This is a genomic window from Methylobacterium sp. B4 (assembly GCF_003201865.1).
Taxonomy (GTDB): domain Bacteria; phylum Pseudomonadota; class Alphaproteobacteria; order Rhizobiales; family Beijerinckiaceae; genus Methylobacterium.
On sequence record NZ_QJJJ01000022.1, the window covers coordinates 1 to 56,070 of the forward strand.

Genomic DNA, 56,070 nt, shown 5'->3' on the forward strand with positions numbered 1-56,070 from the left:
GTTTCGGTGGCCACGAAGATGGTGAAGGCGAACTGGATCGCGGTGCGGCCCCAGTGGTGCTGCTGGTCGATGGGGTCGACGAACAGGGTCCAGCCGTACTGAAGGTTGGCGATCATGGCCATGCACAGCACGCCGAAGGCGAGTTGCCACCACTTGGCGGAGGGCGCGTCGAAAGGCGCGTCCTGGCGCGCCTGCGGCTCGGCCGGTTGGGAAGCCATCCGGTTACTCCCTAGTCGTTTCTGATGTTGACCGAGCGGCATCATGCATAATGATGTCAGGTGTACAATATACCAACGGTGTAAAATTTCTTACGCAAGTGATTTCAAAATAATCCACCGAATATAAAATAAATATGTCGGATTAAAATAGTCGACTCCGTCTTTGTGTTACGCGCCGCCGGGATGGCCCGGAGGCGTTGGTGTCCGACTTAATCCTTCATGACGAGGTTGCGCTGAGTGCAATTGCGCTCACAAGGGCTTCTGTCAGTCTCGTTCGTCTCGAAAACTTGGCTATCGCGCATAACGAGGACACATGCTTTATCCTACCACGATGCCGTTGCTGTCAGGTCTCATCCTCTTCAGTCTCTCATACATAAACTATGCGACATCGAATTTGGCGGAGGGAAGCATGTCCGATGAAATCGGAGAGTAGCCACATGCTCTCGCGCAATTTTTCTAGAATCGATGTGGCGGTGATTTCGTCCCTCATACTGGTTCTTGCCGGCGTGAAAGCCATGATCTTAGTCAAGGTTATCGGGGTACCGTAGTTCACGCGGGGGGGCGGTTCGGCAGGCCGCCTCCCTTCGTTGCCGCCGTCGCCTCTGTCTTCGAAGCGGACAGCGGAGCCGTCGCATGAGGCCGGCCTGGGCGTGTGTGACGTCGCTCATCGCGACCCGAGCTTGCGACCCGAACCGCCCGATCGAGAAGGCTTGCGGACTGCGCCGATGGTCGATCGGTTCCTACAGAGCCTCGCCCCGCAGCAGCCGCGGGGTCTGCCCCCTCAGGGCCGAGGCCTGCCCGATGAAGAAGCGCTTGAGACCCGGCATCCGGTCGACGAGGCCCAGCCCGAAATCGCGGGTCAGGCGTAAGGTCAGGCTGTCGTTGGAGAACAGGCGGTTGAGCCCGTCGGTTGCCGCCGCCATCGCCACCGTGTCGAACCGGCGGGCCTGCTCGTAGCCGCGCAACACCGCGTCCGCGCCGGGATCGAGCCCGAGCCGCAGGGCGCCGGTCACCGCCTCCGCAAGGGCCGCCGCGCCGGCAAGGCCGAGATTGAGCCCCTGTCCCGCCAGCGGATGGATGACGTGGGCGGCATCCCCCAGGAGGGCGAGGCGCGGCGCCCGGAAGCTGCGGGCGATGCCGAGATGGAGCGGGTGGGCGCTCGGGCCGTGCTCCAGCGCGATCCGCCCGAGTTCAGCCCCGAACCGGCGCTCGATCTCGGCCAGCGTCTCGGCGGCGTCCCCGCCGAGCAGGGCCCGCACGTCGGCGCTGCGCTCGGTCCAGACGATGGAGGAACGGTGGCCGAGTTCGCCGCCGGCCACCAGCGGCAGGATCGCGAAGGGACCGCTCGGTAGGAAGTGCTCGAAGGCCCGGCCCTCGTGGTCGCGCGCGTGCTGAATCGTCGCGACGATGCCCGATTGCGGGTAGGACCAGCCGACCCAGCCGATGCCCGCGCCCTCGCGCAGGGCCGAGCGCGCCCCGTCGGCGGCGGCGACCAGGGCGACGCTGGCTTCGCTCCCGTCGCTCAGGCTGACCCGAATTGCGCCGGGGCCCGGCACGGCGGCGCGCACGCCCGCCGCGACGAGGCGCACGCCCGCCTCGCGGGCCGCGTCGAGCAGCACGCCGACCAGGGGTTCGGCCTCGACCATGTGGGCGAAGGGCTCGCCCTCGCCGCGCGCCTCGGTCCCGTCGCCGAAGGTGAGGAAGACCGGGCGCACCGGATCGCCGACGCGGCTGTCGCTGATGACGAGGCGGCGCATCGGCTCCGCCGCCGCTGCGATCCGGGGCCACAGGCCGAGTTGTTCGTACATCCGGCGCGGTCCCGCCGCGACGGCGTAGGCGCGCCCGCGGTGGCGCACGGCGCCCGCCTCCAGCCCCGGATCGCAGACGATCACATCGAGAGCGGGCCCATGCGCCCGCTTCAGGGCGACGGCGAGGGTGAGGCTGGCGATGCCCGCGCCGGCCACGAGCAGGCTGCGGCTCCCGGCACGGCGGCCCCGGGGAGGATGATCCGTTGCGCTCATGACGCCTCCTTCTCCCTCCGCTCCCGGCCTGAGTGCGCGCGGGCGGCACGGCGGGGGCCTCTGATAGCCTGCTTGCCGCCCGCCCGCATCCCGTCGCGGCCGGTACGATCGGCTCGGCGCGATCGGGGGAGGCGGGACCGGCGTGGCAGCGCGCGGCCGGGCTGCTATCTCCCCCGCGTGCCGCCTCGCCCGGGGGCGTGCGCCGATCCGTCTCGAAAGCCGCAGCGAAGCCCTCATGCCCGATCCCGTCGACGCGCTCCTCGCGATCCTCGATCTGGAACGTCTGGAGACGGATCTGTTCCGGGGCGTCAGCCCCCGCATCGGCTGGCCGCGGGTGTTCGGCGGGCAGGTGGTGGCACAGGCGCTGGTGGCCGCCTCCCGCACGGTGGAAGTGGCCCGCCCGCCCCACTCGCTGCACGCCTACTTCCTGCTCGGCGGCGATCCGTCGATTCCGATCGTCTACGAGGTCGAGCGCATCCGCGACGGCGGCAGCTTCACCACCCGCCGGGTCAAGGCGATCCAGAAGGGGCGGGCGATCTTCGCCATGTCCGTGTCCTTCCACGAGGCGGAGGCGGGCGTCGAGCATGCCGCCGAGCGGCCCGAGGTGCCGGGGCCGGATTCGCTGGCCGATGCGCGCACCCTCGCCCGCGAGGAGGGCACCATCGTGCCCGAGCCGATGCTCGCCTATTTCACGCAGGCTTGGCCGATCGAGCTGCGCCCCGTCGAGACCGAGCGCTACCGCGACCGCCGGCCGAAGCCCGCCCGCTACCATGTCTGGATGCGCACGACGAAGGCCCTGCCGGACGATCCTGCGATCCACCGGGCGGTGCTCGCCTACGCCTCGGACATGACGCTCCTCGACGCGACGCTGATCCCGCACGGGCGCACGGTGTTCGATCCCGAAATCCAGTCCGCCAGCCTCGACCACGCCCTCTGGCTGCACCGCCCCTTCCGGGCCGATTCCTGGCTGCTCTACTCGCAGGACAGCCCGACCGCCTCCGGTGCCCTCGGATTTGCCCGCGGCACCTTCCACGACGAGCAGGGCCGCCTCGTCGCTTCCGTCGCGCAGGAAGGCCTGATCCGCCGCCGCCGCGGGTGACCGAAATCGGGCAGGCTCGCCCGAAGCCATCGGCCGAGCTGCTTTCTGACGCCGAAAGCGCCTGATTGCCTCTTTGATGGGCAGTTTTCGTGCGCGCGCTGCCCGGAAACTGGCCGAAGCTCGCTCAGGTTCTGGGCAGAAGCACGGCTGGGCAAAAGGTTCCGCTTGGCACGGTCTTTGAATGAAGGCGCCCGGTCGCAGGATCATTCCGATCGTGCGCAACCGCTGGGTCTCGGCCGGTGCGCGGCCGGCGGTGGGAAGGCAGAACAAAGGGGGCGCCGCCCATGAAAATCGTGATGGCGATCATCAAGCCGTTCAAGTTGGAGGAGGTTCGCGACGCCCTGACCGGTATCGGCGTCCACGGACTGACCGTGACCGAGGTCAAGGGCTACGGCCGGCAGAAGGGCCACACCGAGATCTATCGCGGCGCCGAATACGCCGTGAGCTTCCTGCCCAAGCTCAAGATCGAGGTGGCGGTCTCGGCCGACCTCGTGACCAGCGTGATCGACTCGATCGCAGGGGCCGCCCGCACCGGCCAGATCGGCGACGGCAAGATCTTCGTGATGCCGCTCGAGAAGGCCGTCCGCATCCGCACCGGCGAGACCGACGCCGACGCGCTCTGAGATCTTCGTCCCGCGCCGGCCTCGTCCGCCGCCGTCACCGGGACCCTCATCCCATCCGGCGAGGCGCGCCCGCGCCGCAACCCTTTCTCCACAACGCTCGACGCCTTGCGATCAGGAGCTTCCTCTCCATGAAACTACGTAACCTTCTCGCGCTCGGCCTGGGAGGGGCCGCGCTCGGCCTCCTCCTCGTCGAGCCGTCCCTGGCGCAGGGGCCGACGGTCGAGGCCGCGCCCGCCGCGCCCGTTCCGAACAAGGGCGACACCACCTGGATGCTGCTCTCGACCGTCCTCGTCCTGCTGATGATCCTCCCGGGTCTGGCGCTGTTCTACGGCGGCCTCGTGCGCACCAAGAACATGCTCTCGGTGCTGACCCAAGTCTTCGCCATCGCCTGCATTGTCTGCCTGCTCTGGGTTACCTACGGCTACAGCCTCGCCTTCACCAACGGCGGCGGTCTCAACGACTTCGTCGGCGGCTTCTCCAAGGCCTTCCTCAAGGGCGTCGACGCCAACTCGGTGGCGGCCACCTTCTCCAACGGCGTCGTGATCCCCGAATACGTCTACATCTGCTTCCAGATGACGTTCGCGATGATCACCCCCGGTCTCATCGTCGGCGCCTTCGCCGAGCGGATGAAGTTCTCGGCGCTCGTCGTGTTCACCATCCTCTGGGTCACGCTGATCTATTTCCCGATGGCCCACATGGTCTGGTACTGGGGTGGCCCGGACGTCTTCGCCGACGCCGCGCGCAAGCTCGCTGCCGCCGGCGGTGAGGCGAATGCCGCCGCGAAAGCCGACTACGACGCCGTGCTGGCCGATGCCGGCAAGCTGTTCCAGTGGGGCGCCCTCGACTTCGCCGGCGGCACCGTCGTGCACATCAACGCGGGCATCGCCGGCCTCGTCGGCTGCCTGATGCTCGGCAAGCGCATCGGCTACGGCCGCGACCTGCTCGCCCCGCACTCGCTGACCATGACCACGATCGGCGCCTCGCTCCTCTGGGTGGGCTGGTTCGGCTTCAACGCCGGCTCCAACCTCGAAGCCAACGGCACCACCGGTGTCGCCATGATCAACACCTTCGTCGCCACCGCCGCGGCGGCCGTGTCCTGGCTGTTCGTGGAATGGGCCGCCAAGGGCAAGCCCTCGCTGCTCGGCATGCTCTCGGGCGCCATCGCCGGTCTCGTCGCCGTGACGCCGGCCGCGGGCTTCGCCGGCCCGATGGGCTCGATCGTGCTCGGTCTCGTCGCGGGCGCCGCCTGCTTCGTGATGTGCTCGACCGTGAAGAATGCGCTCGGCTACGACGACTCGCTCGACGTGTTCGGCGTCCACTGCGTCGGCGGCATCATCGGCGCCATCGCCACGGGCATCCTGGTCTCGCCCGACCTCGGCGGCGCCGGCATCCCCGACTACACCACCAAGCCCGGTGAGCTCGTCCTCGGCTCCTACGACATGGTCAGCCAGGTCATCACCCAGGCGAAGGCGGTCGGCTTCACCATCCTGTGGTCCGGCATCGGCTCGGCGATCCTCTACAAGCTCGTCGACCTGACGATCGGCCTGCGGGTGACGCAGGAGGAGGAGCGCGAGGGTCTCGACATCGCCGATCACGGCGAGCGCGCCTACAACTACTGAGAACCGGGCCGCCCACCAGGGCGGGCCGCGCAAACGGGGCCTCGGCGTATCGCGCCGGGGCCCTTTTCGCAGGCGGAGGCCGGATGGACGACGACCCCCGGATGCAACGGCATCGGGTAGTTTCCGTGATCAGTTCGGCTTTGCCGCGCCCGAGATCCTAACGAGGGATGAAGAGATCCTGTCCGTCGCGCGGGACGATTGATCGGGACACGACTTAGAGCGTGCTCTTCTTGCAACAATCTCCTGGCTAAGGTTGTCGCAGCGCAAAATTGCCTCCAAAATAGGCAAGTGCGCAAAACTTGATTTTGCGGTGAACGCCCGAGTTCGGCACCTTGGCCGTATCGAAGTGCGGGGCTGAACCACAATGACGATCAAGACCAAAATTCTGGCCGCGGGCGCGGCTTTCACCAGCGTCGCCACCATGCCGGTTCTCGCGGCCGACATGCCTGCCGCCAAGGCGCCCGTGATCGTCGAAGAACACTGCAAGGCCGCGATCTCGACCCCGACCTTCGGCGGCCTCATCAAGGCCAATCCGAACCCGGCCTGCTTCGTCACCGGCATCGGCGACATCTATGTCGGCGGCGCGGTCACCGGCTTCGCCTACACCCAGACCAATGCCTTCGGCATCCTGTCGCCCGGCGGTGACCAGGACCGCTTCGGCCGCGTCGACTTCTCGAACCTTCAGGGCTGGATCCAGAAGGCCGATGGTCCGCTCCAGTTCTACGTCCATGCCGGCCTCTACTCGATCCCGGCGCTCGGCCTGCCGCTCTACTCGTCCTTCGAGCAGACCGAATCGCTGTTCGGCCCGATCCCGGTGGCCTTCGGCAAGTGGCAGATCAACGACGAGTGGTCGATCCAGGCCGGCCGGATGTTCACCAACATCGGTTCCGAGCTGCTGTTCTCCTACCAGAACCTCAACATCTCCCGCGGTCTGGTCTTCAACCAGGAGAACTTCATCAACCAGGGCGTCCAGGTGAACTACGCCAGCGGCCCGTTCGCGGCGGCGCTCGCCGTGACGGACGGCTTCTACTCCGGCGAGCTGAACTGGGTGACGGGCTTTGCCACCTACAAGCTCAACGACTCGAACACGATCGGCATCAACGGCGGCACGCATTTCAGCGACTTCGACGCCTCGACCCGCAGCCCGCGCTTCCAGTTCGCGACGATCAACTCGCTGCAGAACAGCAGCATCATCAGCGTGAACTACACCTACGCCAACGGCCCGTGGATCGTCTCGCCGTACTTCCAGTATACCAACGTCGCGCAGAAGGATAACTACTTCTCCCCGATCGCGGGCGCCGAGACCTGGGGCGGCGCGATCCTGGCCGGCTACACCTTCACCGACAATTTCGGCCTGGCCGGCCGCCTCGAATACATCGCCCAGTCGGGCACGCCGGGGATTCTCTCGGGCTCCGGCTCGACCAGCGTCCTCTACGGCCCGGGCAGCTCGGCCTTCTCCTTCACCATCACGCCGACCTTCACCTGGGACCGCTACTTCGTTCGCGGCGAGTTCGCGACCGTCCAGGCCTACGACGTGACCCCCGGCTTCGGCTTCGGCCGCGACGGGACCAAGCGGTCGCAGGAGCGCTACCTGGTCGAGACCGGCTTCACCTTCTGAGACGTCCCAGCCGGCCAGACACCGCGACGCTGCGAGAGCCCCGGAGAGATCCGGGGCCTTTCGCGTTTCATATCTTCGCGGCGCCCGCGCCAAGTCATTGTCTTCGCGAGAATTTTTTTGAGCAAAATCCGGCCTGGTCGAGCGAGGGCTTTTCCTTAGCCCCCCGTTAACCGCCCGGCGTTAGCCTTACCGGACCGTTGCCACGTGACCGGTTTGCGAATGCGTTCCCTCCGCCGCTCCGCGTCGCCCTACGACACGTTCGTCGACAGTCTTCGGCCGTTCCTGGCCAAGCGGTTGACGGAGTGCGGCGGCCTGATCCTCTTCACCGGCGCCGTCGCGCTCACGGTCGCCCTGGCGACCTGGTCGATCGACGATCCGAGTCTCAATCACGCCACCGACCAGCGCGCCCACAACGTGCTCGGGCGCCCCGGCGCGGTCGTGGCCGACCTCGCCATGCAGCTCCTCGGCCTCGGCTCGATCGCGCTCGCGGTTCCGCCCGTCCTGTGGGGCATCCGCCTGATGCGCGAGCGCGACCTGCCGCATGGCGGCCTGCGCATGGTCCTCTGGTTCGTCGGCGTGCTCTGCGTGAGCGCGGTCGCGGGCGCCCTTCCGCCGACCTCCCGCTGGCCGCTGCCTACCGGCATGGGCGGCGTGGCGGGCGACGCGCTGCTGGCCGGTACGCGGATGCTGATCGGGCCGTTCGCGAGCTTCGCCGGTTTCCTGTTCGCGGGCATCGCCATCCTCAGCCTCACCGCCGCCTGCCGGGTCACCAAGCCCGACTTCGAGGAGGAGGACGAGGCACCCTACGGCGCCCCGCGTCCCGCCGCCCGCTCCACCTGTGTCTCGGCCTACGACGAGCGCCACGATGCCGACGAGCCGAGCCTCGGCATCCTCTCGCTGGGCGCCCTCGCGCAGGCGGTCATGCGCGGCCGCGCCAAGATCCGCGGCCGGCTCGAATCCTGGCAGGCGCCTGCCGACGGGGCGGAGGATCTCGCCTATGCCGGCGCCTCGCCCGCGCTCGCCGCCCGCCGCGCCTTCACGGATCCGGAGGAGGCGCCCTGGGCGCCCGAGGCCCGCGAGCGGGCCGTCCCCGGGGCCCGGCGCGAGCCGCTGTTCGACGAGGAGCCCGGCGAGGACGTTGCTGCCCCTTCTTCCCCGATCCGCGCCGCGGCCCCTCCCGCCGAAGATGGCGGGCCGGCGGCCGAGACGGCCTCGCGGGTGTCGCGCCCGCTGCCGCAGGCCGCGCCGGCGCGGCCGCGGCCGGCCGAGCCCCGGCGCGAACCGGGCGATTACCGTCTTCCCGCCCTCGAACTTCTCGCCCGTCCGCGCGATGCGGCGCCGGGTTCGGAGGTCTCGGCGGAGGCGCTCGAACAGAACGCCACCATGCTGGAGGCCACGCTGCAGGACTTCGGCGTGCGCGGCGACATCCTGGCCGTGCGCCCCGGCCCCGTCGTCACCCTCTACGAGCTGGAGCCGGCGCCCGGCACCAAGTCCTCCCGCGTGATCGCGCTGGCCGACGACATCGCCCGCTCGATGTCCGCCGTCTCCGCCCGCGTCGCCGTGGTCCCCGGCCGCAACGCCATCGGCATCGAGCTGCCGAACGCCAAGCGCGAGACCGTTTTTCTGCGCGAGCTGCTGGCATCTGAGGACTTCGTCGAGACCAAGCACAAGCTCGCCTTGTGCCTGGGCAAGAATATCGGCGGCGAGCCGATCATCGCCGATCTGGCCCGCATGCCGCACCTGCTCGTGGCCGGCACCACCGGCTCGGGCAAGTCGGTGGCCATCAACACCATGATCCTGTCGCTCCTCTACCGGCTGAAGCCGGAGGAGTGCCGCCTGATCATGGTCGATCCCAAGATGCTGGAGCTGTCGGTCTACGACGGCATCCCGCACCTGCTCTCCCCCGTCGTCACCGATCCGAAGAAGGCGGTCATCGCCCTCAAATGGGCCGTGCGCGAGATGGAGGAGCGCTACAAGAAGATGTCGAAGGTCGGTGTGCGCAACATCGACGGCTTCAACGCGCGCCTCGAAGAGGCCCGCGCCCGCGGCGAGACCCTGACCCGGACGGTGCAGACCGGGTTCGATCGCTCCACCGGCGAGGCGGTCTACGAGGACGAGGTCATGGACCTCAACCCGCTGCCCTACATCGTGATCGTGGTCGACGAGATGGCCGACCTGATGATGGTGGCGGGCAAGGACATCGAGGGCGCGATCCAGCGCCTCGCGCAGATGGCGCGGGCGGCGGGCATCCACCTGATCATGGCGACGCAACGGCCCTCGGTCGACGTCATCACCGGCACGATCAAGGCGAACTTCCCGACCCGCATCTCCTTCCAGGTCACGAGCAAGATCGATAGCCGCACGATCCTGGGCGAGATGGGCGCCGAGCAGCTGCTGGGCCAGGGCGACATGCTGTTCATGGCCGGCGGCGGACGCACCACCCGCGTGCACGGGCCGTTCTGCTCGGACTCCGAGGTCGAGAGCGTGGTCGCGCATCTCAAGCGCCAGGGCCGGCCCTCCTACCTCGAAGCCGTGACGGCGGAGGAGGGCGAGATCGCCGCCGGCGGTGCCGCGTCCGAGGACGGCCCCGTCTTCGATGCCGGCCAGTTCGGCGGCGGGGAGGGCGCCGACCTCTACGAACAGGCGGTGGCCGTGGTGCTGCGGGATAAGAAGGCTTCGACGAGCTACATCCAGCGCCGCCTGCAGATCGGCTACAACCGCGCCGCCTCCATCATGGAACGCATGGAGACCGAGGGGCTCGTGGGACCCGCCAACCACGCAGGGAAACGCGAGATCCTGGTCGAGCCCGAAGCCCAGGATTACTGAGGCGCCGCAACCGCGAACCTCCTTCAGGCGCGTCGTCCTCCCCCGAGGACGGCGCGCTTCGCGTTTCGAGAACCGGCCTCGGCCGTCGGGCCTGTACCAGCCCGTCGGCGCCCGATCGCGACTCGACAACGGCCAAGCTCCGAATTATAGCACGAGCTATAAAGAGGAGTCGGAGGTCTTATGTCGAGGAGGCGCTATGGCTTTCGGCGCTGGGCGCGGATCGGCGTGCTTGGTCTGGCGGTCTCGCCGGCCCAGGCCGAAGAGGTTTCCCTCGAAGAGATCAGCGTGACCGCCGACAAGCCGGCCCGGCGCAGCGGTGACGGCACGCCGCCCGGCATCCTGCCGGTCGTGGCCGACCGCTTCTCGACGGTGACCGTCGTCTCCGGAGCCGATTTGGCCCGGGCGCAGCCGACCTCTTTGGGCGAAGCGCTGTTCGACAAGCCCGGCCTCTCCGCCTCCACCTTTGCCCCCGGCTCCGCCTCCCGGCCGATCATCCGCGGCCTCGACAACCACCGCGTCCGCATCCTCGAGAACGGTACGGGCGTGCAGGACATGTCCGATCTCGGCGAGGATCACGCCGTGCCGATCAACCCGCTGATCAACGACCGGATCGAGGTGATCCGCGGGCCGGCGGGTCTGCGCTACGGCTCCCAGGCCGTCGGCGGCGTGGTCTCGGTCGAGAACAATCGCATCCCGACGAGCATCCCCGTCGGCGGCGTCGCGAGTCGGGTGACGACCGGCTATTCGGCCGTCGACAACGGCCGCAACCTCGCCGCCACGGTCGATGCCGGCAGCGGCAACGTCGCCGTCCACGCGGACGCCTTCAAGAGCGCGGCGGACGATTACAACACGCCGCTCGGCATCCAGCGCAACTCCTTCAACGAATCGCAGGGCGGCGCCTTCGGCACGTCCTACCTGTTCGATCGTGGCTTCGTCGGGCTGTCCTTCAGCCACTTCGATTCCGTCTACGGCATTCCCGGCCTCGGTTCGGCCGCGCAGCGCACCCGCCTCGACCCGACGCAGGACAAGCTTCAGGCCCGGGGCGAGTATCGGCCGCTGGAGGGACCCATTGCGGCGATCCGCTTCTGGGCCGGCGGTTCGAACTACCGGCACAACGAGTTCGGGACCGGCCCGAACGGCGTCGAGGACATCGAGGCGGTCTTCAAGAATCGCGCGGTCGAGGGGCGGATCGAACTCGATCACGTCCCCGTCGCGACGGCGCTCGGCACCCTGACCGGCTCGTTCGGCTTCCAGGCCGACCGGCGCAAGCTCCGGATCTCGGGGGCGGAGGGCGGCCTCCTGCGCCCGACCGACACGCGGGTGCAGGCCGCGTACCTGTTCGAGGAACTGGCGCTCGGCGGCGGGCTGCGCTTTCAGGCGGCGGGCCGCATCGAGGGCAACCGCGTCGCCGGCACCCAGGCCCTGTTCCCGTCGGACTTCTTGCCGAACGGTCCTGCCGACGAACCGGCCGAGTCCCGCCGCCTGCGCCGTTTCGCGCCGAAAAGTGCGAGCTTCGGCGCGCTTCAGGACCTGCCGCACGGTTTCGTCGCGAGCCTCACCGGCTCCTATGTCGAGCGTGCGCCGACCTCGCCGGAGCTGTTCTCGCGGGGGCCGCACGAGGCCTCCGCCACCTTCGAGATCGGCGACCCGAACCTGAAGCTGGAGCGGGCCCGCACCGTCGAAGTCGGCCTGCGTCGGGCCGACGGCCCCTTCCGCCTCGACGCGACCGGCTACGTCACGCGCTACACCGGCTTCGTCTACAAGCGCCTGACCGGCTTCACCTGCGGCGACACCTTCGGCAACTGCGGGATCGGCGGCGGGGATCTGCGGCAGGTGGTCTATTCTCAGGCCAACACGACCTTCTTCGGCGCCGAGATCGGCAGCCAGCTCGATCTCGTGCCCGTGGGCGACGGCTTTGCCGGTATCAGCGCTCAGTACGATTTCGTGCGGGCGCAGTTCGACGACGGCAGCTTCGTGCCGCGCATCCCGCCTCACCGCGTCGGCGGCGGCGTCTTCCTGCGTGCGGATGGCTGGTTCGCGCAGGTGAGCCTGCTGCACGCCTTCGCGCAGACGCAGACCGCCGCGCTGGAGACATCGACGCCCGGCTACAACGACCTGAAGGCGGAGATCGCCTATAGCCGCCCGCTCGATCCGGCGGTCCACGGCCTGAGCGAGGTGACGTTGGGCCTGCGCGGCACCAACCTGCTCGACGACGTGATCCGCAACGCCGCCTCCTTCCGCAAGGACGAGGTGGTGCTGCCGGGCCGCAACGTGCGGCTGTTCCTGACCGCGCGGTTCTAGGCTGCCAGTGCAGTGAGCACGGCGCTCCCGGCCGGGCTCGCCGCGTAGCGGGTGCGCTGGGTGCGGCCGTCACGGGCGGTCACGGTCAGGAGGGTTTCCGCCGACAGGCCCTCGACCGCCCGCAGCACCAGGGCGTGCTCGACGCCGAAGATGCGGGCGAAGCTGCGGCTGTCCTCGGCGAGCCCGAGATGCAGACCGGCGAGGATGCCGGCCTCCAGAAGGCTCAATTCCGGCCGGAGCGCCGCGAGCGTGTCGGTCGCGGCCAGGAAGGTCTCGGCGTCGGCGGCAGGCGCGCTCACGCGGCGTTCCCCACGGAGCCCGCGCGGGCGCGCACTTGGACCAGCACCGATTTCGAGGTCGGGGTGTCCGAGAACTCGCCGAAGGCCGAGAGCGGCACCAGCACGTTGAGTTCCGGATAGTAGCCGGCGAGCGAGCCGCGCGGCATGTCGAAGGGCACGAGGCGGAAATCCTCCGCCACCCGCTCGACGCCGTCATCGGCGTGGACGCAGACGAGATCGACCCGCTCGCCCGCCCGCGCCTTCAGCTCGGCGAGGTCGTCCGGGTTCGCGAACACCACCCGACGCTCGCCGTAGACGCCGCGGTAGCGGTCGTCGAGGCCGTAGATCGTGGTGTTGTACTGGTCGTGGCTGCGGAAGGTCTGCAGCACGAAGGTGTCCGCTTGCGTGCTTGCGCGCTGGTGCTCGGTGGCGACCGGGAGCGGGCCGCTGGAGAAGCCCGCCCGGCCGGTCGCGGTCTCGAACACCCGCTCGGCGGCGAGGTTGCGCAGCATGAAGCCGCGCGGCCGGCGCACCCGGGCATTGAAGCCGGCAAAGCCCGGGATCGTCCGCTCGATCCGGTCGCGGATGCGGTCGTAATCGTCGGCGAGCGCCGCCCAGTCGATCCGCTCCGAGCCGACGGTCGCCGCGGCCATGCCGGCGATGATGCCGATCTCCGAGCGCAGTTCCGGCGAGGCGGGCCGGTTGATGCCGCCCGAACCGTGGACCATGCTCATCGAATCCTCGACGGTCACGATCTGCACTTTGCCCCGACTGTTGCGGTCGATCTCGGTGCGCCCGAGGCAGGGCAGCAGGTAGGCGATCCGCCCCGGCACGAGGTGCGAGTGGTTGAGCTTGGTCGCGATGTGGACGGTGAGTTCGCAGCCGGCGAGGGCCTTCTCCACCAGCCGCGTGTCGGGGGTGGCGCGCACGAAGTTGCCGCCTAGGCCGATGAAAGCCTTGGCCGAGCCGTCGAGCATGGCGCCGATGGCACCGAGCACGTTGTGGCCGTGCTTGCGCGGCGCGCCGAGCCCGAACTCGCGATCCAGCGCTTCGAGAAGCGCGACGGGCGGCTTCTCGTTGATGCCGACCGTGCGGTCGCCCTGGACGTTGGAGTGGCCGCGCACCGGGCACAAACCGGCGCCGGGCCGGCCGATATGGCCGCGCAGGAGCAGCAGGTTGGTGATCTCGCGGATGGTCGCGACGGAATGGCGGTGCTGGGTCACGCCCATCGCCCAGGTGGCGATGACCTTTTCGGCACCGAGATAGACCTCGGCCGCGGTCTCGATCTGCTCGCGGGTCAGGCCGGACTGGTCGAGGATCGCCTCCCACTCCGTCGCCTCGACCGCCGCGCGGTAATCGGCGAAGGCGCTGGTATGCGCGGCGATGAAGGCCTGGTCGAGGAGCGACGGCTTGCCCGCCTCAAGGGCCGCCGCCTCGCGGGCGAAGACGGCCTTGGCGATCCCGCGGAAGGCGGCCATGTCGCCGCCGGGCTTGGGCTGGTAGTAGTGGCTGGCGATCGGGCGGCTGGCGCCGCGCAGCATCTCGACGCTGTTCTGCGGGTCGGCGAAGCGCTCCAGCCCGCGCTCGCGCACTGGGTTGAGCACCACGACCCGCGCGCCGCGCTCGGCGGCCCGGCGCAGGTCGCCCAGCATGCGCGGATGGTTGGTGCCGGGGTTCTGGCCGACGACGAAGATCGCATCCGCCTTCTCGAAATCCTCGAGCAGCACGGTGCCCTTGCCGATGCCGATGGCCTGGGTGAGGGCGATGCCGCTCGCCTCGTGGCACATGTTGGAGCAATCGGGGAAATTATTGGTGCCGTAGGCCCGGGCGAAGAGCTGGTAGAGATAGGCCGCCTCGTTGGAGGCGCGGCCGGAGGTGTAGAACTCGGCCTGGTCGGGATGGTCGAGGCCGCGCAGGGTCGCGCCGATCTCGGCAAACGCCTCCTCCCAGGTCACGGCCCGGTAGCTGTCGCTGTCGGCGTCGTAGCGCATCGGATGGGTCAGGCGGCCCTGGCTTTCCAGGGCGTAATCCGTCCAGCCGCGCAACTCGGCGACGGTGTGCTTGGCAAAGAAGCGCGGCGGGGTGCGCTTGTCGGTCGCCTCCCAGGAGACCGCCTTCACGCCGTTCTCGCAGAACTCGAAGGAGGAGCCGTGAGCCGGATCGCCCCAGGCGCAGCCGGGGCAGTCGAAGCCGTCGGGCTGGTTCGCCGAGAGCAGGGCCCGCGCACCCGAGAGCGGCGCCCGGCTGCCCAGGAGGTGCTTGCCGCAGCTCTTCAGCGCGCCCCAGCCGCCCGCAGCGGAGGAGCGCTTGGTCAAGCCTTCCGATCGGTCCATCCGAGAGCCCGGCCTTCTTCGCGATGTAGGGATGTCGCCGACGATCCGCGCCCACCGCGTCGCCCCCGTGGCGGGTGAGCAGTGTCGGATTTTGTCTCCCGTAAATATCATCTCGCGGCTGCGAGTTGATGCGCGGTCGAAGGCGGGGGAGGCATTCGCAATACGCAGGACAGCTCGGCTTAATTCCAGAAGGGTCCCGTTTCTGGAATGGCTCAAGCCTTGGCAGCACTATTCATGGGGGCCAAGCAGCCGGAATTTTGGTGCATTGCATCAAATTTCCGGCGCTGGACGCAGAGTGCCGTTTCGGTTCAGGCACCCCGCGCGATCGCCGCCGCGTCCCGTCCGACGATGGCGGCGAGACCGGTCGATCCCTCCACCTTCAGCCGTTGAAGCAGGCCGCGCTTGATCGTGCCGACGAGGCCCGGTCCTTCGTAGACGAGGGCGGAGTAGAGCTGGACGAGGCGCGCGCCGGCTCGGATCTTCGTCCAGGCCGCCTCCGCCGAGTCGATGCCGCCGACGCCGACCAAGGGAATGCGGTCGCCGACCCGCAGGAAGGTCTCGGCCAGCAGCCGCGTCGAGGGGCCGAACAACGGCCGGCCGGACAGGCCCCCGGTCTCGCGGGCGAGAGTGGCTTCGGCCAGCGTCGCGGGACGGGCGACGGTGGTATTCGAGACCACGAGGCCCTGGATGCCGCGGCGCAGAGCCGTGGCGGTCATGGCGTCGAGTCCCTCCAGCGCGATGTCGGGGGCGATCTTGAGCAGCACCGCGGCGCGTGACCCGCTCTCGTCGCGGGCGGCGACGACGCGGGCCAGGAGGTCGTCGAGAAAGGCCTCCCCCTGGAGGTCGCGCAGGCCCGGCGTGTTGGGCGAGGAGACGTTGACGGTGATGAAGGCCACGTGCGGCGCGAGCCGCGCCGTGCAGGCGACGTAATCGGCAAGCCGGTCCTGCGATTCCTTGTTGGCGCCGATGTTGACGCCGACGATGCCCTCGCGGCCCGCGCGCGCCCTCAGGCGGTCGCCCACGGCGTCGAGCCCCTCGCTGTTGAGGCCGAAGCGGTTGATGACCGCCCGGTCGCGCGTCAGCCGGAACACCCGCGGGCGCGGATTGCCGGGCTGCGGCTGCGGCACCACGCCCCCGACTTCCACGAAGCCGAAGCCGAGGCCGAGGAGCGCGTCCGCGACCCGTGCCCCCTTGTCGAAGCCGGCGGCGAGGCCGACCGGGTTGGGGAAACGATGCCCGAACGCCTCGACGGCCAGCGCCGGATCGTCGGCCTCGGGCCGGCGCGGCGGCAACAGGGAGAGGCCGCGGATCGTCAGATCGTGCGCCGTCTCGGCATCGAGCCCGTGCAACAGCGGCCGGGCGAGGGGGAAGAGGGCTTCGATCATGCCTGGGGTATCCCTTCCGGGAAGACGTGGCGCCCATCCGCCCCGAGCGGCAGGTCGCTCACCGAGCGCACGGCGCGCAAGGGCAGATCGCCGTAGAGATGGGGGAACAGCGCTCCGCCCCGCGAGGGCTCGAAGCGCAGGGCGTCCCCGAGGGCCTCCACCTCCACCGCGACGAGCAGCAGGTCGTCCTGCCCGGCGAAGTGGCGCGCGGCGGTCTCGGCCGCCTGTTCGGCGGTCGAGAAATGGATGAAGCCGTCGGCGCGGTCGACCGGGGCGCCGGTGAAGCGGCCGAGGCGTTCCGCCTCCTGCCAGAGGCTTCGCGGGCAGATCTTGTAGACGAGGGCCATTCGGTCTCCCTTGCAGTCTCTCCGGGGCAGCTGCGCGAGCGATAGGGCGCGGTCGCCTGCGCAGCAACCATTCGCGTGCGGCAGGAAATTTGCCGGGCGATGCCTTCACCCGGGAGCGCCCGGATGCGACATTGCCCGCCCGGGACGCTTCCGTTTGCGTTCGAGTCGAGCGGGTTCTAGTTTCCTATCACTAGGCCGTATGTCTCAACGGCAGACGCGCCGGGCCGAGGCCGCCATGCTGTCGCACGAGCAGATCTGGACTGCCATCGACCGATTGGCCGAACGTTACGGCTACTCCGCCTCGGGGCTGGCCCGCCGCGCGGGCCTCGATGCCACGAGCTTCAACCGCTCGAAGCGCGTCGGGCCCGACGGGCGCAAGCGCTGGCCCTCCACGGAGTCGATCTCGAAGGTCCTCGCCGCGACGGGAGCCAGCCTCGACGACTTCCTGCGCCTGGTCGATTCGCGCGAGGGGCCGGCGCGCGCGGCGGCGACGGTGCCGCTGATCGGCCTGACCCAGGCCGGATCGGGACGCTTCTTCACCGACGAGGGCATGCCCACCGGCGGCCCGGGCTGGGAGGAGATCGAGTTTCCCGATCTCGGCGAGGAGCGCGCCTTCGCCCTGGAGGTGCAGGGCGATTCGATGATGCCGCTCTACCGCGACGGCGACGTGCTGATCGTCGCGCCGGCCGCCAGCATCCGCAAGGGCGACCGCATCGTCGCCCGGCTCAACAGCGGCGAGGTGCTGGCCAAGGAATTGCGCCGCCGCACCGCACGTACGGTCGAGCTTGCCTCGCTCAACCCGGAGCACGAGGACCGCACGGTGCCGCTGGCCGAGGTCGCTTGGATGGCCCGGGTGATGTGGGTGCGCCAGTAGCGCCTCAGAGGCCCGTCAGCAGGTGGGCCATGTCGAGGGCGACGTGGCCCGAGAGCAGGCTCCAGCCGCAGGCGATCATCGTGGCGATCATCACGAAGGGGATCGGCCGCCGCTCCAGGCGCCGCCCCCGCAGGGTGTTGCGCAGGATGATGAAAGGCGCGCCGAAGGCCAGCACCGGCAGGGCGGCGATGGCCGAGACGCCGCCGGCCTCCAGGAGCCGGAAGCTCGCGCGCCGGTTGGTGGCGTATTCGAAGGCGCTCGCCAGCAGCCCCGACAGCGCGAGACCGATAATGAGCGCCTGGATCGATTCGAGGGAAGACGGGCTCACGGTCATGACGCGCTCGGCACTCCTTTTCAGGATATGACGCGCAGTCTGACCGATCGTTTACGGCTTGTTAAGAAAGACGTTTCGTTAACGCTAACGCCGCCCACAGGCATGCGGGGCCGGGGCGGCGTGCGCGGGACTTAGGCGTCTTCTTCGAGGTCGATGTCGAGGATCGCCATGCGGAAGGTGAAGGAATCGTCGCCGTCCTCCTTGTCGTCGGCGAGCACGCCGATCGACTCGTCACCGATGAAGACCTCGGCGGAATCACCCGTCTTCATCGCCACGACGCGGATGTTGGCGTTGGCGAACTTGCGGCGCAGGTAATCCTGCAGCTTGGCGACTTCAGTCTTGGTCACGCCGTCAACCTTTTTGCGAGGCGCCGCGTGCCGGGACAAGCGGTTCCGGCAGCAGCGTAGGTGGGGCTTCGGATGGTGCCGGGCGGCTTGCCACGTCGGGGCAGGGCAGGCAAGCGGCCCGTCCCCTCACGCCCATCCCATTTCCTGACCATTTCCGGGCCGAGGCGCCGGATCCGTGCGGGGAAAGCGGTCCTCGGGACCGCCTCAGATTCCCCCGGCGATGTCGACGAACTCGCTCATCGCCACGAGCTGGTCCATCGAGCGGGCGGGCTCGGCGCAGCCGGCGGCGCCGACGACGCGGGCCGGCACGCCGACGACGGTGGTGTGGGGCGGCACCGGCCGCAGCACCACGGAACCCGCCGCGACCCGGGCGCAGGCCCCGACCTCGATGTTGCCGAGGATCTTGGCGCCCGCGCCGATCATCACGCCGCGGCGGATCTTCGGATGGCGGTCGCCGCCGTGCTTGCCCGTGCCGCCGAGGGTCACCGCGTGCAGGATGGAGACGTCATCCTCGATCACCGCGGTCGAGCCCACCACGACGCCGGTGGCGTGATCGAAGAACACGCCGCGCCCGATCCGGGCTGCGGGATGGATATCGGTCTGGAACACCTCCGAGGACCGGCTCTGGAGATAGAGCGCGAGGTCGCGCCGGCCCTGGCCCCAGTACCAGTGGGCGAGCCGGTGGGCTTGGATCGCGTGGAAGCCCTTGAAGTAGAGCAGCGGCTCCAGCGCCCGGGTCGTCGCGGGGTCGCGGTCCATCACCGCGAGGATGTCGGCACGCATGCTCTGGCCGATGGAGGCGTCGTCCTGAAGCGCCTCGTGGAAGCCGTGGGCGACGAGTTCCGTCGACAGGGAGGGGTGACCCAGCCGGGTCGCGACCCGGTGGGCGACCGCCGCCTCCAGGGTCGGATGGTTGAGGATGGTGGCGACGAAGAAGGAGGCGAGTTGCGGCTCGTCGCGTACCACCGCTTCCGCCTCGTTGCGCACGCGCGTCCAGAGCGGATCGACGACGCCGGCGATCGCCTCGCGCCCGGAGGCCGGGCTGAGCGCAGGACTGGCGGACATGCATTCCTCCTCGACGGATGGGCCGGCTGTCCCTCCGGCCTGACGCCGCGACGCCGGGGCGTCGCGGACCAATCACGGTGCACCCCCGCGAGCGGACCGGAACGAGACCGGATCCATCGCCGGACGGCGCATGGGGGCATGACGGACGTCGTGAAAACGGTCTGGGCGAAGAGTTTCGTCTCCGCCCGCGCCGCGTCAAGCCTTACAGCTTGGGCTGCGTCCGCCCTGCATCAAGAGGTCGTGGGCCGGCCGCGTCGGCCTTACGCGGCCGGGCGCGTGCCGCCGTTGTCGTTGCCGCTGAAGCGGTTCTCGATCACGTCGATCAGGCGCGCGGCCATGGTCTCGACGGGCACGCCGGAGGTGTCCACCACCGCCGAGGCGCGGGCGTAGAGCGGCTCGCGGCTGATCAGCACGGCGCGCAGGTCGTCCAGCACCCAGGACGGATCGCCCTTGCCCTCGACATGACCCTGCTCGCGCACCCGCTGCAGATGCTCCTCGGGCCGGGCCTGAAGCCAGATCGTGTAGAAGGACGAGAGCAGCAGATCGTAGGTCAGGGGCTCGGCGACGATGCTGCCGCCGGTGGCGAGCACCATGGGCCCGGGATGCTCGGCGAGCCCGCGCAGGGCCTTCTGCTCCAGGCGCCGGTAGCCCTCCTGGCCGTAGATCGCGAAGATCTCCCGCACCGAAAGGCCGTTCTCGCGCTCGATCTCGGTGTTCAGCTCGACGAAGCGCCAGCCGAGATGGGCCGCGGCCATCCGCCCGAGGGTCGACTTGCCGGCTCCGCGCAGGCCGACCAGGGCCACGCGCCGCCGGATCGCCCGTGCCTCCGCGCCGGCCGATCCCGCCAGGGCCGCCTTCGCTAGCACGATCTGGTCGGGCGTCGCCTGATCGAGCAGGTCGCGGATCACCCGCCAGTCCGACGAGGTCTCCTGACTGGACACGAGGTCGTCGAGGCGCATGCCCATCGCGTTGGCGACACGCCGCAGGAGGATGATCGAGACGTTGCCCTGGCCGCTCTCGAGCTGGGCGATGTAGCGCTCGGACAGGCCGGAGGCCTGGGAGAGCAGCTTGCGCGAGAGACCGCGAACGGTTCGGGCATGGCGAACCCGCCGGCCCAACTCGTTCAGGAAGTCCGCCTCTTGATCGGCCGCGTCGGTCATGGCCTCACTCACTTCTCGTCCCCTTCCGACGCCCGCCTCGATCCACGTGAATGCCTGCGCCCAGGCCGAAGCCGCGCGACCGTCACGATCCCGCCCACCGGACCGAGCCGCCGACTGCAACGCACAGGCTATGGCTCACGCAAGGCATGCCGGCGCGATGGAAGGGGCACATCTGGCGACTGACGGGCCGGCATGCAACCCATCGCCTGAGCGTGGCATCCATGCGAACGCGTCAATGGATAATATATGACATACTGCACCGCAGCGTATGACGCTGCGCTGCAATGCGAAACATTACTCCTTCAACGTCACTCCCTCGAAGAGATGGCGCCCGAGCGGGTCCATCCGGAAGCCGGCGACGCCGCGCCGCGCCGCCATGTGGACCACGGTGTGGGCCAGGGGCACCCAGGGCGAGGCCTCGTGGAACAGCGTCTGCGCCTCGCGGTAGAGCCGGGTGCGTGTGTCCCGGTCGTCGGTGCGGCGCGCCTCCTGCACGGCCGCGTCGTAGCGGGGATCGCACCAGCGGGCGAGGTTGGCCCCGCCCGGGGCCGCCGGCCGGCAGCCGAGCAGCACGTTCATGAAGTTGTCGGGGTCGCCGTTGTCGCTGGTCCAGCCGTAGAGCATCATCGTGGGCTCGCCGCCGTAGAGCGCCGCCCGGTACTCGTTCCAGCCGCGGGTCGTCAGCCGTACGCGGATACCGATTCGGGCAAGATCCGCGCGGATCATGTCCGCCACCCGGCGGCCGTCGGGGTTGTAGGGCCGGCTGACCGGCAGGAACCACAGGTCGGTCTCGAACCCGTCGGGAAAGCCCGCCTCGGCCATGAGGCGCCGGGCCGCTTCGCCATCGAAGCCGGGCTGGGGCAGCCCGCCATGGAAGGCCCAGCTTCCCGGCGGCAACGGATTGCGCGCGATCGTGCCGGCCGGGCCGTAGACGGACTCGACGATGGCCCGCCGGTCGATGGCGAGGCTGACGGCGCGGCGCACCCGTAGGTCCGTCATCGGCGGCCGGGTGGTGTTGAGCGCGAGGTAGGCCACGTTCAGCTCCTCGGCCGAGAGCAGGGCGAGGTTCGGGTCGGTGCGCACCGCCTCGAGATCGGCCGTGCCGGGAAAGGCCATCAGGTGGCACTCGCCCGCCTTCAGCTTGGTAAGGCGCACGGCTGCGTTCGGCGTGATCGAGAAGACGAGGCCTTCGACCGACCCGCTCCCCGCGGCGGCCGTTTCGCGCCAGTATTCGGGGAAGCGGCGGTACTGCACGGCGAGGTCGGGACGGTAATCGACGAAGCGGAACGGGCCCGTTCCCACGGGCGCGCGGGCGAGCTCCTCTTGCGCCCCCCGGGCCGCGAGTTGCTCGGCATATTCCGCCGACAGGATACCGCCGAAGGCCTGGGCGAGATTCGGCAGGAAGGTCGCGTCCGGCTCCTTCAGCCGGAATCGGACCCGGCGCTCGTCCAGCCGCTCGATGCCCTCGATCAGCCCGGGAAGGCCGAGGTCGCGGAAATAGGCGAAGGTGCCGCCGAGCCGGTGATAGGGATGGTCGGGCTGCCACTGGCGGCGGAAGCTGAACAGCACGTCGTCGGCATTGAGCGGCCGGCTCGGCACGAACCGGGCATTGGCGTGGAAGCGCACATCCGCGCGCAGGGTGAAGTCGTAGGTCCGGCCGCCATCCGAAATCTGCCAGGACTCGGCGAGCGCCGGCCGCAGATCCGTGGTGCCGGGGACGAACTCGACGAGATTGTTGAACATCTGCCACGTCACGTTCATCGCCGTGGTCGTCGTGACGCGGCCCGGATCGAGGGATTCGGGATTGCCCTCCGAACAGTAGACCAGGGTGCGCGCCTGTCCCGGCAGCGTTCCGGCCAAGAGGACGGAAAGGGCGGCGAACAGCGCGGCGCGCGCGTGAAGGAACCGCTTCATCGCGCCTGCGCTCCGGCGGTGGGACGGGACGCGGCAGGCCGCTCCGTCCCTCCGGGCTCGCGCGCAAAATCCAGCCGCACCAGCGTTCCGCGGCCCGGCTCGCTCTCGACGGTGATGCGCCCCTGCAGCTTGGCCGTCACCAGATTGTGGACGATGTGCATCCCGAGGCCGGTGCTGCCGCGCGAGCGGGCCGTGGTGAAGAACGGATCGAAGATCCGGCCGAGATTCTCGCCCGCGATGCCGCCGCCGTCATCGACGACTTCGAGCCGGACGAGAGCGTCGAGGGGGGAGACCCGCACGGTGATGGTGCCGGGCCGCTCGGCCCCGGAGAAGCCGTGCACCACCGCATTGGTGATGAGATTCGTGACGACCTGGGCGAGCACGCCGGGATAGGTGTCCACGACGATGTCGGGCGGGCAGTCCCGCCGGATCCGGTGGCCGCCCTTGCGCAGCATCGGCTGGAGGCTCGCAAGCAGTTCGTCGAGCCAGACACCGAGGTCGAAGCTGCGGCGCTCGTCGCTGGCCCGGTCCACGGCCACCTGCTTGAAGCCGTGGACGAGGTCGGCGGCCCGGGTCAGGTTGGCGCAGAGCAGGTTCGTGCCCTCGCCCACCCGGTCGATGAAGTGGGTCAGGCGCGAGCGCGACAGGGTGCCGGCCGCGACCACCGACTGGAACATCCGGGTCTCGTCGCGCACCAGCGTCGCCGTGGTGAGCGCGATGCCGAGCGGCGTGTTGATCTCGTGGGCGACGCCGGCAACGAGCTGCCCCAGCGAGGCGAGTTTTTCCGCCCGGATCAGGTCGTCCTGCGCCCGGTGCAGGTCCTGCAGGGCCGTGTCGGCCTGATCCTTCGCCCGCCGCAGCGCCCGCTCGCGCCGGCCGATCTCGGTGACGAAGAAGTTCGTAGCCCGGGCGATGTCGCCGAGTTCGTCGGTGCGCTGCGTGCCGGAGAGCCCCGCCGCCTTCGGGTCGGCGGCGAGCGCGATCATGTCGCCCTGGAGCTGGCGCAGCGGCACCAGGATCGAGCGCGCCACCGCCAGCGCCGCCAAGGCGCCCAGCAGCAGGCCGACGGCCGCCCCCGCGAGGAGGAGCTGTCCCAGGAAGGCGCCGAACCGGTCCGCATCCTCGACCGCGTCGTCGTTGAGGGCGCGGGCGGCCTCGCTCGTGCTCGCGGCCAGGCCGTCCATCTCGGCGATCATCGCGTTCTGGCGCTTGAGCCCGCCGATGGTGGTGGCGAGCCGCTCGCGCCACCCGTCGATGGCCTCGACCATGTCGGCCTGGATCAGCGGCGAGATCGGCAGGGCGCGGGCGCTCGCCGCGAGGCGTTCGCCCTCGCCGATCAGGGACGAGACCGCGTCGACGTCGCGGCGCATCAGGGCATCGGCGGTGCGCTGGCCGAGCTTGAGCGTGGTGATGCCGATGTTCTGCGCGGCCTGCTCCGTCGCGCCCGCCTCGATGGAGTAGGCGAGAAGCTGGGCGACCTCGTCGTCCAGGGTGCGCTGCTCGGACGACACGATCTTGAGAAGGCGCTCGCCCCATTCCGTCAGCCGCTCGAGGGCCGCCGCATCCGTCTGCGGGGCGTCGGCCAGGGCCGCGATCTCCGTCTCGATCTCGGCGGCCTCCGCCTCGCGGGAGGTGGTGCGAAGGGCGGCCGCGAGATCGCCGCCGGCATGGACGAGGCGGGTCCGCTCGGCGCGCACGGCCTCGGCGGCGGTGTCCGCGGCCCGTGCCTGCGCCCGCTCGAGGCGGCCCGCCGCCATCAGGAGCGCATTGAGACCCATGACCACGTCGCGGGTCGCGCGCAGCCGGTTCACCTTCCCATTCTGGGTCCAGGCGAGGTCGACATTGGAGGCCTGCTGTCGCTGGCGCGCCTGCTCGGCGAGGTCGGTCAACCGGGTGGCGCGCCGCCCCATCTCGGCGATGAGCGCGTCGTTCTCGCGGGTGACGGCCACGAAATCCCGCATCCGTGCCACGGAGCGGTCGAGCGAGGCCCGGGCGGAGGCGGCCCGCTCGGCCTGACCCCGGGTGCGGGCCTGACTGCGCAGGGTGTCGAGGCCCCGTCCGGCCCGGTCGGTCAGGTCGGAGAACTGCCGCTCGTAGGCCGCTCGGGCGTCCGGGCGGGCGGCGTAGTCGTCGCGCACCATCCGCGCCAGGGTGAGGTCGTGATAGACCCGTGCGGCGAGCAGGGCGCCGGACCGGGCGCGCTCCCCTTGAGCGAGCAGGAACCAGCCCGCCGCGGCGATGGCCGCAGCGACGAGGATCGGGACTCCGCCGACCAGGGCAATCTTCCGCCCGACCCGCATCCTCGCCCCGCAGCGGGCTCCCTCGGGAGCATCCTTCGATAAGGCGGGATCGTTGCCGGAAAAGCGCCGCGGGACAAGGCTTTTGCGCGCGACTCGCGCGGCTTCGGCATCCTTGCCGGGCGGGACGCGTCAGGTCCGCGCCAGGGCGGACGGGCGCCGCTTGCGCACCGGCGCCGCGCGGCCCCCCGCCGCGACGCCGAAGCGCTCCTCCGCGCTGGGCGGCGTGGCCGGGCGGGGCTGGCCCGTGCGTCCGCCCTTCTGGCGCCCGTGCAGCACCTCGCGCAGCGCGTCGAGCGCGTCCGGCCGGGAATCCAGCAGGTCCTTGGAGAAATGCGGCATGGCGGCCTCCCTCAGGGCTGCGTGAGTGCGATCACCCGCACGCGCCGGCCGTCGGCGGCGCAGCCGGCGAGCCGGGTGGGCCACGGGGACGGGGCGCAGGCGGCCGGGTTCGTCGCGCTCGGAGCGGGCTTCGTCGCCCGCGCCGGCGGATCGTTCCAGGCCACGGCCGCGGGGGTGGGACCGGAGGAGGCATCGGCCGCGGCCAGACCGGCGACGAGGCCCGCGGACAGCACCGCGCTCGCGGCGAACATCGACACCAATCCCTGCATGACTTCCCCCTCCGGCTTCCGCCGCCTTCGTTGAGACGGCTTGTAGAGGCGGGTCGTATCCGGCGTTTTGCGTCGCCGGTGACAGGATCAGGGGATGAAGGGGAGTTTGTTGCGTGGCCCGCGCGGAGGACGAAACAATCGCTCGCTCCGGCCCGGTCTCTCTCGAGAAACGCCCGGTCGCGGACGCCCTCGCATCGACGGCGCCGCGAGCGTTTCGCGCGGTCTCAATCCCCGTCGGGCCGGAAGATGTAACCGAGCCCGCGTACGGTGCGGATGTAGCGGGGATGGGCCGGATCGGGCTCCACCTTCTTGCGGATCCGGTTGATGCGCACGTCGATCGCCCGGTCGAACGCGTCCGGGTCGCGGGCATCGGCGAGGTCGAGCAGCCGCTCCCGCGACAGCGCCCGCTTCGGATGGTCGGCGAAGGCCTTGAGGAGGTCGAATTCCGAGCGGGTCAGCGGCTGCTCCACGCCCGCATCGTCGCGCAGGCGCAGGGCGTCGAGTTCGAGCCACTTCGTGCCGAACCGGACCTTTCGCGAGGGCGTCTCGGGTTTTGCGGCCGGTGGGACCGCCGGCTCGACCTGCACCCGGCGCAGCACCGAGCGCACGCGGGCCACGAGTTCGCGCAACTCGCAGGGCTTTGGCAGGTAGTCGTCCGCGCCGAGTTCGAGCCCCACCACCCGGTCGATCGGGCTCGCGGTGGCGGTCAGCATGATGATCGGGATGCGGCTCCGGGCCTTGAGGTCCCGCACGATGGAGAGGCCGTCCTCTTCCGGCATGTTGAGATCGAGCACGATCAGGTCGGGCGTGCGCGCCTCCAGATGCGTCCGCAGCGCCCGTCCGCTCTCGCACAGCGTCACGTCGAAGCCGTGCAGGCGCAGGTAATCGCCGACCATGGCGCGGGCATCCGCCTCGTCGTCCACGACGGCAATGTGGGGACCCGATCCAGTCATCGCGCGGATCTTTCCAGGACCGATGACACCGCGCGCCTGCTCACTCCAAGCTTCTCCCGAATCGAAGCGTCGTCCGAACTCTTTCATCGCGACCATGCCCGATCCTTTCCCACTTGGCGACGCTGACGGACACGCGATCAACGGCTCTCCTGCGCCCGGTGGTTGCTTTCCGGACGTGCGGGTGCTGAATCCGAATCCGTTCGATTTCTCGGACACGGTGTAAAGACGCGGCGCCTTTCAGAAAGATTTCTTTATCCATCTCCGCTAATCCGCTTCGCATCCCTTCCGGAGCGGCACCCTCACCGGCGGCTTGCAGGGAAGGAAGGCGCAGGATCTTGGGAGACCTTTGCGGCGATGGATGACGACCGGCTCGAACTCATCCCCGACGAGGAGCCCGGCCAGCCGGCCCGCTCCGGCAACTGGACCATCGCGGTGGTCGACGACGACCCGGCCGTCCACGAGGGCACCCGCTACGCGCTGGCCGGCTACGTCCTCGACGGGCGGGGGCTGGAGATTCTTTCCGCCTACTCGGCGCAGGAGGCGCGCGCGCTGCTGGCCGAGCGGCGGGACGTGGCCATCGTGCTGCTCGACGTGGTGATGGAGACGGACGATGCGGGCCTGCGCCTCGTCGATTACATCCGCCGCGAGCTGAAGGAGGAGACCGTCCGGATCATCCTGCGCACCGGGCAGCCGGGGCAGGCGCCGGAGCGCCGGGTCATCGTCGATTACGACATCAACGACTACAAGGCGAAGACGGAACTCACCGCCGACAAGCTCTTCACCAGCCTGACCGCGGCGCTGAGGGCCTATCAGCAGCTGCGCCGGCTCGACGAGACCCGGCGGGGCCTGGAGATCATCATCGACGCCGCACCGATGCTGCTCGATCACAAGTCGATGCAGCGCCTCGCGCAGGGCGTACTCACCCAGGTCGCCTCGCTCCTCAACGTCGATTGCGCCGGCATCCTGGTGCTGCGCGAGGGCGAGGTTCTCGAAACCGCCGAGCCCGGCTACTGCGTACTGGCGGGGGCGGGACTCTACGGCGGCTATGTCGGCCGCGAGCCCGGCTGGCCGCTCGACCCCGATATCCAGCCCCTGGTGGAGCAGGCCTTCGCCGCGCGCTGCCACAGCTTCGGCGACCATTTCTCCACTCTCTACGTGCAGACGGCGAGCGGCAGCGAGATCGTCGCGCTCATCGACACCGACCGCCCGCTCTCCGACACGGACCGCGCGCTGATCACCCTGCTGACCGGCCGCCTCTCGGTCGCCTTCGACAACGTCATCCTCTACGAGCGGCTGCAGCGCGCCAACGTCACCCTGGAACAGCGCGTCGTCGAGCGCACCGCCGAGCTGATCCGCGCCAACCGTCGCCTCGACATGCAGCGCTCCGACCTGCGCCGGGCCAACAGCCTCAAAACCGAGATCCTGGGCACCATCGCCCACGACCTGAAGAACCCGCTCGCGGTGATCCTCGGACGCTCCGAGATGCTCGCCGACCTCATCGATCTGCGCTCCGGCCCGACCTCCGGGCCGGAGGAGGCGCGCACGGCGATGGTGGGCCAGGTCGAGCACATCCGCACCTCGGCCCGGCGCCTGATCGGCATGATCGACAGCCTCATGGCCGACGCGATGAACGATGCCCTGGACATCACCCTGCGGCGCGAGCCCGTCGATCTCGCCGGTCTCGCTCGGGAAGTCTGCGAGGCCAACCGGCCGCTCGCGGATTCGAAAGGGCAAAGTCTCGTCACGGATCTGCCCGCGCCGCTCCACCTCTGCGGCGACGCCGAACGCCTGCGCGAGGCCCTCGACAACCTCGTCTCGAACGCCATCAAATATTCCTATCCCGGCGGACGGATCACGATCGGCGTGCGCGTGGAGGGGGACGACTACGTCTGCGCGGTGGCCGACCATGGCCCCGGCCTCTCACCCGAGGATGCGGGCCGCCTGTTCGGCCGCTACCAGCGCCTCTCGGCCAAGCCCACCGGCGGCGAGGGCTCGACGGGCCTCGGCCTCTCCATCGTCAAGCGCATCGCCGAACTGCATGGCGGCCGGGCCGAGGCGGTCTCGGAGGGGCCGGGCCAGGGCGCCGTCTTCTCGCTGCGCTTTCCGAAGGAGGTCGTCGGGGTGTGGTAGGCGGATCCTTCAGCTCCGTCCCACCGCTTCCACCGACCGCGCCGGATTCTCGGCGATCCGACGCCGCCGCGCCCGGCGGCGCAGCCAGTAGAGCGTCGCGCCGGTCGCGAAAAACCCCGGCATCGCCAGGGCGGCGAGGCAGAACAGCAGCGCGGCGGGAGCGCCGAAGAAGCGGCCGCGATGCACCTCCAGCATGTTCTGAGCGATGCGGGTGCCGAGTCCCGCTTCGTCGGAGCGCCGGTCGGTGACGAGCGCGCCGGTTCGGGCGTCGTAGGTGGCCTCGTTGCGTGGGCTCCCCTCCGCGGCGTGCCAGCGGATGCGGATCGTTGCCGTCTCGGGTGCCGGCAGGGTGACGGTGACGAGCCGTGCCGCGTGCGTGGCCGAGAAGGCCGCCCAGGCCGCATCGACGGCGGGTGAACCGTCGGGGCCGAGGTCGGGGGCCTTGCGTTCCGGCATCCGCCCGGCGGGGCGCGTCTCGGGAAACTGCCCCGTGAGGAGCCAGGTGGCGCCGGCGCGATACCCCTCGTAGGACCACCACAGCCCCGACAGGGCGAGGATGGCATAGACCGGCAGCAGCCACGTGCCGATCACCGCGTGCAGGGACCACCAGCGCGCACGGCCGGGCCGGGCGAGGTTCGGCCGGAGCCAGACCCGCCAGCCGTGCCGTCCCGGCCAGCGCAGGAAGAGGCCGCTGCCGAGGAAGACGAGAAGGGCCAGGGCGCAGGCTCCGGTGAGCGTGCGGCCCCAGCCCTTGCCCTCACCGGGGATCAGCAGCCAGCGGTGCAGGTGCTCCACCGTGGCGAAGGCCGCTTCCAGCCGCATGGGGCCGAGCACCGTTCCGTCGTAGGGATCGGCGTAGACCGAGGGCGGACGCTCGCCGCCCGCCCGCGGCCGGGCGAAGCGGGCCACGACGCTCCGGCCCGGATCATCGTTCGCCAGGGTCAGGGCGGCGACCCGCCGCTCCTGCCCGGCCTCCCGCGCCTGCGCCTCGATTCGCGCCGCCAGCGGACCCGGCGCCAGGCCGGGCAGCCCGTCCCGCACCGCCACCGCCAAGCGGTCGCGGTTGGCGGTGGCGATGACCGCCTCCTCGTAGCTCATCAGCGCCCCCGTCACGCCCATCAGCGCGAGCACGAGCCCGGCGGTGAGGCCGAGCGCCCAGTGCAGGCGAAACAAGAGGGTGCGGAGGGAGGGGAGGGCGCGCGGCATGTCGCTCCGGGGAGATCCGATCTCGGCTGTCCTCAATACCGTGCGGTCAGGCTGGCCAGCACCGTCAGGGGGGCGCCGGGCAGGTTGTTGAACTGATTGAAGGGCTGCTCGATGTAGCGCCGGTCGGTCAGGTTGCGGCCGTTCACGGCGAAGCGCCAGGTCGGGTCGAGTTCGTAGAACAGGGCCGCATCGAGCCGGGCATAGGCGCCGACCTTGTAGGTGTTGGTGATGTCGCCGAAGCGCTCGCCGACATAGGTGACGCCGGCGCCGAAGCCCCAGCCCCGGAAGGGGCCGGCCTGGAACTGGTAGGTCGACCACAGGCTGGTGCTGAAGACCGGCGCCGCGGGCAGGCGGTTGCCGACCGGGACCGTCGAATCCTTCGTCACCGTCGCATCCAGGTAGCCGATGCCGCCGATGACCTTCCAGCCCGGTAGGATCTCGCCCGCGATGTCGCCCTCGAACCCTTGCGAGCGCTGCTCGCCGGTGATGATCGAGAAGCCGGTATTGACCGGATCGGCGACGGCGACGTTCGCCCGCAGGATGCGGAAGGCAGCGCCGCTGACCGTGAGCTGGTCGGGAATCAGGTCGAAGCGGGCGCCCACCTCCACCTGCTCGCCGGTCTCCGGGGGCGGGGTCGCGACGTCGAGGACGTTGGCGGTCTGCGGCGTGAAGGAGGTCGTGTAGCTGCCGTAGAGCGTCAGCGGCTCCAGCGGCCGCCAGACGAGACCGACCCGCGGCGAGGTGCCCGTGAGATTCTGCTCCGGCGGGATCGCCCGCGTAGTCGGCGTGCGCTGGAAGTAGAGCTGGTTGGCGGTATCGAGGCGTACGCCGAACACGAGCTGCAGCCCGGGGAAGAACTCGATCTGGTCCTGCAGGTAGACCCCGAACAGGTGGAGCTTCTGGCGCAGGTCGCTCTGCAGGGTGAGCGTGCCGATCTGCGGCACCGACCCCCGGATCGGGTTGAGGAAGGAGACCGACGTCGCCGCTCCCTGCGTGGTGAGGGGATGGCGGAAGCCGTCCACGATCTCGAAACCGGCCAGCGCCGTGTGGCGGAAGCCGAACGGGTCCTCGAAGCGCCAGAGCGCCTCGGTCCGGCTGTCGATGGAGTGGTAGATCGAGTCGGTCTCGGTGAGGCGGCGCGTCACCGTGGTGCCGGCGGCGTTGACGCCGGTGGCCCGGGTCGCCAGGGCGTCGAAGGCGCCCCACTGGCCGTTGATGGCCTGCCGCAGGGTCAGGTTCTCGTTCACGTCGTGCTCGGCGAGCAGCGTGATCATGTTCGATTCGCCGTAATAGCGGGACCACGGCTCGCCGTAGTAGCGGCGGATGTTGTCGAGCGGGACCCGGCCGCGAAAAGCGATCAGGCCTTCGTCGTACTGGCTGTGCTGGCGGCTGAACTCGGCGTTGAGGTAGACGCGGGTGGACGGGTCGGGATTCCAGAAGAAGGCCGGCGCGAAGAAGTGGCGGGAATTCTCCGGGCCGCCGAAATCGCGGAAGGTCGCGTCGTTCTGCGTGCCGAAGCTGAAGCGGGCGGCAAGCCCCTCCACGCTCGGGATCGCTCCCGAGACCGAGCCCTGCACACGCCGGAAGCCGTAGGAGCCGCCCTGCACGGTGAGGTCGGCGGTGGGCGTGAAGGTCGGTTGGCGCGTCACGATGTTGATGAGGCCGCCGGGATCGCCCTGCCCATAGAGGACGGAGGCCGGGCCTTTGAGCACCTCGATCCGCTCGACATTGGCGAGATCCCGCTGCGTCGGCTGGAAGGAGTTGGCCGGGTTCATCAGCAGGCCGTCGATCGCGTAGGTCTGCGTGCGGAAGCCGCGCAGGATGTAGGTGTCGGAGCGGCCCTGGATCGTGCCCGCCGGCTGAACGTTGCTGACGTTGGTGAGCGCGTCGGTGAGGCGGACCGCCTGCTGATCGACCAGCACCTCGCGGGGTACGACCTGGACCGATTGCGGCGCGTCGCGCAGGGCGGTGTCCGTCCGGGTGGCACTCGCCGAGCGCGTCGCCCGATAGCCGACCACCGGGCCGCTCGCCCGCTCGCCGCTGCCCGTCACCGAGAGTTCGGACAGGACGGTCTCGCCCGCCTCCGGCGCGACCGTCTGCGCGCGCAGGCCCAGCGGCCAGGCCGAGAGAAGAGCCATGGACAAGCCGGTTCGGGCGAGGAGAACGACGGCTCCGTCCCCGTCGCGGCGATCCGTTCCCCGCGCTGCCTTGCCCATCGCCGTTCCGATCCGAAGCCGGCGCTCCATGACCGGTCGGGGGCCTTTACATAGGATGTTTTTGTAACGGCAAGCGTCCGCCCAACGATTTCCCGGGATGCTGCCCATCGCATGTAAGGCGTTGCGATCAGACAACAATTTGTCATTCTTCTAAAGAAGAACTGGCTCACGAACGCTTGTGCCGGCCCGCCCTCGCCCCCTGTCCGCCATCGCGTCTACAATGGACGATCGTCGCGTCTCCGATCCTCGAGACGAAGGCCAGGGCGGGGCGCACCGGACATGCGACGCCTTCTCAAGTTTCTCCACACCATGGGCGCGGTCGGGCTGATGGGAGCGATGGCCTGCTTCATCGTGCTCCTGAGCCTGACCCCTCCGCCGTCCTCGCTGGCCGGCTACGCGCTGATGCGCGGGGCGATGGGGGCGGTCGCCACTTGGATCTTCCTGCCCTCCCTCGGCCTGACGCTGGTGTCCGGGCTGCTGGCCGTTGCGCTCCACCCGGGGTTTCGCGAGGCGGGCTGGGCCTGGGTCAAGCTCGCCACCGGTGTGCTGGTATTCGAGGGCGGCTTCGTCGGCATCCAGGGGCCGATGCAGGAGGAGGCCCGCCGCAGCGCCGCCGCCCTCGCCGGGCAGCTCGACCCCGCTACCCTTACCGGGGCGCTCGCGGCCGAGCGCAACACGCTCTGGGTGATCCTCGCCGTCGCGGTGGTCAACGTCGTGCTCGGCATCTGGCGGCCCCGGATCCTGCGGCTTCCGCGGTCCGATCCGCCCCGGCCGGCCTGATTGCGGCTCCCGGGAGGCGCTGCCGGACGGGTTGCGTCGCCGCCGCTTGCCGGCAAAGCATGGCCGGGACGCGGGAACGCTTTGGGGGCAAGCCCCGTTTGCGGCGCCTGAGGGGCCTGTCGGACGAAGCGGCGTTGCGGCAAGAATGTCGGCCTCGAGGCCGATACGAAGGGTCGACGGAGAAGGGCATGGCGACGCGAGGCTTCACCGGGCGGCCCCCGGAGGCGGGAATCCGCGAGCGGCTCCCGCCCGGCCAGTATCTGACCGACGACTTTCCCGTGCTCCAGCTCGGGCCGACGCCGCGGGTCTCGACCGAGGGCTGGCGCTTCACCCTGCGTCAGGGTTCCCGGCCGCTGGCGAGCTGGAACTGGGAGGAGTTCGCGGAACTGCCCCGCACCCGCTGGCGCGGCGACATCCACTGCGTGACCAAGTGGTCGAAGTTCGACACCGCCTGGGAGGGCGTGAGCTTCGACGACGTCCTAGCGGCGGCCGGCCTCGTGGCGCCCACGGGCTTCGTGCTGGCGGAAGGCCACGACGACTACACCACCAACATCCCGGTCGCGGATCTGACCGAGGGCAAGGCGATGGTGGCGACCCATTACGACGGCCAGCCGATCCCGCCCGATCACGGCGGTCCGGCGCGCCTGCTCGTGCCGCATCTCTATTTCTGGAAGAGCGCCAAATGGGTGAAGGGCCTGCGCTTCACGGAGCGGGACGAGGCCGGGTTCTGGGAGCTGCGCGGCTACCACATGTACGGCGATCCCTGGCGCGAGCAGCGCTTCAGTGGCGATTGAGGACACCCGCCCCGTGAGCGGCGGCGCTCCCTCGCGCTGGCGCGCCGCGACGATCCGGTCGATCGCGCCCGTGACGCCGCGGGTGAAGAGTTTTCGATTCGCGCCCCTGCCGACGCCCTTCGAGCGGCCCCACCGGGCCGGCCAGCACGTCGACGTGCGCCTGACCGCACCCGACGGCTATCAGGCGCAGCGCAGCTACTCCATCGCCTCGGCGCCCGGCGATCCCGCCGGCCTCGAACTGATGATCGAGGGGCTGGAGGCGGGCGAGGTCTCGGGCTTCTTCAACGACACAGCCGAGGTCGGCGACGAAATCGAGCTGCGCGGCCCGCTCGGTGCCTTCGACTGGGGGCCGCAGGATGGCGGGCCGGTGCTGCTGATCGGCGGCGGGTCCGGGGTCGTGCCCCTGCTCGCCATGGTGCGCGAACGCGCCCTGCGCGCGCCCGACGTGCCGATGTTGTTGATCTACTCGGCGCGCCGCGCCTCCGAGGCCATCGCCCGGGCGGAACTGGCCGCCCGCTCCCGCGACGAGACCGGCTTCGACCTCACCCTGCTCCTCACCCGCGAGGGGGCGACCGCCGGGCGGCGCATCGACCGGGTGATGATCGACACGGCGATCGAGTGCCTCGGCATGCCGCGCCGCGCCTTCGTCTGCGGCGGCAACGGCTTCGTCGGCACGGTGGCCGACCTGCTGGTCGATGCCGGCGTCAGGCCCGGCGCGATCCGCACCGAGCGGTTCGGCGGCTGACCCGTGCGGGCCGGCCGCCGATGGGGTGGGCCTCAGCCCTCCTCGTCGTTGTCGGAATCGTTGTCGATCAGGTCGGAGACGTCATCGTCGCCGTCCTCTTCCTCCAAGAAGGTATCGTCGTCCGTGCTCGTGCTGGCGTCGTCGCCGCCCTCGTCGTCGTCGACGCTGATGTCGGCATCGTCCTCGCTGGTCTCGGCCTCGTCGAGGGAGACGATCTCCGGGCCAGCCTTCTCGTCCTCTTCCTCGTCGTCCTCCGTCCGGCTGGCGACCGGCGGGGCGACCCGGCTCGTGGCGACCTGATAGATCGTGCCGCATTTCGGGCAGGTCGCCGGATCACGGTCGAGATCGTAGAACTTGGCACCGCAATTCATGCACTGGCGCTTGACGCCGAGTTCCGGTCTAGCCACGGCAGCAAACCTCTGGGGGCATTGAGGAGGGAAAGGGTCCGGGAGAGCGGCCCCGTTAGTCGCAGCCTCCGCCCATGTCAAACGCCAAGTCGCCGTCAAGCCCCAAGTCGCCGACGCGCGGTCCGGGAGCGGCTCGCCGGCAGCCGGGGCCAATCGTTGATGCGGCAGCCTGATGGGCGATGGGATGGAAGCCGATCGGCCGGACGCCGATGGCGCATGCCGTCAGACGTGTCGCGCCCACTTGTTCTGACGGCGCTCGACGCTGATCCGTAGGAAGCGGCGGAAGGGCGTGTCGTTCACCGACCCGTACCGGCCGAAATCGTGCAGCACCGCTTCGAGAGCGACGATGCGCTCGCTCGGCCGGCGATAGGCTCGTTCCAACTCGTCGAGGGCTTCGCAGATGCGCTTGACCGTCGTCGGATCGACTCCGGCAGATACGTGACCGACCTTGCGCAGGCACTGATTCACGGGCGTCATATCTCTGGTGTAAACATATGTTTCGGTAAGTCGAGCTTCAAGCGCGGGTGACCGGGGTCTTTGCGCGGTTTTCCCGGCCGCACAAGGTCGAAGTGGCAGAGGCGGTCACGGCCTGTGGGCGGCTCCGCGCGGTGCGCCGATGCGGACGAAACGGCGGTCGGCGGCTCGGGTCCCCGCCGGGCTTGCGGATGACGCGGGGGCCTTCGCATGGTAACGGGCGCCCGTCGCACCGGGTTGTTCCGGCGGGCGGTCCGCGTCGTCCCGTCGGCGCCGGAGCGCCCTGGCGCAGAGCGTGAGCCCCAGACCCGTCCCGTGTCGCACGATTCCGAACCGCAGCCCGTCACCGCGCATTCCGGAGGGCCCCTGCACGGGTCTCTGAAGCCGCCCGGCGACAAGTCGATCTCCCACCGGGCGATGATCCTGGGGCTGCTCGCCATCGGCGAGACCCGGGTCGAGGGCCTTCTCGAAGGCGACGACGTGCTGCGCACCGCCGCCGCCGCGCGGGCCCTCGGTGCCCGTGTCACCCGCGAGGGCGAGGGCCGCTGGCGCGTCGTCGGCGTCGGCATCGGCGGGATGCAGGACCCCGAGGACGTGCTCGATTTCGGCAATGCCGGCACCGGCTCGCGGCTGATGATGGGCGTGGTCGGCGGCCAGCCGGTCACCGCGACCTTCGACGGCGACGCCTCCCTGCGCAAGCGGCCGATGCGGCGCATCCTCGATCCGCTCGTGAAGATGGGCGCGCAGGTCGTCTCGGAGGCCGAGGGCGGGCGCGTGCCGCTGACGCTGAAGGGGCCCCGCGAGGCGATCCCGATCCGTTACGAACTGCCCGTCGCCTCGGCGCAGATCAAATCGGCGGTGCTGTTTGCCGGCCTCAATGCCCCGGGCACCACCACCGTCATCGAGGGCGCAGCCTCCCGCGATCACACCGAGCGGATGCTGCGCCTGTTCGGGGCGGAGGTCGCCGTGACGCCTTCGGGGGAGGGCGGCCACGGCCGCACCATCGCGCTCACCGGCCAGCCGACCCTGCGCGGCACCGACGTGGTCGTGCCGGCCGATCCCTCCTCGGCGGCCTTCCCCCTCGTGGCGGCGCTGATCGTGCCGGGCTCCGACGTGACGCTGCGCGGCGTGATGATGAATCCCCTGCGCACCGGCCTCATCACCACGCTGATCGAGATGGGCGGGCAGATCGAGCGCTTCGACGAGCGCGAGGAGGGCGGCGAGACCGTCGCGGACCTGCGAGTGCGCGCGAGCCGGCTGAAGGGCGTCTCGGTTCCGGCCGAGCGGGCGCCCTCAATGATCGACGAGTACCCCGTCCTCGCCGTCGCGGCGGCCTTCGCCGAGGGCACGACCCGGATGAACGGGTTGCACGAACTGCGCGTCAAGGAATCCGACCGGCTCGCGGCCGTCGCCGCCGGCCTCGCCGCCAACGGCGCGGCCCATACGGTCGAGGGCGACGACCTGATCGTCACGGGCGACGGCACGGCGCCCGCGGGCGGCGGCACGGTCGCCACCCATCTCGATCACCGCATCGCCATGGCCTTCCTCGTCATGGGGCTGGCGACGCGAAACCCCGTGACCGTGGATGACGGGGCGATGATCGCCACGAGCTTCCCGAGCTTCCGGCCGACCATGCTGGCGCTCGGCGCCCGGATCGAGGACGGGGCGGCGGCATGAACTCGGGTCGCACCGGCCGTCACGCCGGCCCCCTCGTCATCGCCATCGACGGCCCGGCTGCCTCGGGCAAGGGGACCCTCGCCCGGCGGCTGGCCCTGCATTACGGTCTGCCCCATCTCGATACGGGGCTGCTCTACCGCGCCGTGGCGCTCACCCTGATCGATGCGGGTACCGATCTCGACGATGGGGGCGCGGCGGCACGGGCGGCGGGCGCTCTCTCGGCCGAGCGGCTCTCCGACCCACGCTTGCGTGAGCGGGCCATGGGCGAGGCGGCCTCGCGGGTCTCCTCGGTGCCGGAGGTGCGCGCCGCGCTGCTGTCCTGGCAAAGGAAGTTCGCGGAGGGCGCGCAGGGCGCGGTCCTCGACGGGCGCGACATCGGCACGGTGGTGTGCCCGGGGGCGCCGGTCAAACTCTTCATCACCGCCGCTCCCGAGGAGCGGGCGCGCCGGCGCCATCTCGAATTGCTCGGCCGGGGCGAGGAGACGACGCTCGCTGCGATCCTCGCCGACATCCGCGCCCGCGACGCGCGCGATTCGAGCCGGGCCGCCGCTCCCCTGAAGGCGGCCGAGGACGCGGTGGTGCTCGACACCACCGAACTCGACGCCGATGCCGCCTTCGCGCAAGCCGTCGCCATAGCCGAGCGTCTCAAGGCTGCTTGAGGGCGCCTTCCAGCCACGCCTCCATCCGTAGGGCGAGATCGCGGGCATCGCCCGCGAGGTGCAGCCGCTTGATCCGGGAGGCCGCACCCGAGACGACCGTCACCTCCGCCTTTCGCAGCCCGAGGCTCCCGGCCACGAACGCGATGAGCGCCGCGTTCGCCGCGCCCTCCACCGGCGGCGCCGCGACCCGCAGGCCGAGGAGCGGCCGCCCGTCCACTTCCGTCCGGATGCCGTCGAGACCGGTGCGGCTCGCCCTCGGCGTCAGGCGCACCGCTAGCGTGAGGCCGTCCGGCTCACTCGTATAGGGGCGCGGTTCGGCATCGCTTCGCGGCAAGCTGGAGAGCGTCGGCACTGAGCGTATTCCTATCGACCCCGGTCCTGAAGGCTGCGAATCGCCCGAGAAGACGGGCGATATCGAACCTGCGCCGGCGCTTGGTGGTAAGATCCCGGGCATCTCTCACAATCTTGATCGCGCGTTCCGGGATGTTCGATCGTCACCTCTCGGACTCACGGTCGATCCACGGATCGAGGGTGGCAAGAAGAGAGGGTTGCTTTCCGTCGTTCCGGCGCAACCTCAGGGCAGGGAGTGTCGCAATCGCACGTGCCGTCGGCTCCTCCAGTGTCGATTTGGCAAGCAACAAGAATTAACTTTTGTAGGTTCCCAGTCGTGTTCAGGAAGGCTTCCTGGGCTGATGATGCCGAACCGCACAGACGACGCCGACATCATGTACCGCCTGCTGGGGCAAGGCGTGGCGGACTACGCGATCTACATGCTGTCGCCCGACGGGACGGTGGCCAATTGGAACGCTGGTGCTCAGCGGACCAAGGGCTACGCCGCGGACGAGATCGTGGGACGCCACTTCTCCTGCTTCTTCACCTCCGAGGACAGAGCGGCGGGATGGCCGGAGACCGGTCTCAGGACGGCGCGGGAAACCGGCCGCTTCGAGACGGAGGGCTGGCGCCTGCGCAAGGACGGCACGCGGTTCTGGGCGCACGTGGTAATCGACGCGCTCTACGACGAGGGCCTGTTCATCGGCTTTGCCAAGATCATCCGCGACTGCACGGAGCGGCGGGCCGCCACCGTCGAACTCGAAGCGGCCCTCGCCAACCTCGATCTCGCCCTGTCGAACATGGCCCAGGGCCTCGCGCTCATCGACGCTGAGGGGCGCGTGGTGCTCGCCAACGAGCGGATGCACGAGGTTCTGTTGCGGCCGGGCCGCGCCGTGCTGACCGGCGCGGCGATACGGAGCGTGCTGGGCGACGCTCTCAACGAGGCCGCCGCAACCAGCTACGTGACGGACCACCTGCGGCCCGATCTCGACCTGCTCAAACCGACGGTCTCGGAGATCGCGCACCGGGATCGCATCCTGCTGGTCACGACCCGGCGGTTGGCGGATGGCGGTTGGGTCTCGACCTTCGCCGACGTGACCGAGCGGCGCCGCTTCGAGGAGCGGATCCGGCACCTCGCCCGGCACGATCCGCTGACCGACCTCCCCAACCGCGCGACGCTCCATCAGGTGCTGAGCGCGCGGCTCGCCTCGGAAGCCGGGCAGCCCTGCGCGGTGCTCTACGTCGATCTCGACCGCTTCAAGCCGATCAACGACACGTTCGGCCACGCGGTGGGCGACAGGCTGCTCCAGGAGGTTGCCGGGCGGCTCCGGCGCGCGGTGCGTCCGCCGGACGTGGTGGCGCGGCTCGGTGGCGACGAGTTCGCCCTGATGATCGGGCTCGCCGACGCGCAGGGGCCGGACAGTACGGCCCAGCGGGTTCTCGATGCCCTCAACCAGCCCTACGCGATCGAACGGCTGTCGCTGCGGGTGGGTGCCAGCATCGGCATCGCCCAGTTCCCGCTGGCGGGGACCGATCCCGACACGCTGCTGCGCAGCGCCGACCTCGCCCTCTACGAAGCCAAGCGAAGCGGGCCGAACCGGTATGCCTTCTACGATCCGGCGATGGGCGACCGCGCGGCGGCGCGGACGAGCCTTGAGGCCGATCTTCGCCGGGCGCTGGAGGACCGCGCCTTCGTCCTCCACTACCAGCCGGTCGTCCGGGCCCGGACCGGCGCGACCATCGGCTTCGAGGCGCTGCTGCGCTGGAACCGCCCGAACGGCGCGCCGATCTCCCCCGCCGATTTCGTTCCGATCGCCGAGGAGGCAGGCCTGATGCCGGAACTCGGCGCCTGGGTTCTGGCCGAGGCCTGCCGTGAGGCCGTCCGCTGGCCTGCCCATCTCATGGTGGCGGTCAACGTCTCGGCGACGCAGCTGCGCAACACATGCTTCATCCGCACGGTCGAGCGGGCGCTCGCCGAGAGCGGTCTGGCGCCCCACCGCCTCGAGATCGAGATCACCGAGACGGCGGTTCTGGAAAACCGCGATCTCACCCTGGGCCTGCTCCGGCAGTTGCGCGGCCTCGGTGTCATGATCGCGCTCGACGATTTCGGCACCGGCTACTCGTCCCTGAGCTTCGTTCACACCTTCCCGCTCACCCGCCTCAAGATCGACCGCAGCTTCGTCCGGGGCCTGGGCCAGGACCCGCAATCCACCGCGATCGTGCGCGCCATCATCGGGCTGTCGCGCAGCCTCGGACTTGCAGTCACGGCGGAGGGGGTCGAGACGGAGGAGCAGCGGCGGCTCCTCGCCCGGGAGCGCGGCCTGGACCTGCAAGGATTCCTGTTCGGCCGCCCGGAGGCAGAGGCCCGCTTCACCGACACGATGAAACCGCGCCGATCCAGGCTGCTCGCCGCCCCGCTCGATGAGCGGCGGGATCTCCGGGCACAGCCCGAAGCCGCCTGAGCGGCATCCGACCGTCCACCGTCCCGATACTGGACCGCCCCATGCTTTGAGACCGACAATCCGGCTGGGCTCGGTCTCAATGCTGATCTTCCGGGGTCGGGCGAAGATCAATTGCGCACAATATTTGAGCGAAGACCGTGACGAGCGTGCCGCGCATCCATTCCCACGCTTGCGCCGTCCCGAACTGGCTGATAGCGGGTTGCGGTGAGCCGGTTTAGCTCAGTTGGTAGAGCACCCGCCTTGTAAGCGGTAGGTCGCGAGTTCGAGTCCCGCAACCGGCACCACCTCCAACATCCGAACCTATCCTTCCGAGATTTCGTCGGCGCGATTTCGTCGGCGCCATCACCCGTCCCGCCTCTGCCGGGTGCGGTGGACCGGCCCATGGGCACTCGGCTTCAGGCATCTGGCAGAGCGTCGCTTCCCCAAGGTCCCGCGATCGTGATCTTGGATTTGGACAACGCGGTCTTTCCCGTTCCCGGCCGGATGGAAATTCTGGATTGGTAACTTATGAGGGTGCAGGAGGGGAGTCGGCGATGCTCATCTTGCAAAGCCTCTGCAGTTTTCGATGCTTCCCACGGTTCCCAATTCGGATAAGCGACTCGGACGCATGGAACAGTCGCTGAGCTTCACGCCGCCGGATCTGCAGGAGGCGCGTTGCGAGCCGGTCAGGCGCCGGCACGTCTTCTATGTTCCGGGATACGATCCGGAGGCGCGGACCCGTTACCGTCTGCTCTTCGTGCGTGAATGGGCCCGCTACATCAAACGCTTCGGCGTCGGAAAGCGGGCGATCTCCTGCGCGCAGCTGAGCGGCGACGGACTCGTGCAGAGCTGGACCGTAAGTGCGCCCGAGCAGGGGCAGGGGGCCGAGACCCGCTACGACGTTCTGCTGTGGGACGACATCGTCGCCCGGGACTTCGCCCGCTCCCGCTTCGTCAGCGTCGCGCTCCTCGTCATCGGGACGCTCCAATCCATCTCGACCGGATTGCTGTTCCGCTTCTACCGGCTGAACTGGAAGTACGGCAACGTCATCCTCTACCCCTTCGTGATGGTGGCGCTCCTCACCCTCGCCTCCGCCGCCATCGGGGTCGCGGTCTACGCCCATCTCGGGGATTGGTTCGGCCACAGCCTCCGACTGCCCATCTGGGTCTCGCTCCCGCTGGCCGTGGCGGTGGGCATCCTCTGGATCAAGGCGATCGAAGCCTTCCTCAATCGCATCTTCTTCTGGCAGTTGCTGAACGATTGGGTCTTCAACTGGCAGCATGGCCGCGGCGGACGGCCCGATTACGAGCAGCGCCTCGAGGCCTTCGCGGGCTACGTTCAGTCCTGCCTCGCGGCGCGGGCTGCGGCGGGCGAAGCGCCCGACGAGATCATGATCGTCGGTCATTCCTCCGGGGGGCTGACGGCGGCCGAGGTCGCAGCCCGCCTGCTCGCCCGCGATTCCGAACTCGGCGCGTCGGGGGCGAGCCTGTCGCTGGTGACGTTGGGTTCGGGCCTGCCCCTCGTCGCCCTCCAGCCGAAAGCGGACCGTCTGCGGGCGGAGATCACGGGACTCGTCACGGATCGGCGCATCGTCTGGTGCGACTTCCAGGCGCCGCAGGACTGGATGAACTTCCCGGGCTTCAATCCACTGCGCCATCTCGATCTCGGCCTCTGCGGACGGCCGGTCGCCAATCCCCTGGTCCGCTCGGCGCGCTTCCGGGACGTGCTGAGTCCGGAGACCTACCGGCGGGTGCGCTTCCGCCCCTTCCGCATGCACTTCCAGTTCCTGCTCGCGAACGAGCGGCACGGAGACTACGACTTCTTCGCAATGACACTCGGGCCGCAACGCCTCCGCGAGCGGGTGCTCGACCCCGCCGGCAGTCTCGAACCGGCCCTGCCGCTCTGACCGGGCGCCAACCCGCGCCGACGAGCGAAGCAGAAGCCGGGTCAAGGGGTCCCGGTCCGGAACCCCTTTTTCGGACGCGACGCTAGAGTTCGAAGCGATCCACCTCGCCGAGCAGGGTGACGAAGGCACCTGCGCCGTGCGCGAGGGCGGTCTCTCCCGCTTCCGCCGTGCCGAGCCGGGCGTCGCCGAGAGCTCCCGAAGGGTGGAGGTCCTGCGTCTTCCACGCGAAGGCCGCCGGGCGGCCGGCCCGCAGCAGCGTGAAGTCCCGCTCCATCGCCAGGGTCCTGGGCTCGAAATCCGCGACCTGTTCCCGCCGCACCAGATCCGGGCGCAGGGCCAGCATCAGCGCGGTCTCGATGCCGCCCGCATGGATGCCGTGGCGGATCTCGTCGGCCGGGAACAGACCCTCGGGCAGGCCGAGCCGACTCCACGAAGTCGTCACCGCGACCATCCCGAACCGATCGCGAAGCGCGCCGGCCACGAGGTCGATGAGCGCGCTGTTGCCCCCGTGCGAGGAGACGATCACGAGTTTCCGGCAGCCGGCCCGGTGCAGGCCGGCGCCGATCTCCGTCCAAGCGGCCAGGGCGGTCCCGGCGCTCAGGGTCAGCGTGCCGGGGAACGCGTCGTGTTCATCGGATTTGCCCACTGCCTGGACCGGCAGCAGCAGCACGTCGAGCCCCTCGGGCACGAGCCGCGCGACCCGCTCCAGATACCCGGCCGCGATGTAGGTGTCGGTACCCAGAGGGAGATGCGGTCCGTGCTGCTCCACCGCCGCCACCGGAAGCACGGCGATGGTCCGGCTCATGTCACGAGCGCGGATCTCCTCCGTCGTCAGGTCGAGCCAGGATCGCGCCGGCATGGTCTGGTCCTCGGGGTGTCGGCTCGACCGGGATGACGGTCCGGTTCGGGACAAGGCGAAGTCGATTGGGCAGCCCTGAAGGTAGGCCGTTACGCGGGGCATGCGGGTCTGGGATAGCGGAAACCGGCCTCCGCGCCAGGACCTTGTCATGACCGCAGCGCCTCGAACGAACCGGCGGCGGACCGAGGCGGTGCTTCACTTCGCGCTGTCCGGCCCGCACGGCATCACCCGCTCACTATTCAAAACCCCTGTAAATCCGCGCAACCTGTCCGGGTTCAGCTTGATCTGACCGCCGTGACCCAGCCTCCTGCGAGCACATTCGGTACGCCGCCCGATGCGGAGGGGCGGTCTGCGACTACCGCAGCATCGACTAGGACGTGACCGAGCGGCTGCGCCAAGCCGTGCTCGGCCGCGCCGATCATGTCCTCTACGACACCAGGGCGGAAGGGAAGCGGGAGCGGGCGCCCACCGCCGCCCGCCCCCGCCGGGTCGTGATCATCGGCGGCTGACCAGCCAGCCGAGTCCGAAGGCCGCCGCGGCAACGAGGGCCAGCGTCGTGCCGCGGTTCTCGTCGGCGCGGCTGGCCAGGGCCCGGCCGCGCCGGTGCGCCTCGTCGCGATATTGGCGACCGCGGGTCTGGGCTTCGTCGCGCAGATGCCGGCCGCGGGAGGCCGCTTCGTCGGCAAAACGGTAGCCTTCCTCGTAGATCTCCTCCGCCCGCTCGCGAGTGCGGCCGTAGCGAGACTGCGCCACGCCGGCGATCTGCTCGTAGGCGCCCTCCACCTGCGGCCGGGCTCGCCCCGACACGGCGCCGAGCACCGTGCGGCCTCGTCCCTTGAGGTTGCGGATGTTGCCCTCGATCCGGTCCCTGTTCATGGCCGATCCCTGTCTCGTGAAAATGGGTTTCGCCGCGCCGCGCATCGTCCCGGACCCCGAAACGAAGAAGCCGCACCCGGTCGGGTGCGGCTCCGGCCGTCGTGCTTCTCGCGAAGCGTGATCGATACGATCCTCAGAGCTTGTTCTTGACCGCGTCCGCCGCGTTCTTGACGCCGTCCTTGGCCTCGCCGACGGTCCGCTGGGTCTTGCCCTCGAGTTCCTGCGCCTTGCCTTCGGCCTGCAGCTTCTCGTTGCCGGTCACGTTGCCGACGCCCTGCTTGATGTTGCCGGCCGCCTCGTTGGCGATGCCCTTGAGCTTGTCGGTGGTGCTGCTCATCGCTCGTCTCCGCTGTGATCACTTGCGCCGCTCGCCGGCGCGCTCGGCAAGCTGAACGATGGGCGGACGGCTTGGTTCCAATCCTATGTTACGGGGTGTGCTGTGGCACCTGCCCGCATAATGAATGCATTACGAGTTTGACGTTCAAAAAATATCTGCGCAGCGGCCAAATATTTTCCTGTCAGAGTCCGGCGCCCGACCGGTTACGTATGCGGTATCCAAAATTCCATAAAGGCTCGCCCGGACACGAAGTCCGGCATGCCAAGAAAAGTCGAGATTGAGGTCCGCCCCATGGCCGTTGAAGCCGCCGATCCATTGCCCGGCGCAGGCGCTTATTCCGCAGCCTCCGGTGATTCACCCTTCGGTGGACGCTGGGGGCAGCTGATCCTCGGTGTACTGTGCATGTCGATGATCGCCAACCTGCAGTACGGCTGGACGCTGTTCGTCAACCCGATCAACGACAAGTACCAGTGGGGCAAGCCGGCGATCCAGATCGCCTTCACGATCTTCGTTCTCACCGAGACCTGGCTGGTGCCGATCGAGGGTTGGTTCGTCGACAAGTACGGCCCGAAGGTCGTCACGCTGTTCGGCGGTGCGCTGTGTGCGATCGGCTGGGCGATGAACTCGGTCGCCGACTCGCTGTGGTTCCTCTATCTCGCCGCCGCCATCAGCGGCATCGGCGCGGGCGCGGTCTACGGGACCTGCGTCGGCAACGCCCTCAAGTGGTTCCCCGATCGCCGGGGCCTCGCCGCCGGCCTCACCGCCGCGGGCTTCGGTGCGGGCTCGGCCCTCACCGTGATCCCGATCGCCGCGATGATCCGCGACAGCGGCTACGAGCAGACCTTCCTCGCCTTCGGCCTCGGTCAGGGCATCGTCGTGATGGTCGCCGCGCTGCTGCTCTCCTCGCCGAGTGCCGCCTACAAGGAGCGGATGCTCGCCGGGCGCGTCTCGCCGAACGCGACGAGTCGCCGCCAGTACTCCTCCGCCGAGATGGTGCGTACCCCGGTCTTCTGGCTGATGTACGCGATGTTCGTGATGATGGCCGCCGGCGGCCTGATGGCGACTGCGTCGCTCGCGCCCATCGCCCGGGATTTCGAGGTCGATTCGATCCCCGTCTCGCTGATGGGCCTGACCCTGCCGGCGTTGACCTTCGCGCTCACCATCGACCGGGTCCTCAACGGCGTGACGCGGCCGGTCTTCGGCTGGATCTCCGACCGGATCGGGCGTGAGAACACCATGTTCCTCGCCTTCATGGTCGAGGGCGCGGGCATCCTGGCGCTCGGCATGTTCGCCCATTCGCCGATGGCCTTCGTGCTGCTGACCGGTCTCGTGTTCTTTGCCTGGGGCGAGATCTACTCGCTGTTCCCCTCGACCTGCGCCGACACCTACGGCGACAAGAACGCCACCGCCAATGCCGGCCTGCTCTACACCGCCAAGGGCACGGCCTCGCTGATGCTGCCCGCCTTCCTGGCGATCCAGACCGCGACCGGCTCCTGGCAGAACGTGTTCTATCTCGCCTCGGGCATGGCCTTCATCGCCGGCTTCCTCGCGCTCTTCGTGCTCAAGCCGATGCGCGCCCGCTTCGTCGCCCGCAGCCAGTGAGGACCGCAGCCGTGACGCGCTGGATCGGATTCATCCATGATGGCGAGCACGGCTTCGGCCGGCTCGACGGTGACCGGATCGAGGTCTGCGAGGGCGACCTGTTCGGTCGGAACGCCCCGACGGGGCAGGTGCTGCCGCTCGACGCGGTGCGTCTGGACCTGCCCTGCCGGCCCACCAAGATGATCGCCCTGTGGAACAACTTCGGGGGGCTCATGGAGAAGCTGGACCTCTCCCGGCCCGAGGCGCCTCTGTTCCTGATCAAGCCCGCCAACACCTACCGGCCCTCCGGTGCGGTGGTGGCGGTGCCCGAAGCCTCGGGCCGGGCGCTCTACGAGGGTGAACTCGGCATCGTCATCGGCGCGGTCCCGGGCAAGAGCGCTCGCGACCTCACCGAGGAGGAGGCCACGCAGCACGTCTTCGGCTTCACCTGCGTGAACGACGTCACCTCCGCCGCGATCCTCAAGGCGGATGCGAGCTTCACGCAATGGGCCCGGGCCAAGGGGCTGGACGGCTTCGGCCCGTTCGGCCCGGTCATCGCCACCGGGCTCGATCCGGCGACGCTGACCGTGCGCACCCTGGTCAACGGGCGCGAGCGGCAGAGCTTTCCCATCAGCGACATGCTGATCCCGGTGGCGCGGCTCGTGGCCCAGCTCTCGCAGGGCATGACGCTGGAGCCGGGCGACGTCATCGCCTGCGGCACCTCGGTCGGCTCCGGGCCGATCCCCAAGGGTGCCACGGTGGAGATCGTGATCGACGGAATCGGTACGCTGTCGAATCGGTTCGAGTAGACGACAACTGACGAGAACGTGGCCTCCGCGTCCGGACGAAACTGGCCCCGAGGGGCGTTGATGGTTTTGCCGGCGGAGCGAGACACGCAGCACGGGTGAGAGACATGAGCATCGCGATCGTCGGCGCCGGCGCCATCGGCGGCTATCTTGGGGTCAGGCTGGCGGAGGCCGGCGAGGACGTCACCTTCATCGCCCGCTCGAACGCGGACGCGATCAAGGCCGACGGCATGCGGCTGATCGAGGAGGACGGCACCGAGATCCACTCCAAGTCCGTCAAGGCTACCCGCTCCATGCAGGAGGCGGGCGTGCACGAGGTCGTGCTGCTGACCGTGAAGGCGCATCAGGTCCGCCCGATCGCCGCGGATCTGAAGCACCTGATCGGCCCCGACACCGTCGTGGTGACGATGCAGAACGGCATCCCGTGGTGGTACTTCATGGGCGGCCATGGCGGCGAGTATGCCGGCACCCGACTCGAGAGCGCGGATCCCGGCGGGCTGATCGCCGACAACCTCGACCCCAAGCACGTGATCGGCTCGGTGGTGTACCCCGCCACGGTGCTCACCGACCCCGGCACCGTGAAGGTGATCGAGGGCAACCGCTTCGGCCTGGGCGAACTCGACGGCTCGAAGTCGGAGCGGGTGCTCGCCCTCTCCCAGCGGCTCGCCAAGGGCGGCTTCCGCGCGCCCGTCACCAACGACATCCGCGCCGAGATCTGGCTCAAGCTGTGGGGTAACCTCAGTTTCAACCCGATCTCCGCGCTGACCCACGCGACGCTCGAGGACATCTGCCGCTTCCCCGACACCCGGGCGATCGCCGCCGAGATGATGCGCGAGGCCGAGATCATCGCGAACAAGCTCGGCGTCACCTTCCGGCTCGGCATCGACAAGCGGATCGCGGGCGCCGAGAAGGTCGGGCCTCACAAGACCTCGATGCTTCAGGACGTGGAGGCAGGCCGCCCGATCGAGCTGGAGGCGCTGGTCGGCTCCGTGATCGAGCTCGGCCGTCTCACCAACACGCCGACCCCGCATATCGACACCGTCTTCGCCCTGATGCGGCTGCTGGCCCAGAGCCTGGAGCGCGCTCAGGGTCGCCTCGCGATCCAGGGAGCGTGACGATGCTTCTGCCCGAAACTTCCGCCCTTCCCCCCGTCGAGTCCAAGGAGGCCAACGTGGCCGCGACCACTCTCCACGAGCTGATCCAGACCGGCGCCGACGCGGATCCCGCCCTGTCGAGCCCCGGCGGCGTGCCGCTGAGCTTCCAGGCCCTGCGCGCGCTGACCGAGCGGACGGTCGCCGACCTCAACGCCCGCGGCATCGGCCGTGGTGACCGCGTCGCGATCGTGCTGCCGAACGGACCCGAGATGGCGAGCGCCTTCATCGCGGTGGCCGCCGGCACCACCTCGGCGCCGCTGAACCCGAGCTACAAGGCCGACGAGTTCGAATTCTACATGAGCGACCTCGGGGCCAAGCTCCTGCTGGTCGCCGAGGGCTCCGAGACGCCCGCGATCGCGGTCGCGGAGAAGCTCGGCGTGCCTGTGGCCCGCCTCCGGCCTGCCCCCGAAGAGGGCGCGGGCAGCTTCACCCTCCACTTTGCCGACGACGCGACGAGCGAGCCCGCCCGCGGCGGCCGCGCCGAGGCGGACGACATCGCCCTGGTGCTGCACACCTCCGGCACCACCTCGCGGCCCAAGATCGTGCCGCTGACGCAGCGCAACGTCTGCGCCTCGGCGCGCAACATCCGCACCGCTCTGCAGTTCACGGCGGAGGATCGCGGCCTCAACATCATGCCGCTGTTCCACATCCACGGCCTGATCGCCGGCATCCTGGCGCCGCTCTCGGCGGGCGGTCAGGTCTCCTGCACGCCGGGCTTCAATGCCCTGAAGTTCTTCGGTTGGATGGATGAGGTGCGCCCCACTTGGTACACCGGCGTGCCGACGATGCATCAGGCGATCCTGGGCCGCGCCGCCCGCAACAAGGAGACCATCGCCAGGAACCCGCTGCGGTTCATCCGCTCCTCCTCCTCGTCCCTGCCGCCGCAGGTGATGAACGAACTGGAGGAGACGTTCTCCGCGCCGGTGATCGAGGCCTACGGCATGACCGAGGCTGCCCACCAGATGGCCTCGAACCCGCTGCCGCCGAAGCCCCATTATGCCGGCTCGGTCGGCCTCGCGGCCGGTCCGGAGATCGCCGTGGTCGATCACGACGGCGAGCCGCTGCCCGCCGGCGAGACCGGCGAGATCGTCATCCGGGGCGACAACGTGATGAAGGGCTACGAGAACAACGACAAGGCCAATGCCGACGCCTTCACGCGGCAGGGCTGGTTCCGCACGGGCGACCAGGGCGTGCTGTCGCCGGAGGGCTACCTCTCGATCACCGGGCGCCTGAAGGAGATCATCAACCGCGGCGGCGAGAAGATCTCCCCGCGCGAGGTGGACGAGGTCCTGATGGATCACCCGGCGGTGTCCCAATGCGTCACCTTCGCCGTGCCGCACGACAAGCTCGGCGAAGATGTCGCCGCCGCGATCGTGCTGCGCGAGGGCGTCGAGGCGGTCGAAAAGGACATCCGCGGCTTTGCCTCGGAGCGTCTGGCCGCCTTCAAGGTGCCCGCCAAGATCCTGATCCTCGACGAAATTCCCAAGGGCGCCACCGGCAAGCTCCAGCGGATCGGACTGGCGCAGAAGCTCGGACTGGTCTGAACCTCGGGGCGACCCGGGCACCGACGCGGTGCCCGGGTCGCTTCCGCAAGCAAGGCTTGGGCGCTCATCCCGACAGCGAAAAACGAGAAAGGGCCGGCGGATGCACCGCCGGCCCTTTTCTCATTCACGCGACCGGGGAGAACTCAGTTCCGGGCGGCCATCATGTCGTGGGAGAGTACGGTGAGCTTGCCGATCAGGCTCGCCACGTCGCCGTGGGCGCAGGACCACTGCGTGCCGATGGCGCTGCCGTCGTTCGAGACCGAGACTACGGCCACCGAGCGCAGCTTGCCCTCGCGGGCGAGCTTGAGCTGGTCCTGAAGCACCTCGATGATCGAGGCGACGTTCTCGTCGGCCACGGCGTCCGCGGCGGCGGCGGGGAAGGGGACCACGTTGGCGTCGTTGAGGGCGCGTTCGAACTTGGACATTCAGGCAACTCGACGATGCTTGAGGGAGGTGCGGCCGAGGGGGCCGGCCTGGAGACGATCCACGAGGTAGGCGAGGCGGTCGGGCAGGGCGCCGTCCTTCTCGACCGAGAGGCGTTTGCCGATCGCGTAGGCGACACCCTTGGTCACCTTTCCGACGGAGAGCCCCTCGATGCGGGGTGCCGCCTGCAGTCGGTCCGTTCGGTCAGTGTCGGCGCTCGGATCAGCCATCGCTTCCTCGCTCTCGAACGATTGCATGGCTTCGATCCTGCGCGCCGCATTCGGTCATGAAAATGGCGCCGGACCGGTCACGCTTGCGCATTTCCCTGACTGTGATGCGAAAGCGACAGTCGCCGCGACCTCAGCGGGGGTCCTTCCAGCCGGAACGGGTCGCCGCGGAAGCGCCCGTGCTGCCGGTGGTCTCGGCCCGGGTGATCTCCGGGCGGGAGGCGCGGACCGGAGGCTCGGCCATGGCGGCGCGGCGCGGGACGGCCCGCGCTTGGCGCCGGGCGGCACGCCCCCGGCGCGCGGAGCGGGGCCGGGCGCCGCTGTTCGAGCTGAGAACGCCGCCGGCCACCGCACCGACGACGGCGCCGACCGGTCCCGCCACGAGCGCGCCCGCGACGGCGCCCGCACCGACGCCCATCGCCGTCCGGTTCTCCGCTTGCGCGGGGGCGGACAGGCCGGCAAGCAGCGCGAGGCTGAGGCAGGCGCCCAGGCAGGTCTTTCGCATCCGGTTCGTCCCTTCGAAGAGAAGTGCAGGGACGCCCTTGGCGGTGGATCTTGACGAAAGGTTGACCTGATGTTGCGGGTAAACCTTGGCCGGACGAGGGAATCGTCCGTTCAAGCCGCGCTTGTTCTTGCTCGATCCTGAGCAGCGGTCGCCAGCGGCCGGCGCAAACCGAGCACCAGCGGCACCGTGAGGAGCGCGGTTCCGGCCGCGGCCAGCAGGCCCACCGCCGGTCCCGCCGCATCGCCGAGGAAGCCGTAGGCGATGGGTGCGAGACCGCCCGATCCGATCACCGCCGTGTAGAACAGGGCGAAGGCCCGGCCGACTTCGCCCCGCGGCGCGAGGTCGGGCACCGTTCCGTAGAGCACCGAGGAGGTGCCGTTGAGGACGACGCCGACGAGGGGAAGCAGGAACAGCGTCGGCCCGAGCGGCAGAACGAGAAGCGTGGCGACGAGGAGGGCGGTGGCCGTCTCGGTGGCGACGACGCAGGGCAGGACGCCGAGGCGGTCCCCGAGCCAGCCGCACACCGCCTTGCCGAAGGCGCCGCCGGCAAAGACCAGGGCGAGGGCGAGCCCCGTGGTCGTGCCCGTGCCGCCCTTGGCCTCCAGCAGGAAGGGCAGGAACAGCAGGGTTCCCATCCGCGTGGCCGTGTCGAGGGCGCCGACCGTCATCAGCAGGCCAAAGCCCGAGTTCCGGCCTCCTGCCCGCTGCTCCCGCGGGCCGGCCTCGGCGAGGCCGCCGGGGGGCAGCAGCCCGGCCAGGACCAGGGTCACGGCGATCCCGATTCCCGCCATCAGCCCGACGACCGGCCGCCATGCGAGCAGGCCCAGCAGCAGGGCGACCAAGACGGGAAACAGCGATTTTCCGAGATCGCCCGCGAAATTGTAGATGCCGAGCGGCCCGCGGGCGCTGCCGCCATAGGCCTGCGCCACGAGGAGCGAGGCCCGCGGGTGCTGGATGCTCGCGCCGATGCCAGCGAGCACCAGTCCGCAGCACAGGCCGGTCAGGCTGCCGCTCAGTGCCATCACGCCGAAACCCGCCGCGGCGACGAGGGTCGAGAGGCCGAGGCTCACGCGGATCGGCAGCCGCGCCGCCCAGCGGTCGGCCGGCACCTGCAGCCCGCCCATGGTCGCGTAGTAGAGGCTCCGCAACACCGCGAGGCCGGCATAACCGAGGCCGAACTCCGCCTGCCAGACGGGCAGCAGCACATAGAGCAGGTCGGTGTAGCCGTCGTGAAGCCCGTGGGCGAGGCAGGCTCCGCCGAGGCTGCGCCGCCGCAGGCTGCGTGCGTCCGTCCCGGAGGGCGATTCGACCAGAAAGGCGGCTTGGCTCACGCGAAACGACTCCGGCTTGCGATGTCCGGCTCTTCTAAATGCGTGAGCTCTGCGCGATGAGACTCGCTGAACTCACGGGTTCTGTGCGCTATCCTCACGGTTTGCAAGGAGGACCGGAATGCGCCGCCTGCCGCCGCTCCACGCGCTGCACGTGTTCGAAGTCGCGGCCCGGGCTGGGAGCTACGCGCAGGCCGGGCTTGAACTCGGGCTGACGCACGGCGCAGTCAGCCGGCAGATCGCGGCCCTGGAGGGTTGGCTCGGCCAGCGCCTGTTCGTGCGGGTCGGGCGCCGGATGGTGGCGACGCCGGCGGCCCGGGTCTTCGCGCAGGAGATCAGCCTGTCCTTCGACCGCCTGACGGCGGCGGCCGAGGCCTGCGGGCGGCCGCAGGCGCCGCGGGTTCTCAAGGTCAGCGCGCCGTCGAGCTTCGCCATGCGCTGGCTGATCCCGCGTCTCGACGGCTTCCACGCCGCGCGTCCCGGCACCGAGGTCGCGGTCACCACCACTACGTCGCTGCAGGACGCCCTGCGCGGCGGCTTCGATCTGGCGATCCGGCGCGGTCCCGAGCCCTGGCCGCAGCACCGCGCGGTGCCCTTCCTGGACGAGGCCGACACCCTGGTGGCGAGCCCCGCATTGCTGGCGCGCAGGCCGCTCTCCGCCTTGCGCGACCTCGAAGGCCACGTTCTGCTCGGCACCGAGACGCGGCCGGGCGATTGGCCCGACTGGCTCGCCGCCGCCGGGATGCCGCGGCCCGGCGGCGTCCGTCGCCGGGTCTTCGACCATTTCTTCGTGACGCTCCAGGCGATCGAGGACGGCGGCGGCCTCGGCATCGGGCCGTTCCCGGTGCTCGAGCGCGCCGTCGCCGACGGCCGGCTCGCCGTGCCCTTCCCGGAGATCCGGGTCGCGCGGCCGGGCTACTTCGTGCTGACGCCCTACGACGCCGACAAATCGCCCGCGCTCACCGCTTTCGTCGAGTGGCTCGTAGCCGAGGGGGCGTCCGCCCTCACAATTCTCCGGTGAGGAACTGCGCCCGCCCGTGCCCGAAGGACCAATCCTCGTCCGTGTTCTCCACGGTCGAGACCATGACATCGGACGGGGCGATGCCGCAGGCGGCCTCCAGCTTCTCGGTCAGCAGGCGGTAGAACAGCTCCTTCTTTTCGCGGCCTCGCGGCCGGGTGATCATCTGCACGACGATGACGTCCCGCGTGCGGGGGATGCCGAGCCCGGTATCCTCGACGATCATCCGCGAGGGCTTGTGCTCGGTGACGATCTGGTAGCGGTCGCCGGGCGGGACTTGGAAGGCTTCGAGCATCGCCGCGTGGGCCGCGTCCAGCAGGGCCTTCAACTCGTCATCGGTCCGGCCCTCGATCAGATCGAAGCGCAGCAGGGGCATCGGGATCACTCCGGTCATACGGGAAATGCGCCCTCTGGCGGTCGCCGGGCACACGCGGTTAAGTAGCCCCGCTTCCGGTCGCTTCCACTCGACCCGGATTTTTCGTATTATGCATACAAAGTGAGGGTGGACGGGCGGAGGGCTCTTCAACCCACCCCGCAACTGCCCACGGTCGAGGAGAAGAGCGATGTCCGATTTGCGGTTGCGCCGCAGCGTTCTGTACATGCCGGGTTCGAACCCGCGCGCCCTCGAAAAGGCAAAGACGCTGCCCGCCGATTCGCTGATCCTCGATCTCGAGGATGCGGTGGCTTCCGAGGAGAAGGAGCGCGCCCGCGAGCAGGTCTGCGCAGCGGTGAAGGGCGGCGGCTACGGCCATCGCGAGCTCGTGATCCGGGTGAACGCGCCGCAGACCCCTTGGGGCGATGCCGACCTGCGCGCGGCGATCGAGGCCAAGCCCGACGCGATCCTGATGCCGAAGGTGTCCTCGCCGGCCGTGCTCGAGAGCATCGCCGACACCCTCGAAGCGCTCGAAGCGCCCGAATCCATCGCCATCTGGGCGATGATCGAGACGCCGGCGGCGATCCTCAACATCCACGACATCGCCAAGGCACGCCGCGACCGCCGCAACCGGCTCACCTGCTTCGTGCTCGGCACCAACGATCTGGCCAAGGACACCTGGGCGCAGTTGGTGCGGGGCCGTGTGCCGATGCTGCCCTGGATGATGTTCACGCTCGCCGCCGCACGGGCCGAAGGGCTGATCGTTCTCGACGGCGTCTGGAACGACATCTCCGATCCGGAAGGATGCCGCGAGGAGTGCCGACAGGCCCGCGACCTCGGCTTCGACGGCAAGACCCTGATCCACCCCAACCAGATCGAGCCAGCCAATACGTCCTTCGCGCCCACCGAGGAGGAGGTGCGCCGCGCCCGGCTCGTGATCGACGCCTTCAACCTGCCGGAGAACGCCAAGCGCGCGGCGATCAAGGTCGAGGGCCGCATGTACGAGCGCCAGCACATCAGCATGGCCCGCCGCGCGGTGATCTGGTCCGAGACCATCGCGGCGCGCGACGCGGCGGCCTGAAACGCGAAACGGCCGCGCCCCTCGGAGGAGCGCGGCCGTGCCGTCACGCAGCGACGTGACGAAGAAGGATCTTACCAGCCGTAGCCGTAATCGTAGGCCGGGCCGCCCCAGGAATAGCCACCGTAGGCGCGGCGCGGGGCGTAGTAGCCGCCGTCGTAATAGCCGACGTTGCGGTAACCATAGCCGTAAGCGGGACGGGCGTAGCCGTAGCCATAGCCGGCAACCGGACGGGCATAGCCGTAGCCGCCGCCGTAACCGCCCCCGTAGCCGTAGCCGCCGTAACCGTAGCTGTTCGAGGCGGCGGCACCGAGAAGCGCGCCGGCCGCGAGACCGCCGACGACCCCGGCCGCAATCGCGCCACCGCCGCCACGGCCGCGCCAGCGGGCCTCGGCATCGGTCGAGGACAGGGCGCCCACGCCGAGCACGGCCACGGCGGACAGGATTGCGAGCTTCTTCATCAAGGTTCTCCGATTGCGGTGGATCGCCGATCCAATGGCACCCCAACGAGCACACCCTGGAATCGGTTCACTCCCGATGTGATGAAGGTCACGCTATGTCCTGTCGCATGAACGAAGGTGCAAAGATCCGTTCATCCAATCGTCAGGCTCGGCTCCCGGGCCCTCGAGCCATTGTGACCACATTCCTGTCGGGGCCTAATCTTGGCCGTACAGAGCGATCGCGCCTCAGCGTCGCCCGCCGACTTCGTCGAGGTGTCCCAGCAGCATCGCCGGATCGTCGTAGACCCGAACGGCACCGGACCGCTCCAACTCCTCCGTGCCGTAGCCGCCCGACAGCAGCCCCACGCCGAGGCCCCGGCAGCGGCGGGCCGCCAGCATGTCCCAGATCGAATCGCCGACGATCACCGCGTGCTCGATCGGCGCGTTCAGCCGCTCGGCGGCGGCGAGGAACAGGTCGGGATCGGGCTTGGCGTATTTCACGAGGTCGCGGGTCACCACCGGTACCTGGCCGGGATCGACGCCGAGCGCCGCGAGATTGTGGCCCGCGGTCTCCATGCGCCCACTCGTGGCGATCGCCCAGGGAATGCGGTTCTCGGTGAGCGTGGCGAGCAGTTCCTTGGCACCGGGCAGCGGCACGACACCCTTCGAGAGCCGCCCATAGGCTTCGGCATGGAGACGGCGCAGGCGGTCGATCCGCTCGGGGTCGATGGCGAGCCCGGTCTCACGCAGGAGCTGGTTGGTGAACAGGCCGCCGCTCATCCCGATCTTGCGGTGGATACGCCAGACCGAGAGCGGGATGCCCTCCGCGTCGAGTGCCTCCTTCCAAGCGAGCACGTGCTGGTAGACGCTGTCGACCAGCGTGCCGTCGAGGTCGAACAGGAAGACGGTCTCGATGCGCATGGTTTCGGGGCTCCTCGGCGGTGGCATCGGAACAACGGCCGCATCCGCCGGACGATGCATGGGTCGATGCATGCGGGAGGAGCGCGACGCGAGCATTGACCGGCGGCGGCCGAGCGGGTTGTGGTTCCGCCCGTCCCGCCATGCTCTTCACCCATCTCGCCGACGACCTCTTCCGCCCGCTCGCCTCGCCGAGCCGCGCCTTCAACGCGGCGCTGCTGCTGCACCTGCACGCGCGCGTGTTCGGCGATGCCGCCGAGCCCTTACGCAAGAGCGAGCTTCTGGCCGCCATCGGCGACTTCTCCGCGGGCTGGAGCCAGGCCGAGATCGCCGACGACGAGGCGACGCCCGCCGATCCGGTCGAGCGCCGCTCGGCGGTCTACCGGCGGCTGATCGAGGCCGGCTGGCTGGTGGAGCGGCGCGAGCGCTACGTGCCGGTGGTCGATTTCGACCCGGACGCGCGGCTGCTGATCGAGGAGCTGGCCCGGATCGAGCGCGGCGAGACGCGCTCCTACGGCGGCGCGGTGCTGGAGGTTCTGAGCGCGCTGGAGAGCGCCATCGCCAGCCCCGCCGAGCGCTCCGAGGCCCTGCGCAACGCGGCCAAGGCCTCGCGCA

General features: G+C 69.7%; 52 protein-coding genes, 1 tRNA gene and 1 pseudogene (1 of these 54 only partly in view). 24 read left to right on the top strand and 30 right to left on the bottom strand.

The window, feature by feature from the left end; genetic code table 11:
• A pseudogene (locus BY998_RS19625) lies at window positions 1-218 on the bottom strand (oxalate/formate MFS antiporter); the annotation flags it as partial.
• A gap of 740 nt (window positions 219-958) precedes the next feature.
• Window positions 959-2,239, bottom strand: coding sequence for an FAD-dependent monooxygenase (locus tag BY998_RS19630; protein ID WP_110353396.1), 1,281 nt, complete (start codon window positions 2,237-2,239; stop codon window positions 959-961).
• A gap of 235 nt (window positions 2,240-2,474) precedes the next feature.
• Between BY998_RS19630 and BY998_RS19635 the strand changes: the two genes are divergently transcribed.
• The 6 genes from BY998_RS19635 (at window position 2,475) to BY998_RS19660 (ending at window position 12,325) form a co-directional block, all read left to right on the top strand.
• The gene (locus tag BY998_RS19635; RefSeq protein WP_110353397.1) at window positions 2,475-3,338 is read left to right on the top strand and encodes an acyl-CoA thioesterase II; all 864 of its coding nucleotides are present in this window, start codon (window positions 2,475-2,477) and stop codon (window positions 3,336-3,338) included.
• Between the two features lie 284 nt (window positions 3,339-3,622).
• Window positions 3,623-3,961 carry a P-II family nitrogen regulator gene (locus tag BY998_RS19640; protein ID WP_110353398.1) on the top strand — a complete coding sequence of 113 codons (339 nt, stop codon included), beginning with the start codon at window positions 3,623-3,625 and terminating at the stop codon, window positions 3,959-3,961.
• Between the two features lie 128 nt (window positions 3,962-4,089).
• Window positions 4,090-5,580, top strand: coding sequence for an ammonium transporter (locus BY998_RS19645; RefSeq protein WP_110353399.1), 1,491 nt, complete (start codon window positions 4,090-4,092; stop codon window positions 5,578-5,580).
• Window positions 5,581-5,944: 364 nt separating this feature from the next.
• Window positions 5,945-7,198: an outer membrane beta-barrel protein gene (locus BY998_RS19650; protein ID WP_110353400.1), complete on the top strand. Its 1,254-nt coding sequence runs from the start codon at window positions 5,945-5,947 to the stop codon at window positions 7,196-7,198.
• Between the two features lie 219 nt (window positions 7,199-7,417).
• Window positions 7,418-10,024, top strand: a complete 2,607-nt coding sequence (locus BY998_RS19655) for a DNA translocase FtsK (protein ID WP_110353401.1) — start codon at window positions 7,418-7,420, stop codon at window positions 10,022-10,024.
• A gap of 180 nt (window positions 10,025-10,204) precedes the next feature.
• A complete protein-coding gene (locus BY998_RS19660; protein WP_110353402.1) occupies window positions 10,205-12,325 on the top strand; it encodes a TonB-dependent receptor in 2,121 nt (706 codons plus the stop codon).
• On the opposite strand, the gene BY998_RS19665 is transcribed toward BY998_RS19660, so the two are convergent.
• The 4 genes from BY998_RS19665 to BY998_RS19680 all read right to left on the bottom strand — a co-directional run bounded on the left by BY998_RS19665 (window position 12,322) and on the right by BY998_RS19680 (window position 16,668).
• Window positions 12,322-12,624 (bottom strand): hypothetical protein, encoded by a 303-nt coding sequence (locus tag BY998_RS19665; protein ID WP_110353403.1) that lies wholly within the window; start codon window positions 12,622-12,624, stop codon window positions 12,322-12,324. The two genes, BY998_RS19660 and BY998_RS19665, sit on opposite strands and share 4 nt — an antisense overlap.
• Window positions 12,621-14,936, bottom strand: coding sequence for an FdhF/YdeP family oxidoreductase (locus BY998_RS19670; RefSeq protein WP_110353404.1), 2,316 nt, complete (start codon window positions 14,934-14,936; stop codon window positions 12,621-12,623). The genes BY998_RS19665 and BY998_RS19670 overlap by 4 nt, the downstream gene beginning before the upstream one ends.
• A 308-nt stretch (window positions 14,937-15,244) precedes the next feature.
• Complete coding sequence (locus BY998_RS19675) at window positions 15,245-16,321, bottom strand: quinone-dependent dihydroorotate dehydrogenase (protein WP_110353405.1); 1,077 nt, start codon at window positions 16,319-16,321, stop codon at window positions 15,245-15,247.
• Complete coding sequence (locus BY998_RS19680; RefSeq protein ID WP_110353406.1) at window positions 16,318-16,668, bottom strand: DUF952 domain-containing protein; 351 nt, start codon at window positions 16,666-16,668, stop codon at window positions 16,318-16,320. The genes BY998_RS19675 and BY998_RS19680 overlap by 4 nt, the downstream gene beginning before the upstream one ends.
• Before the next feature lie 235 nt (window positions 16,669-16,903).
• Between BY998_RS19680 and BY998_RS19685 the strand changes: the two genes are divergently transcribed.
• A complete protein-coding gene (locus BY998_RS19685; RefSeq protein WP_110353448.1) occupies window positions 16,904-17,542 on the top strand; it encodes a helix-turn-helix transcriptional regulator in 639 nt (212 codons plus the stop codon).
• Window positions 17,543-17,546: 4 nt separating this feature from the next.
• Here the strand turns inward: BY998_RS19685 and BY998_RS19690 are convergent, their stop codons facing one another.
• The 9 genes from BY998_RS19690 to BY998_RS19730 form a co-directional block, all read right to left on the bottom strand.
• A complete protein-coding gene (locus BY998_RS19690; protein WP_110353407.1) occupies window positions 17,547-17,876 on the bottom strand; it encodes a hypothetical protein in 330 nt (109 codons plus the stop codon).
• 131 nt (window positions 17,877-18,007) lie between these two features.
• Window positions 18,008-18,223 (bottom strand): DUF3126 family protein, encoded by a 216-nt coding sequence (locus BY998_RS19695; RefSeq protein WP_017485459.1) that lies wholly within the window; start codon window positions 18,221-18,223, stop codon window positions 18,008-18,010.
• Between the two features lie 204 nt (window positions 18,224-18,427).
• Window positions 18,428-19,288, bottom strand: a complete 861-nt coding sequence (gene cysE / locus BY998_RS19700; RefSeq protein ID WP_110353408.1) for a serine O-acetyltransferase — start codon at window positions 19,286-19,288, stop codon at window positions 18,428-18,430.
• A 260-nt stretch (window positions 19,289-19,548) separates the two neighbouring features.
• Complete coding sequence (locus tag BY998_RS19705) at window positions 19,549-20,448, bottom strand: helix-turn-helix transcriptional regulator (RefSeq protein ID WP_110353409.1); 900 nt, start codon at window positions 20,446-20,448, stop codon at window positions 19,549-19,551.
• Window positions 20,449-20,742: 294 nt separating this feature from the next.
• The gene (locus tag BY998_RS19710) at window positions 20,743-22,362 is read right to left on the bottom strand and encodes an ABC transporter substrate-binding protein (RefSeq protein ID WP_110353410.1); all 1,620 of its coding nucleotides are present in this window, start codon (window positions 22,360-22,362) and stop codon (window positions 20,743-20,745) included.
• Window positions 22,359-24,662 (bottom strand): HAMP domain-containing sensor histidine kinase, encoded by a 2,304-nt coding sequence (locus BY998_RS19715; RefSeq protein WP_110353411.1) that lies wholly within the window; start codon window positions 24,660-24,662, stop codon window positions 22,359-22,361. The genes BY998_RS19710 and BY998_RS19715 overlap by 4 nt, the downstream gene beginning before the upstream one ends.
• Before the next feature lie 129 nt (window positions 24,663-24,791).
• On the bottom strand, window positions 24,792-25,001 hold the full coding sequence (locus BY998_RS19720; protein ID WP_110353412.1) for a hypothetical protein: 210 nt from the start codon (window positions 24,999-25,001) through the stop codon (window positions 24,792-24,794).
• 11 nt (window positions 25,002-25,012) lie between these two features.
• Entirely contained in the window at window positions 25,013-25,270 is a 258-nt protein-coding gene (locus BY998_RS19725; RefSeq protein WP_245421663.1) for a hypothetical protein, read from the bottom strand.
• Between the two features lie 224 nt (window positions 25,271-25,494).
• The gene (locus BY998_RS19730) at window positions 25,495-26,223 is read right to left on the bottom strand and encodes a response regulator (RefSeq protein ID WP_110353449.1); all 729 of its coding nucleotides are present in this window, start codon (window positions 26,221-26,223) and stop codon (window positions 25,495-25,497) included.
• A 354-nt stretch (window positions 26,224-26,577) separates the two neighbouring features.
• On the opposite strand from BY998_RS19730, the gene BY998_RS19735 reads away from it, so the two are divergent.
• Window positions 26,578-28,353 carry a DUF3369 domain-containing protein gene (locus BY998_RS19735; RefSeq protein WP_110353414.1) on the top strand — a complete coding sequence of 592 codons (1,776 nt, stop codon included), beginning with the start codon at window positions 26,578-26,580 and terminating at the stop codon, window positions 28,351-28,353.
• 9 nt (window positions 28,354-28,362) lie between these two features.
• On the opposite strand, the gene BY998_RS19740 is transcribed toward BY998_RS19735, so the two are convergent.
• Both BY998_RS19740 and BY998_RS19745 read right to left on the bottom strand, forming a co-directional pair.
• Entirely contained in the window at window positions 28,363-29,559 is a 1,197-nt protein-coding gene (locus BY998_RS19740) for a PepSY-associated TM helix domain-containing protein (protein WP_110353415.1), read from the bottom strand.
• Window positions 29,560-29,591: 32 nt separating this feature from the next.
• A complete protein-coding gene (locus BY998_RS19745) occupies window positions 29,592-31,697 on the bottom strand; it encodes a TonB-dependent siderophore receptor (RefSeq protein WP_245421664.1) in 2,106 nt (701 codons plus the stop codon).
• 357 nt (window positions 31,698-32,054) lie between these two features.
• Between BY998_RS19745 and BY998_RS19750 the strand changes: the two genes are divergently transcribed.
• The 3 genes from BY998_RS19750 (at window position 32,055) to BY998_RS19760 (ending at window position 34,094) form a co-directional block, all read left to right on the top strand.
• Entirely contained in the window at window positions 32,055-32,555 is a 501-nt protein-coding gene (locus BY998_RS19750) for a hypothetical protein (RefSeq protein ID WP_110353416.1), read from the top strand.
• 188 nt (window positions 32,556-32,743) lie between these two features.
• The gene (locus BY998_RS19755) at window positions 32,744-33,349 is read left to right on the top strand and encodes a sulfite oxidase-like oxidoreductase (RefSeq protein ID WP_110353417.1); all 606 of its coding nucleotides are present in this window, start codon (window positions 32,744-32,746) and stop codon (window positions 33,347-33,349) included.
• A 13-nt stretch (window positions 33,350-33,362) separates the two neighbouring features.
• The gene (locus BY998_RS19760; RefSeq protein WP_110353451.1) at window positions 33,363-34,094 is read left to right on the top strand and encodes a ferredoxin reductase; all 732 of its coding nucleotides are present in this window, start codon (window positions 33,363-33,365) and stop codon (window positions 34,092-34,094) included.
• 32 nt (window positions 34,095-34,126) lie between these two features.
• Here BY998_RS19760 and BY998_RS19765 read toward each other — a convergent pair whose 3' ends face one another.
• Window positions 34,127-34,501 carry a TIGR02300 family protein gene (locus tag BY998_RS19765; protein WP_110353418.1) on the bottom strand — a complete coding sequence of 125 codons (375 nt, stop codon included), beginning with the start codon at window positions 34,499-34,501 and terminating at the stop codon, window positions 34,127-34,129.
• Between the two features lie 222 nt (window positions 34,502-34,723).
• Window positions 34,724-34,978 (bottom strand): hypothetical protein, encoded by a 255-nt coding sequence (locus BY998_RS19770; protein ID WP_110353419.1) that lies wholly within the window; start codon window positions 34,976-34,978, stop codon window positions 34,724-34,726.
• Between the two features lie 312 nt (window positions 34,979-35,290).
• Between BY998_RS19770 and aroA the strand changes: the two genes are divergently transcribed.
• Both aroA and cmk read left to right on the top strand, forming a co-directional pair.
• Window positions 35,291-36,652: a 3-phosphoshikimate 1-carboxyvinyltransferase gene (gene aroA / locus BY998_RS19775; protein WP_110353420.1), complete on the top strand. Its 1,362-nt coding sequence runs from the start codon at window positions 35,291-35,293 to the stop codon at window positions 36,650-36,652.
• Entirely contained in the window at window positions 36,649-37,311 is a 663-nt protein-coding gene (cmk, locus tag BY998_RS19780; protein WP_110353421.1) for a (d)CMP kinase, read from the top strand. The genes aroA and cmk overlap by 4 nt, the downstream gene beginning before the upstream one ends.
• Here cmk and BY998_RS19785 read toward each other — a convergent pair.
• Window positions 37,298-37,663 carry a DUF167 family protein gene (locus BY998_RS19785; protein ID WP_245421665.1) on the bottom strand — a complete coding sequence of 122 codons (366 nt, stop codon included), beginning with the start codon at window positions 37,661-37,663 and terminating at the stop codon, window positions 37,298-37,300. The two genes, cmk and BY998_RS19785, sit on opposite strands and share 14 nt — an antisense overlap.
• Window positions 37,664-38,003: 340 nt before the next feature.
• Here BY998_RS19785 and BY998_RS19790 point away from each other — a divergent pair, with 340 nt between their 5' ends.
• From BY998_RS19790 to BY998_RS19800, 3 genes are all read left to right on the top strand, one after another.
• The gene (locus BY998_RS19790) at window positions 38,004-40,103 is read left to right on the top strand and encodes an EAL domain-containing protein (RefSeq protein ID WP_110353423.1); all 2,100 of its coding nucleotides are present in this window, start codon (window positions 38,004-38,006) and stop codon (window positions 40,101-40,103) included.
• 208 nt (window positions 40,104-40,311) lie between these two features.
• Window positions 40,312-40,387: transfer RNA gene (locus BY998_RS19795), tRNA-Thr, on the top strand.
• A gap of 323 nt (window positions 40,388-40,710) precedes the next feature.
• The gene (locus BY998_RS19800) at window positions 40,711-41,988 is read left to right on the top strand and encodes an alpha/beta hydrolase (protein WP_181425574.1); all 1,278 of its coding nucleotides are present in this window, start codon (window positions 40,711-40,713) and stop codon (window positions 41,986-41,988) included.
• An 82-nt stretch (window positions 41,989-42,070) separates the two neighbouring features.
• On the opposite strand, the gene BY998_RS19805 is transcribed toward BY998_RS19800, so the two are convergent.
• The gene (locus tag BY998_RS19805) at window positions 42,071-42,847 is read right to left on the bottom strand and encodes a creatininase family protein (protein ID WP_110353425.1); all 777 of its coding nucleotides are present in this window, start codon (window positions 42,845-42,847) and stop codon (window positions 42,071-42,073) included.
• Between the two features lie 377 nt (window positions 42,848-43,224).
• Between BY998_RS19805 and BY998_RS25100 the strand changes: the two genes are divergently transcribed.
• Window positions 43,225-43,356 carry a hypothetical protein gene (locus BY998_RS25100; protein ID WP_280952924.1) on the top strand — a complete coding sequence of 44 codons (132 nt, stop codon included), beginning with the start codon at window positions 43,225-43,227 and terminating at the stop codon, window positions 43,354-43,356.
• On the opposite strand, the gene BY998_RS19810 is transcribed toward BY998_RS25100, so the two are convergent.
• Together BY998_RS19810 and BY998_RS19815 are read right to left on the bottom strand one after the other, a co-directional pair.
• Entirely contained in the window at window positions 43,343-43,723 is a 381-nt protein-coding gene (locus BY998_RS19810) for a CsbD family protein (protein ID WP_110353426.1), read from the bottom strand. The genes BY998_RS25100 and BY998_RS19810 overlap by 14 nt on opposite strands.
• Window positions 43,724-43,856: 133 nt before the next feature.
• The gene (locus BY998_RS19815) at window positions 43,857-44,060 is read right to left on the bottom strand and encodes a CsbD family protein (RefSeq protein WP_110353427.1); all 204 of its coding nucleotides are present in this window, start codon (window positions 44,058-44,060) and stop codon (window positions 43,857-43,859) included.
• 291 nt (window positions 44,061-44,351) lie between these two features.
• On the opposite strand from BY998_RS19815, the gene oxlT reads away from it, so the two are divergent.
• The 4 genes from oxlT (at window position 44,352) to BY998_RS19835 (ending at window position 49,145) form a co-directional block, all read left to right on the top strand.
• On the top strand, window positions 44,352-45,662 hold the full coding sequence (oxlT, locus tag BY998_RS19820; protein ID WP_110353428.1) for an oxalate/formate MFS antiporter: 1,311 nt from the start codon (window positions 44,352-44,354) through the stop codon (window positions 45,660-45,662).
• An 11-nt stretch (window positions 45,663-45,673) separates the two neighbouring features.
• Complete coding sequence (locus tag BY998_RS19825) at window positions 45,674-46,450, top strand: fumarylacetoacetate hydrolase family protein (RefSeq protein WP_110353429.1); 777 nt, start codon at window positions 45,674-45,676, stop codon at window positions 46,448-46,450.
• 104 nt (window positions 46,451-46,554) lie between these two features.
• Window positions 46,555-47,562: a 2-dehydropantoate 2-reductase gene (locus BY998_RS19830; RefSeq protein ID WP_110353430.1), complete on the top strand. Its 1,008-nt coding sequence runs from the start codon at window positions 46,555-46,557 to the stop codon at window positions 47,560-47,562.
• 2 nt (window positions 47,563-47,564) lie between these two features.
• Window positions 47,565-49,145, top strand: coding sequence for an acyl--CoA ligase (locus BY998_RS19835; RefSeq protein WP_110353431.1), 1,581 nt, complete (start codon window positions 47,565-47,567; stop codon window positions 49,143-49,145).
• Window positions 49,146-49,288: 143 nt separating this feature from the next.
• On the opposite strand, the gene BY998_RS19840 is transcribed toward BY998_RS19835, so the two are convergent.
• The 4 genes from BY998_RS19840 to BY998_RS19855 form a co-directional block, all read right to left on the bottom strand.
• The gene (locus BY998_RS19840; RefSeq protein ID WP_110353432.1) at window positions 49,289-49,570 is read right to left on the bottom strand and encodes a hypothetical protein; all 282 of its coding nucleotides are present in this window, start codon (window positions 49,568-49,570) and stop codon (window positions 49,289-49,291) included.
• Complete coding sequence (locus BY998_RS19845) at window positions 49,571-49,798, bottom strand: hypothetical protein (protein WP_245421666.1); 228 nt, start codon at window positions 49,796-49,798, stop codon at window positions 49,571-49,573.
• Between the two features lie 130 nt (window positions 49,799-49,928).
• Window positions 49,929-50,300: a hypothetical protein gene (locus BY998_RS19850; protein ID WP_110353434.1), complete on the bottom strand. Its 372-nt coding sequence runs from the start codon at window positions 50,298-50,300 to the stop codon at window positions 49,929-49,931.
• Between the two features lie 110 nt (window positions 50,301-50,410).
• A complete protein-coding gene (locus BY998_RS19855; RefSeq protein WP_110353435.1) occupies window positions 50,411-51,631 on the bottom strand; it encodes an MFS transporter in 1,221 nt (406 codons plus the stop codon).
• Between the two features lie 118 nt (window positions 51,632-51,749).
• On the opposite strand from BY998_RS19855, the gene BY998_RS19860 reads away from it, so the two are divergent.
• Window positions 51,750-52,649: a LysR substrate-binding domain-containing protein gene (locus BY998_RS19860; RefSeq protein WP_110353436.1), complete on the top strand. Its 900-nt coding sequence runs from the start codon at window positions 51,750-51,752 to the stop codon at window positions 52,647-52,649.
• Here BY998_RS19860 and BY998_RS19865 read toward each other — a convergent pair.
• Window positions 52,633-53,022 carry a tautomerase family protein gene (locus BY998_RS19865; protein ID WP_110353452.1) on the bottom strand — a complete coding sequence of 130 codons (390 nt, stop codon included), beginning with the start codon at window positions 53,020-53,022 and terminating at the stop codon, window positions 52,633-52,635. The genes BY998_RS19860 and BY998_RS19865 overlap by 17 nt on opposite strands.
• A 187-nt stretch (window positions 53,023-53,209) precedes the next feature.
• Here BY998_RS19865 and BY998_RS19870 point away from each other — a divergent pair, with 187 nt between their 5' ends.
• A complete protein-coding gene (locus BY998_RS19870) occupies window positions 53,210-54,100 on the top strand; it encodes a CoA ester lyase (protein WP_110353437.1) in 891 nt (296 codons plus the stop codon).
• Between the two features lie 71 nt (window positions 54,101-54,171).
• Here the strand turns inward: BY998_RS19870 and BY998_RS19875 are convergent, their stop codons facing one another.
• Window positions 54,172-54,558 (bottom strand): hypothetical protein, encoded by a 387-nt coding sequence (locus tag BY998_RS19875; protein WP_110353438.1) that lies wholly within the window; start codon window positions 54,556-54,558, stop codon window positions 54,172-54,174.
• A 225-nt stretch (window positions 54,559-54,783) separates the two neighbouring features.
• Window positions 54,784-55,458 carry an HAD family hydrolase gene (locus tag BY998_RS19880; RefSeq protein ID WP_110353439.1) on the bottom strand — a complete coding sequence of 225 codons (675 nt, stop codon included), beginning with the start codon at window positions 55,456-55,458 and terminating at the stop codon, window positions 54,784-54,786.
• Between the two features lie 140 nt (window positions 55,459-55,598).
• Between BY998_RS19880 and BY998_RS19885 the strand changes: the two genes are divergently transcribed.
• On the top strand, window positions 55,599-56,070 hold the start of the coding sequence (locus BY998_RS19885; RefSeq protein ID WP_110353440.1) for a Wadjet anti-phage system protein JetA family protein. The gene runs 941 nt beyond the window's last position; 472 of the gene's 1,413 nt are visible here — the first part of the coding sequence; its start codon is at window positions 55,599-55,601; its stop codon lies off the right edge, out of view.

Coding starts and splice junctions, on each gene's coding strand:
- BY998_RS19675 (WP_110353405.1), bottom strand. CDS start 16,321: ATGATCGAAGCCCTCTTCCCCCTCGCCCGGCCGCTGTTGCACGGGCTC.
- BY998_RS19880 (WP_110353439.1), bottom strand. CDS start 55,458: ATGCGCATCGAGACCGTCTTCCTGTTCGACCTCGACGGCACGCTGGTC.
- BY998_RS19830 (WP_110353430.1), top strand. CDS start 46,555: ATGAGCATCGCGATCGTCGGCGCCGGCGCCATCGGCGGCTATCTTGGG.
- BY998_RS19720 (WP_110353412.1), bottom strand. CDS start 25,001: ATGCCGCATTTCTCCAAGGACCTGCTGGATTCCCGGCCGGACGCGCTC.
- BY998_RS19655 (WP_110353401.1), top strand. CDS start 7,418: ATGCGTTCCCTCCGCCGCTCCGCGTCGCCCTACGACACGTTCGTCGAC.
- BY998_RS19705 (WP_110353409.1), bottom strand. CDS start 20,448: ATGACCGACGCGGCCGATCAAGAGGCGGACTTCCTGAACGAGTTGGGC.
- BY998_RS19770 (WP_110353419.1), bottom strand. CDS start 34,978: ATGACGCCCGTGAATCAGTGCCTGCGCAAGGTCGGTCACGTATCTGCC.
- BY998_RS19635 (WP_110353397.1), top strand. CDS start 2,475: ATGCCCGATCCCGTCGACGCGCTCCTCGCGATCCTCGATCTGGAACGT.
- BY998_RS19640 (WP_110353398.1), top strand. CDS start 3,623: ATGAAAATCGTGATGGCGATCATCAAGCCGTTCAAGTTGGAGGAGGTT.
- BY998_RS19750 (WP_110353416.1), top strand. CDS start 32,055: ATGCGACGCCTTCTCAAGTTTCTCCACACCATGGGCGCGGTCGGGCTG.
- BY998_RS19845 (WP_245421666.1), bottom strand. CDS start 49,798: ATGGCTGATCCGAGCGCCGACACTGACCGAACGGACCGACTGCAGGCG.
- BY998_RS19875 (WP_110353438.1), bottom strand. CDS start 54,558: ATGAAGAAGCTCGCAATCCTGTCCGCCGTGGCCGTGCTCGGCGTGGGC.
- BY998_RS19840 (WP_110353432.1), bottom strand. CDS start 49,570: ATGTCCAAGTTCGAACGCGCCCTCAACGACGCCAACGTGGTCCCCTTC.
- BY998_RS19755 (WP_110353417.1), top strand. CDS start 32,744: ATGGCGACGCGAGGCTTCACCGGGCGGCCCCCGGAGGCGGGAATCCGC.
- BY998_RS19865 (WP_110353452.1), bottom strand. CDS start 53,022: ATGCCCCTGCTGCGCTTCGATCTGATCGAGGGCCGGACCGATGACGAG.
- BY998_RS19710 (WP_110353410.1), bottom strand. CDS start 22,362: ATGAAGCGGTTCCTTCACGCGCGCGCCGCGCTGTTCGCCGCCCTTTCC.
- BY998_RS19740 (WP_110353415.1), bottom strand. CDS start 29,559: ATGCCGCGCGCCCTCCCCTCCCTCCGCACCCTCTTGTTTCGCCTGCAC.
- BY998_RS19790 (WP_110353423.1), top strand. CDS start 38,004: ATGATGCCGAACCGCACAGACGACGCCGACATCATGTACCGCCTGCTG.
- BY998_RS19860 (WP_110353436.1), top strand. CDS start 51,750: ATGCGCCGCCTGCCGCCGCTCCACGCGCTGCACGTGTTCGAAGTCGCG.
- BY998_RS19715 (WP_110353411.1), bottom strand. CDS start 24,662: ATGCGGGTCGGGCGGAAGATTGCCCTGGTCGGCGGAGTCCCGATCCTC.
- BY998_RS19690 (WP_110353407.1), bottom strand. CDS start 17,876: ATGACCGTGAGCCCGTCTTCCCTCGAATCGATCCAGGCGCTCATTATC.
- BY998_RS19805 (WP_110353425.1), bottom strand. CDS start 42,847: ATGCCGGCGCGATCCTGGCTCGACCTGACGACGGAGGAGATCCGCGCT.
- BY998_RS19745 (WP_245421664.1), bottom strand. CDS start 31,697: ATGGCTCTTCTCTCGGCCTGGCCGCTGGGCCTGCGCGCGCAGACGGTC.
- BY998_RS19630 (WP_110353396.1), bottom strand. CDS start 2,239: ATGAGCGCAACGGATCATCCTCCCCGGGGCCGCCGTGCCGGGAGCCGC.
- oxlT (WP_110353428.1), top strand. CDS start 44,352: ATGGCCGTTGAAGCCGCCGATCCATTGCCCGGCGCAGGCGCTTATTCC.
- BY998_RS19645 (WP_110353399.1), top strand. CDS start 4,090: ATGAAACTACGTAACCTTCTCGCGCTCGGCCTGGGAGGGGCCGCGCTC.
- cmk (WP_110353421.1), top strand. CDS start 36,649: ATGAACTCGGGTCGCACCGGCCGTCACGCCGGCCCCCTCGTCATCGCC.
- BY998_RS19870 (WP_110353437.1), top strand. CDS start 53,210: ATGTCCGATTTGCGGTTGCGCCGCAGCGTTCTGTACATGCCGGGTTCG.
- BY998_RS19685 (WP_110353448.1), top strand. CDS start 16,904: ATGCTGTCGCACGAGCAGATCTGGACTGCCATCGACCGATTGGCCGAA.
- BY998_RS19815 (WP_110353427.1), bottom strand. CDS start 44,060: ATGAGCAGCACCACCGACAAGCTCAAGGGCATCGCCAACGAGGCGGCC.
- BY998_RS19835 (WP_110353431.1), top strand. CDS start 47,565: ATGCTTCTGCCCGAAACTTCCGCCCTTCCCCCCGTCGAGTCCAAGGAG.
- BY998_RS19680 (WP_110353406.1), bottom strand. CDS start 16,668: ATGGCCCTCGTCTACAAGATCTGCCCGCGAAGCCTCTGGCAGGAGGCG.
- BY998_RS19650 (WP_110353400.1), top strand. CDS start 5,945: ATGACGATCAAGACCAAAATTCTGGCCGCGGGCGCGGCTTTCACCAGC.
- BY998_RS19810 (WP_110353426.1), bottom strand. CDS start 43,723: ATGAACAGGGACCGGATCGAGGGCAACATCCGCAACCTCAAGGGACGA.
- BY998_RS19670 (WP_110353404.1), bottom strand. CDS start 14,936: ATGGACCGATCGGAAGGCTTGACCAAGCGCTCCTCCGCTGCGGGCGGC.
- BY998_RS19730 (WP_110353449.1), bottom strand. CDS start 26,223: ATGACTGGATCGGGTCCCCACATTGCCGTCGTGGACGACGAGGCGGAT.
- cysE (WP_110353408.1), bottom strand. CDS start 19,288: ATGTCCGCCAGTCCTGCGCTCAGCCCGGCCTCCGGGCGCGAGGCGATC.
- BY998_RS19800 (WP_181425574.1), top strand. CDS start 40,711: ATGGAACAGTCGCTGAGCTTCACGCCGCCGGATCTGCAGGAGGCGCGT.
- BY998_RS19850 (WP_110353434.1), bottom strand. CDS start 50,300: ATGCGAAAGACCTGCCTGGGCGCCTGCCTCAGCCTCGCGCTGCTTGCC.
- BY998_RS19725 (WP_245421663.1), bottom strand. CDS start 25,270: ATGCAGGGATTGGTGTCGATGTTCGCCGCGAGCGCGGTGCTGTCCGCG.
- BY998_RS19660 (WP_110353402.1), top strand. CDS start 10,205: ATGTCGAGGAGGCGCTATGGCTTTCGGCGCTGGGCGCGGATCGGCGTG.
- BY998_RS19735 (WP_110353414.1), top strand. CDS start 26,578: ATGGATGACGACCGGCTCGAACTCATCCCCGACGAGGAGCCCGGCCAG.